A 40,550-nucleotide genomic window follows, 5' to 3' on the forward strand; every position below is an offset into this window, starting at 1 on the left:
ACCACGCCCGTCCGCAGCAGGCCACGGGCGCAGGCGGTGCGGACCGTCTCGCCCTCACCGAGCGGCAGCCTGCGACTCACCGGCCCCCCTTCCCTCACCCGTGGTGCTGTCATCCGATCAACGACACGCCCACGGAAAGGTCACGCATTCGATCCACGCACTCACATACGACACCGGTATCAGTGCCTGCCCCATGACACACCCCTACGGATCACTACGGATCCCAAAGGAAACACGGGAGCCTGTGCCGCATGGGTGATCTCTTTCTCGTCCGGCACGGGGAGACCGAGTGGTCGCGGTCCGGGCGGCATACCGGGCGGACCGATGTGCCGCTGACCGAGCACGGGCGGGACGAGGCACGCGCGCTGGTGCCGCTGATCCGCTCGCACCGGATCGGGGCCGCGTTCGTCAGCCCGCTGCAGCGGGCGCGGGAGACGGCGGAGCTGATCGGGCTGCATGGCCCACGGGTCGATGCGGATCTCGCGGAGTGGGACTACGGCGGCTACGAGGGGATCACCACCGTCGAGATCCAGCGTGACCGGCCCGGCTGGTTCCTGTTCGCGGACGGGGTGCCGCCCGGGCCGCCGGAGCATCCCGGGGAGAGCGTGGAGCAGGTCGGCGAGCGTGCCGACCGGATGCTGGCCAAGGTGGACGCCGCGCTCGCCAACACCGAGGGGTGTGTGGTGCTGGTGTCGCACGGGCACTTCCTGCGGGTGCTGACGGCGCGGCGGCTGGGGCTGTCGCCGGCGGCCGGCGCGCTGTTCCAGCTGGCGACGGGCACGCTGTGCCGGCTGAGCACGGAGCACGGGCGGCCGGTGATCGCCGGGTGGAATGTCAGACCCTCGTCGTAGCCTTCGAAGCGATGGGGACAGTGACCAGCGCCGGGAAGGAGCACGCCGTGACACGACCGCCGACCGCCGCCCAGCGGCGTGTCATCGACGCCGCCGATCCCGTCACCGGGCGGCTGCGCGGTACGGAGGCACAGCTCGCGGCGCTGGTGAAGCGGGGGCTCGCCTTCCGGCATCCGCGGCCGCCGCACGATCACTTTCTGACGCTGGCGGGGCATCGAATACGGGAGGCGGCGCCCGAAGCCCCCGAGCCTGCAGTGGAGGCTCCCGCCGCCTCCGGTGTGTTCGCCGCCCGCATCGGCGGTGAGGAGGGCGCCCCGGAGATGGGTCCGGCGCGCGTCCGTGAGGTGCACAGCGCCTGGCAGGGGCTGCTGGAGCTGCGCCGGATGACCAATCCGGACGGTGCCATGGACCGGCCGTGCGGGTGGGAGCGTAAGCATCTGGTGCAGGCCGCCGCGCTCGCCCTGGAGGCGGCCGGGCATCGTCCGGCCGGGCCGGAGCCGGACGCCGCGGGGTACCGGGTGCGGGCGACGCCGCAGCCGGAGGCGGTCGCCGTGCGCGAGCCCGACGCGGACGCCCTCCGCGCCTGTGCGGCCACGCTGGAGAAGGCGGGCTGGCAGGCCGGCGAGTACACGGAGCCGCGGACGAGGGCGCGCTATCTCCTGGCATCTCCGCGACGGATGTAAGGGGCACGTGTGAGGATCGGTTGAACCACCAACCGTGGCAGCAGAAGGGGAAGTCGTGACCGAGCCGTTTTCCGTTCCGGTGACCGTCCGTGGGTACGAGACCGATGTGCAGGGGCACCTCAACCAGGCCGTGTATCTCAACTACGCGGAGCACGCCCGCTGGTCGCTGCTGCAGGCCGCCGGTATCAGCCAGGCTGGTCTCATAAGCAGGGGCGTGGGTCCGGTGGCCCTGGAGACGACCATCCGCTACAAGCGGGAGCTGCTCGCGGGCGACGAGGTCGAGGTGACGTGTGCCTTCGAATGGGGCGACGGCAAGACGTTCCGCATCGAGCAGACGATCCGCAAGACGGACGGCACGGTGGCGGCCGAGATCACGGCGGTCGGGGGGTTGCTGAACCTCAAGGAGCGCAAGCTGGTCGCCAGTCCGCAGGACTACTTCAAGGAACTCGCCTCGGACCCGGCTCAGTTCGGCCTGTAGGTCCCGCAGGTCACACCAACTGCGGCTCGTGCTCCTCGTCGTAGGCCGCGCGTGATTCGGCAATGTAGACGCGGTTGCGCTCGGCCCAGTCGGTCAGCCGTTGCAGCGTCTCGTGCAACTCGCGGGCGACCGGCGTGAGTTCGTACTCCACCTTCGGCGGCACCGTCGGATGCACGGTGCGTGTGACGAGGCCGTCGCGCTCCAGGTTGCGCAGCGTCAGGGTCAGCATGCGGCGGCTGATGCCCTCGATGCTGCGCTCCAACTCGGTGAAGCGGATGGGTCCGTGGGCGGCCGCGACAAGGATCTGGACGCTCCACTTTCCGGAGACTCTGTCAAGAACTTCGCGCACCGGGCACGCGTGTGCGTTCACTGCCTGGACGGTAACACCGGTGTTCCTCTGGGACATTGAACTGCCTCCTTACGCCGGCCTCCATGGTCACCCACGATGTTCCCCGTTACAAGTCGTGCACCTATGGAGAACCGGAGGCAGCGCCGCCATGACGGCCATCGTCGAGTCCCCGACGCGGACACCGCACCGAACACAGCGAACGTACTCCCGCTGGGCGTCCCTCGTCGTCCTGTGCGCGGGAACACTGATGACGATCCTGGACGGCAACATCGTCACGGTCGCCATGCCGGCCATCCAGAGCGACCTCGGCTTCAGCGGGCCGGGGCTGGCCTGGGTCGTCAACGCGTACCTCATCCCCTTCGGCGGGCTGCTCCTGCTGGTCGGCCGCCTCGGCGACCTGGTGGGCCGCAAGCGGATGTTCACGGCGGGGCTCGCCGTGTTCACCGCGGCCTCCGTGCTGTGCGGGGTGGCGACCGACCAGGGAGTGCTGATCGCGGCGCGCGCCTTGCAGGGCGTGGGCGGGGCGATGACCTCGGCCGTGGTGCTGGGCATGCTGGTCGCGCTGTTCCCCGAGCCGCGCGAACAGGCCCGCGCCATCGCGGTGTTCAGCGCGGTCGGCGCGGCGGGCGGAGCCCTCGGTACGTTCCTCGGCGGCGCGCTGACCGAGGCCCTGAACTGGCACTGGATCTTCCTGATCAACCTGCCCATCGGGGTCGTGGCGTGGCTCGCGGCCGTGCGGGTGCTGGAGCCCGACCGCGGCGCCGGGCTCGGCAAGGGCGCCGACTACCCGGGCGCGGCGCTGGTCACCGGCGCGCTGATGCTCACGGTGTACGTCATCGTCGGCGCCGGCGACCGCGACCTCACGGCCACCCTGCTGCTGGCGGCCCTGGCCGTCGCTCTGTTCGTGGCGTTCACGCTCCGCCAGGCGCGGGCCACGCGTCCGCTGCTGCGGCTCAGGTTGTTCGGATCCCGGCTGCTGAGCGGTGCGAACGCCGTTCAGATGCTGATGATCGCGACGATGTACGGCTTCCAGTTCATCGGCGCCCTGTACGTCCAACGCGTCCTGGGCTACGGCGAGTTGCTCACCGGCACGGCCTTCCTGCCGGCGCCGATCGCGATCGGGGTGCTGATGCTGGGCCTGTCGGCCCGTACCGTCGGCCGGTTCGGCGCGTACCGGGTGCTGTTGGCCGGGCTGGCGCTCATCGTCGCGGGCATGGCCCTGCTGAGCCGGGCCCCGGTGAACGGCTCGTACGTGACGGACGTACTCCCGCCCCTGCTCCTGCTCGCCACCGGGTTCGCCGCCGCGATGCCCGCGCTGACCGGACTCGCGATGTCGGGGGCCCGCGAGGAGGACGCGGGGCTGGCATCCGGGCTGTTCAACACCACGCAGGTGGTGGGCGGTTCACTGGGCCTGGCGGTGCTGTCGGTTCTGGCGGCGAGCCGCACCGACGGCCTGCTGGACCGGGGCACGGAGCTGGTCGCGGCCACGGCGGAGGGCTATCAGCTGGCGTTCCGGGTGGCGACGGTGATCGCGGTAGGGGCGCTGGGTGTAGCGGCGGTCGTCCTGCGGACGCGCTCCGGGGAGGGGGATGGGGCGTACGGCGTCGGGATCCACCCCCCCCCGCCGTACGCCCCGTCCATGCGAACGACGTTACGTCGTTCTCGGTGCTCTCCGGAGCGGTTCAACTTCAGGTTGGACGGCACTGACCACGCCAGTCACAAGGAACAGGGCAGCATGATCGCCGCTGCATCATCTGGTGGAACAAGCACACCGTCGATATTCGCTTGCACACCGTCGTCACTCGGGTCAACGTCGCCTGAAACCTGACGAAGGCAGAGAAGATGACCACGCAGACCCACCGCGTCGACCACGAACTCATCCAGGCCGCGGCGCACGTCGCCCGCACTCGCTGCCGGGGCGACAACCACACCATGGCAGCCGCAGCCCGCGCCCGGGACGGCCGGATCGTCACCGCCGTGAACGCCTACCACTTCACCGGAGGCCCCTGCGCCGAGCTGGTCCTCATCGGCGCGGCAGCCGCCCAGGGCGCCTACGAGCTGGACACGATCGTCGCCGTGGGTGACCGCGACCGGGGCGTTGTTCCCCCGTGCGGCCGGTGCCGCCAGGTCCTTCTCGACTACTTTCCCACCCTCAAGGTCATCGTCGGCGCAGACGACCGCGTCCGAACCGTCCTCATCACCGACTTGCTCCCCGAAAGCTACGTCTGGGCCGACCACCAGCTCGACGCCGAGTAAACCGCGCCACTCCCCTCACCAAGGGAAAGTGCAGCGGGAACTGCACGCGTTCGAGGCGCCTGCGCGACGTCTCCAGCTGCCGACGCTCGGCCAGCACGGTGGTCGCGGTATGTACCGTCCGGTGCCGTCCCGGAGGGCCCCGCGGGCCAGGTCGCGATGACGAGCGCGCTTGTCAGACGGAGTGCGGTGAGAGATCCTCCTGCATGGCTGTCATCCACCACACCGTCCTCAAGCCGACCAAGCTGGAACTGCTCACCTCCTGGCTACCCTCCCGCCCGTGGTACCGCGGTGGCACGGGCGAACCGAAGTTGGCGAAGGCCGGCGGCTTCCGGCTGGACGACCCGCAAGGCGAGGTTGGCATCGAGTTCATCGTGGTCACCGACGCCTCCGGCCCTCACCTGATCACCTACCTGGTGCCGCTCGCCTATCGCGGTGCCCCGCTCGACGGGGCGGAGCACGCCCTCGTCGGCACCATGGAGCACGGCGTGCTGGGGCAGCGCTGGGCCTACGACGGCTGCCACGACCCCGTGCTGGTCGCCCAGTTGCTGGCCCTGATCGAGGGGCGGGTGCAGGCCCAGGACCAAAACATCAGCGACGTCCCCGACCGGGAGGTCATCGCCTCCTGCACCGGTGAAGGCTCCATCTCCACGGACTTCACCGCCACCGACGATCAAGAAGGCACCGAACTGACTACGCCGCACGGCACGACCCTCCGCTTGCACCGGGTCCTGCAGCCCGCCCCGGACGGCCCGTTTCCTCCGCCACCGGGAGCGACCGGCCAGGTCAGCGGCTCCTGGCAGATGCCGGATGGCTCCCGCGCCCGGGGGGTGTTCGCCGTCTTGCACACCGGCACCCGGGCGTAGCCGCGACATCATCGCTCGGCATCAAAGCCCGGCGGCCGTCCACCCCGCGAGCGTCGGCGCCGGCGTCCGACTGCCTGCACTACTGGGCTGCCGCCCGCCAGATCGTCATGTCCCCGGTCACGAAAGCGATGTGGGGCAACGCGGTCGACTTCGTCTGGATCACGAGCAGTGCGATGTCCCCGGAGGAGTGCTTGATACAGATCTCGCTGCCGTTCGCCGCCGCGGCCAGCGGGAGGAGCCGGCCTTCGGGCTTGGAGAGGGCGATACGACACGAGTCGAGGGTGGCCCCGGGCTTCGTGAGCAACAAGGCGAACTCGCTGGTATCACTCTCCAGCGCGCAAGTCTGCCCGCACACGAGGCGGATGTCGCCCTTGCGGTCCTTGCGCGGGACTTGCGGGTCCTTGAAGCTCACCGAGGTCTTCCCGTCCAGCCAGACGAGGGGGTACGGGGTGGCTTGCGGCGACTTGGACGCGGTCGGGGAGGGCCGCGACTCCTGTGTCCCGCCACCGGTCCCCGAACGCTCGGCACCGGTCCCCGACGTCGGCGCGGATGCCGATGACGACGCCGACGCCGACGCCCGTACGGACTCCGAGGAACCGGGCGTCGACGGTGCGCCCGCAACCCAGTCGCGGAACCTCTCCCCCGCGTCCGCGACCGTCCACGCCAAGCCCATCATCAGCAGCACCCCGGCCGTCACAGTCGCGGTCGTGATCAGCGCGGCACGCCGTCTTCGCGCCCGGCGCTCCCCCGGCCCTGTCGGCTGCGGTCGCGTGACGATCAACGGCGCCGTGTGCACCCGGGTGGGGTCAGGGACCGGGGACGGAACCGTCACCTCCGGACCCATGACCTCCCTCCAGACGGCCGGTCCCGCGCCCGCGTCGGCGTCCCCGCCCAGCCGCTGCCGGCACCACTCGACGACCTCCGCCAAGCTGGCCCGCTCCTCCGGATCGGCGGCCAGGCAGCGGGCGATCAGCGGACGGAGCGGCTCGGGCAGCCGGGACAGGTCGGGTTCTTCGTGCACGATCCGGTACAGCACGCTGGCCGCGGGGCCGTCCCCGTACAGCGGCTCGCCCAGCGCCGCGAACGCCGCAGTCTGGCCCAACGCGAAGATGTCCGTCGCCGCCGTGACCTCGCCCGCGGTCGCCTGCTCCGGAGCCATGAACTGGGGCGTGCCGACGGCGGAGCCCGTGGCCGTGTGCGAGGTGACGTCGGAGGCCAGCGAGATGCCGAAGTCGATCACGCGCGGCCCGTCGGCGGCCAGCAGCACGTTCGACGGCTTCAGGTCCCGGTGCACGATGCCCGCCTTGTGGATGGCCTGCAGCGCCTCGGCCACCCCCGCCACCAGCCACAGCACCGCGGGCACCGGCAGCGGTCCGCGCCGGGCGACTGCCTCCGCCAGGGAGGGTCCGGGCACGTACAGCGTGGCCAGCCAGGGCGGTACGCCGTCCGCGTCGGCGTCGATCAGCTCGGCGGTGTACGCGCCCCGCACCCGCCGGGCGGCCTCCACCTCCCGGCGGAACCGCCGCCGGAAGGCCGGGTCGTCGGCCAGTTCCGACCGTACCACCTTGATCGCCACCGGTCGGCCGCCCTGCGTGTGCGACAGGTAGACCCGGCCCATGCCACCCGCGCCGAGCCGGGCGGCGAGGCGATAGCCGGCCACCAGGGGCGGGTCGTCCGCCTGCAGCGGCTGGAACACCTCGGTCGCGTAGTTCATCGGCCCGCGCCCCCTCATCCCCTAACCCCTGGTCAACCGTGTGTTGACCGAGGCAGAAGCCTAAGCGGAATTCGGATGCGGGATGATCCGGCCACCTGGGATGCTCCTACTCCATGGCCGCACGACGTATCAAACCCAGCCTCTACATCTCCGTCGACATCGAGGCCGACGGCCCGATCCCCGGGCCGTACTCCATGCTGAGCTTCGGCGCGGCGGTCGCCGGAATCCAGGACGCCGACAGCTTCACGGCGGCCGACCCGGAGGAGCACACCTTCTACCGCGAGCTGCGCCCGATCAGCGGGGAGTTCGTGCCGGAGGCGCTGGCCGTGAGCGGCCTGGATCGGGAGCGCCTCGAGCGGGAGGGCATCGAACCGGCCGTCGCACTCGCCGAGTTCACCGGCTGGGTGCGCGAGGTGAGCGCGGGGGCCCAGCCGGTGATGTGCGGCTATCCGGCGTCGTACGACTGGATGTTCCTGTACTGGTACTTGATCCGTTTCACCGGAGCCAGCCCCTTCGGGCACTCGGGTTGTCTCGACATGAAGACCCTGTACGCCACGAAGGCGGGCCTGCCCCTGCGGGCGGTGGCCAAGGGCACGATGCCGCGCGAGCTGCTGTCGAGGCGCCGGCACACGCACCATGCGCTGGACGACGCCATCGAGCAGGCCGAGCTGTTCGCCAACCTCATGGCGTGGTCACCGGTTCCATCGGCGCCGTGACCTCATCGGCCTCGCGCCCCTTGCCGAGGTGGTTGAAGACCAGGTTCAGCAGGACCGCCGCCATACAGCCCGTCGAGATGCCCGAGTCCAGGACGATCTTCGCCGTTTCCGGGAAGGCGTGGTAGAACTCCGGGGCCGTGATCGGGATGATGCCGACGGCCAGTGATACGGCGACGATCAGGACGTTGTTGTCCTTGTCGAGGCCGGCCCGGACCAGGGTCTGGATGCCGCTGGCGGCCACCGAGCCGAACAGGACCACGCCCGCGCCGCCGAGCACCGGGCGCGGTACGACCGCGATGAGCGACGCGGCCATCGGGCACAGGCCCATCAGGACCAGGAAGGCGCCGCCCGTGGCGACGACGTACCTGCTGCGGATCTTCGTCATCGCCACCAGGCCGATGTTCTGGGCGAAGGCGCTGCACATGAAGCCGTTGAAGAGGGGGCTGATCGCCGAGCCGAGCGTGTCGGCGCGCAGGCCCGCCGCGATGGTCTTCTCGTCGGCCGGGCGCTCGACGATCTCGCCCAACGCCAGCATGTCGGCGGTCGATTCGGTCATCGACACCACCATCACCACGCACAGTGAGATGATCGCGGCGAGCTGGAACTGCGGGGCGCCGAAGTGGAACGGGGTCGGGAAGCCGATGACGTCCGCGTCCGCCACCGGGCCGAAGTCCGTGACACCGAACGGGATCGCTACCAGCGTGCCGGCGACCAGGCCGAGCAGCACGGCGATCTGTTTGACGAAGCCCCGGGTGAAGCGGCGCAGGAGCAGCACGATCAGCAGGGTCCCGGCCGCCAGGCCCAGGTTCGTCGCCGAACCGTAGTCGTCCGCCGCCGGGTTGGGGCCCTGCGCCCAGCCGAAGGCGACCGGGAGAAGGGAGATGCCGATCAGCGTGATGACTGTGCCCGTCACCACCGGCGGGAAGAAGCGCACCGCCTTGCTGAAGAAGGGGGCGGCCAGGAAACCGAGGAGACCCGCCACGATCACCGCGCCGAAGATGATCGGCAACGCGTCGGACTTGTCCTCGGTGGAGGCGACGATCGCGGTCATGGGGGCGACGCCGGCGAAGGTGACGCCGTTGACGAAGGGCAGTCGGGCGCCGATGTTCCAGATGCCCAGGGTTTGGAGGAAGGTGGCCAGGCCCGCGGTGAAGAGGCATGCGCCGGTGAGGAAGGTCAGGTCGGTGGCGGACAGGCCTATGGCCGCGCCGACGATCAGGGGTGGGGCGACGACGCCCGCGTACATGGCGGCCACGTGCTGCAGGCCGGTGGTCGCCATTTTCAGGGCGGGGAGTTTCTCGTCGACGGGGTGGGTCGCGTCGACTGGCTGATCGGACACGGCGGCTCCTCCGAGCGGCTAACACGTCGGCGTTGACGTGGGTTTCATGGAGGTGATGCGTGTGGTCGTGCGGGACCAGGACGGACCCGTTCTCAGGGAGGGGAACGGTGACCGTTCCGGGGCGCACGCGTCCAACGCGCACCCCGGAGACAGCCGCCATGGACCCCGCTCGGGTCCACGGCTGCCGACCGGGAGCCGTCCCTCCCGGCCGGAGATCAAGTGCCGTATGCAGTAAGGAGATTCAGTACGGCGATCAGGCCTGCGCCGAGATCTGCGCCAGGCGCTGCGCTTCCGCCCGCGTCGAGCGCGCGATCGTGTCCTCGTCGACGTGCAGCAGGCGGTTGTCCTCGACGATCTGGCGGCCGTTGACGAAGGAGGCCGTGACCGGGGCGGCGGCGCCGAAGACCAGCGCCGTCACCGGGTCGGCGATCGAGGCGTGGGCCAGGGTGTCCAGCTTCCACAGCACCAGGTCGGCCAGCTTGCCCGGCTCCAGGGAGCCGATCTCCGCGGAACGGCCCAGGACTTGGGCGCCGCCGTACGTCCCGAGCCTCAGCGCCTGCCGGGCGTTCAGGGCGGCCTCGCGATGCGCGCCAAGGCGGTTGATGAGCAGCGCGTTGCGCAGCTCGGTGTGCAGCTCGCCGGACTCGTTGGACGCCGTACCGTCGACGCCGAGGCCCACCGGGACGCCGGCCGCAAGCATGTCGGGAACGCGAGCGATACCGGCCGCAAGCCGCGCGTTGGACGACGGACAGTGGGCGACACCCGTCTTCGTACGGGCGAAGGCGGCGATGTCGGAGTCGTTCATGTGGACGCAGTGCGCCATCCACACGTCCTCGCCGAGCCAGCCGGTGGACTCGAAGTAGTCGGTCGGGCCCATGCCGAACAGCTCCTTGCAGAACTGCTCCTCCTCGACCGTCTCCGAGCCGTGGGTGTGCAGCCGTACGCCGAGGCGGCGGGCCAGCTCGGCGCCCTCCCGGAGGAGTTCGGTGGAGACCGAGAACGGTGAGCAGGGGGCGACGGCGACCTGCGTCATCGCGTCGAAGGAGGCGTCGTGGTGCTTGTTGACGGTCTCCTCGGTCGCGGCCAGCGCGCCCTCGAGGGTCTCGACGGCGAAGTCCGGCGGCAGCCCGCCGTCCTTCTCGCTGCGGTCCATGGAGCCGCGGGCCAGGGTGAAGCGGACGCCCGTCTCGCGGGCGGCACGGATGATCGCGCCGGACAGGTCGCCGGAGTCGTGCGGGTAGACGTAGTGGTGGTCCATGGCGGTGGTGACGCCGCCGCGGGCCATCATCGCGAGCGAGCCCTGGGCCGCCGCGTACACCATCGGCTCGTCGATGCGTGCCCAGGTCGGGTAGAGGGCGACGAGCCAGTTGAAGAGGTTGTGGTCCGTGGCCAGGCCCCGGGTGATCCACTGGTAGAAGTGGTGGTGGGTGTTGACCAGGCCGGGGGTCACGAGGTGACCGGAGGCGTCGATACGGCGGTCGACGTTCTCCAGGCCCTCGGGGGCCCTGCCCGCGCCGACCGACTCGATGCGGTTGCCGGCGACGACGACGTGACCGTTCGCGTACTCGGTGTCGTTCGCGTCGACGGTCGCGATCGCACAGTTCTCGATGACGATGCGCCGGTCTGCTGCCATGGTTCGTCCTTTGCGCTGATGTGGAGAGGGCACGGCAGGACCCTGGGAGTTTTGAGTGCCGCGGCCGGGGAGCCTTCTGAAATCCGTGTCCCCCGGCCGCGGGTGCCGAAATATGGAGTTGATCAGAGGTTGGTGAGGTCCACCGGGATCCTCGCCTCACACCCGTCCCGCAGGACGGTGGCCTCGATCAGGCCGTACGGGCGGTCGGCGGCGAAGTACACCTCGTTGTCGTTCTTCAGCCCGAACGGCTCCAGGTCGACGAGGAAATGGTGCTTGTTCGGGAGCGAGAAGCGGACCTCGTCGATCTCGCTGCGGTTGTCGATGATGCGCGCGCCCATTTGGTACAGGGTCTGCTGCAGCGACAGCGAGTACGTCTCGGCGAAGGCCTCCAGCATGTGCCTCTTGACCTGCTCATAGGACTCGTCCCAGTCGGGCATGGGCTGCTCGTCGCCGGTCCAGTTGAACCGCCAGCGGCCGGAGACCTGGGTGGCCAGGATGCGGTCGTACGCCTCCGGTAGCGTCGTGTACTTGTCCTTGACGTAGCCCCAGAACTCGGAGTCCGTCGAGTTCATCACGACGAGGTCCTTGAGGCCGGAGACGACCTCCCACCGCTCGCCGTCGAAGGTGATCTGGGCGAGGCGGGTCTCCTGGCCCTTGCGTACGAAGGAGTGCCGGGCCTCGCCCGAGGTCTCGATCCGCTCCCAGGCGTATTCCTCGATGCGGATACGGGCCGTCCTGATCGGCTCTTGCGAGGTCACGAAGTGCCGGGCCAGGTGGATGCCGAACTGCTCGGCGGACTCGATGCCGTGCTCCTTGGCGAACGCGTACACCGTGTTCTTGGTGGTGTCGGTCGGCAGGACGTTGGCGTTGGAGCCGGAGTAGTGGACCTCGTCCATGTCGCCGGAGAGCGACACGGATACGTTCAGGTCCTTGATGTGGTGGGTGGCGCCGTCCCGCGTGATCTTGACGACTCGGTTCTCGGCCTTGCCGTACTGGTTCTGTCCCAGGATCGTGGGCATGGTGTCTGCTAGCTCCCTCGGTATACGGAGTAGCCGAACGGGTTGAGCAGCAGCGGTACGTGGTAGTGCTCGCCGGCCTTCACGGCGAAGGTGATGGCCACCTCCGGAAAGAACACGGCACCGCTGTCCCGATTCGCGGGGGCGTCCTGCTGCGCATCGGCTTGCTTCTTCGCGAACTTCTCGAAGTACGGTTCGACGGCGAAGTCGAGCCGCACATGTGTAGTGCCCTCCGGCAGCGCCGGCAGGTCCTTGCACCGCCCGTCCGCGTCGGTCGCCGAGCCGCCGAGCGCCTGCCAGTCCGCATCGCGCCCGCCGCGGGCGGAGAGGTGGACGGCGACGCCCTCGGCGGGGCGGCCGACGCTGGTGTCCAGGATGTGCGTGGACACCGAGGCGGTGGTGCTCTTGCTCATGTCTGATCTTCCTCTACGAGGTTGGCCAGTCGGATGCGGTTGATCTTCCCCAGCTCGGTGCGGACGATCTCCCGCTCCCGCTCCGGCGAGTTCCCGATCCGCTCCTTGACCGCGTCCCGCATCTGCTCGCCGGTCCGGCCGGTCGCGCAGATCAGGAAGACATGGCCGAACTTCTCCTGGTAGGCCAGGTTGAGTTCGAGCATCTCCGCCTTGAGCTCCGCGGAGGCGCCGGCCATGCCGCGCTGCTCCCGGGCCGAGGTCGGGTCGCCCGGCTTGGGGCGGCCGATCGGCGGGTGCCCGGCCATCGCCTCCTCCAGGTCTACGGCGGTCAGCTCGGCCATCGCGGCGTCGCTGGCGGCGTAGAGGTCGTCGGGGGTGGCGTAGGGGCGGGCGGCGAGCAGCCGCTTGGCCCATGTGGTGGAGGCGCACGCCTCGTGGAGAGCGGCGTAGGCCGCGTGCTCCTCCAGGGCGTTGAACCGGGCCAGGCCCGGGGGCGTGGAATTCGACGTCACGGGAGCCTCCGTGGCCGCGAAGGGCCTTCGTGCTGAACGGGCGTGCCGATAGCTAACGCCCTGCGACGACGAGACGTCAACACTTTGTTGAAAATTCGCGGTAACGGAACCTGAGCAGGCCGCCTCAGACGTTCTTCTCGCGGTTCAGGTAGTTGTAGACCGTGAAGCGGCTGACGCCGAGCGCGCTCGCCACGGTCTCCACGCCGTGCCGCACGGAGAAGGCGCCCCGCGCCTCCAGTGTTCGTACGACCTCCTGCTTGGACTTGCGGTCCAGCTCGGCCAGCGGCTTGCCCTTCTTGCGCTCCATGGCGGCGAGGATGTGATCGAGGGAGTCGGCGAGCTGCGGGAGGCGTACGGCGACGACATCGGCACCCTCCCAGGAGAGCACGACGTCGTCGGGGCCGGCCTCGTCCGGCGGGAGCATCTCGCCGCCCATGGCGTCGACCAGCGGTTTCACAGCCGTGATGAAGGGCTCGTCCTCGCTCACCGGTCACCCTCCGCGATCACATTGACCTGGAGCGAGACCCGGGTGGCGCCGGCCTCGAGAGTCTTGCGCAGCAGCGCGTCCACCGCGGTGAGCACGGCGTCGGCCCCGCCCTCCGCGGTGTTGCCGAACGGGCCGACGTCCACCGCGTCCAGCTCCGCCGCCTCCACGACCTCACGGGCCACCAGCGCGTGCGCGGGTGCCTCGTCGAGGTCGAACGGCTCGGTCGTGAATTCCACTCTCAATCGCACTGTGCCCCCAGAGCATGCCTCTGACCTGCACTTTTACCCAGATCACCCACCGCGAGGGCACATCAGGGCACAACGAGGATGCATCAGTCGACTGCTTTACAGCCGCGACGCACCCCAGGCCAATCGATTTCACTGGGACGGAGCCGCTTCGTCCGCCACGAGGCGACCCTAACCGACCATGGCCTCCCTCCGCCCTACACGTGGCCAAGCCGCCCGCGCAGCGCCATGGCCCAAAGGCTGGTCGTCTCAAATCCGGCCGTCCCGTCGAGTCGGCGACATTCCCAGCAGCGACCAGACGCATTCACCCCGCAACGCCGATGGCCGGGCTGCCGGACCGGCCAGGGGATGCTCCAGCCGGTGCCCCGGTCACGATCTGAGGCCCGCGCCGAGGGGCGGCCCAGCCTGTTGTGGCCGGCCCGCCCCTCGGCCTGTCTCGCCTTCCAGGCTCGTTCGCCGTGTAGGGAGATCAGACCGTGGTCGAGGCTTTTCGGGCAACTTGCCCCGCTGGCAAGTGTTCGCCTGACCGGCGGGATGCCACTGCTGCCATCACGGTGACGGGGTCACCGGTTCGGCTTGCCGGGCCAGGAAGGGCCGCAAGTGCGCCAGCAGCGCCTCCGGCTGCTCCTCCGCGATGAAGTGGCCACATTCCGGGATCTCGGCACCGGTGACGTCGTCCGCGTAGGTGCGCCAGATCTCCAGCGTCGGCAGGCGGGAGGGCAGCCCTGCGGAACCCCACAGCGCCAGTACCGGCATGGTGAGGCGGCGGCCCTCGGCGGCGTCGATGTCGTCGAGGGCGACGTCCTGCTCCATGGCGCGGTAGTCGTCGAAACTCGCACGCATGGCACCGGGGCGGGAGAACGCTCGGACATATCCGTCGACCGCTTCGGGTGTCAGTCCGTGGCGGTTGTAGGTCCACCGCTCGAAGAAGTACTCGAGATACCCGCGGATGTCGTGCCCCACGAGCCGCTCGGGCAGATCGGGCTGCATCTGGAACAGCCAGTGCCAGTACCCGGAGGCGAGCGAGGCGTCCAGCCGGCGGAACATCTCCCGGGTCGGCACGATGTCGAGCACGGCCAGCCGCTCCACCTGTTCAGGACGGTCCAGCGCCCAGCGGTGCCCCACGCGGGCACCGCGGTCGTGACCCACGACCACGGCCTCCTCGAATCCGAGAGCTTCGACGAGGCCGGCCATGTCGACGGCCATTCGTCGCTTGTCGTACCCCGTCGCGGGCTTGTCGCTCAGGCCGTAGCCACGCAGGTCGGGCGCCACAACGGTGTGGTCGGCGGCGAGATCCGCCAGCACCGGCCGCCAGCAGTCGGATGTCTGCGGCCAGCCATGGAGCAGAACGAGCAGAGGGCCGGATCCCGCTCGGACGTAGTGCAGGCGGACCCCGTCCACCTGCGTCACTCCGGTCGTCACTGTCGGCTGTCCCATGGATGCGCCTCCTCGGCACGAACTAACCCTCTTAGATGGTTAAGCTAGTGTGCAGAATGGGGGCATGGCAACGGACGACACGTGGATCTGGGACGGCGGGCGGGTCTGCCTGGACTTCGTCAACACCCTCCGCCACCGGTGGCGGACCGCGCCGGAGGAGACTCTCCGAAATTCGGGCGACCTGACCCTCTGGCTTCAGCAGGCCGACCTGCTCACACCGGGCACCCCGGACCCCGCCGGTGCCGCCGTCCTGGCCTCGGGCCGACGACTGCGCGAGACGGTCGACCGGGCCGTACTCGCGGTCGCCGACGGCCGGTTGCCCTCGTCCGGCGACGTCACCATGCTCAACCGAGCGGCAGCGGAGGCCCCCCGCCCCGCCCTGCAGATCGCCGTCACGGACGGACGCCTGGAGCCCGCCGACACCACGGGCATCGCCACCGATCCCGCAGCCGCACTGGCACTGATCGCCCAGGACGCCGTCGATCTGCTCCTGTCCGCCCAGATCCGGTGCGTACGCGTCTGCGGAGCGGACATGTGCGCCTTGCGCTTCCTGGACCGCTCCCCCGCCCACAACCGCCGCTGGTGCTCAATGTCCCGCTGCGGCAACCGCACCAAGGTCCGCCTCCACCAGGCCCGAGCCAGACGGAGTGAGCACACCCGGGCAGACTGAGCCCACCACGAACTCCTGGCGCAAGCGCCTCAGCTCACTCGGCGGGCCTCATACGAAATGCAGGGCCAGGAACGCTCTCGATGTCTTCCGCCTGCACGGCGTGGCCTCGTTCGCAGCGGATCTGGGCGTCGACGTGCGCGCCGCATCCGCGGTGTCGCGCCAGTACGGCCGGGCCCTCCGGGTCGGCGCGGTAACGGTCACCCCACTGCAGGAGCCCCATCACGGCCGGCACCAGATCCATGCCCTTGGGAGTGATCACATACTTCGGCCGACTCCGCGAGCCAGGCTCTTTATAGGTCTCAGTGGCCAGGATCCCTTCCTCCACGAGCATCCGGAGCCGCGCCGCGAGGAGGTTGCGAGGACAGCCGAGGACGCGCTCGAAGTCGCTGAACCGGGACGAGCCGTACCAGACCTCGCGAAGGATCAGGATCGTCCACTTCTCACCCACGACCTCAAGGGTCCGGGCAATCGAACAGTTCGACATGTCCCGGTCGAGACGGAGGTCCATGCCGGCATCCTGAAGAGCTTCGATCCTCGCATCCATGGGGGTGATTCTAACCTCACCTAAGTTTACTTTTCTATACTCAGCAAGTAGCGTCGCGACCAGCACATCGACCACCGAGAAGATCACGCAGAAAGGGCGGCCGATATGAAGGCATTCGTAGTCGAGAAGTACGGCAAGGACGGCGCACGCCCCGCACAGGTACCTGAGCCCACCGTCGGGGACCGCGACGTCCTGGTCAGAGTGAGCGCCACCAGCATCAACCCGCTGGACAAAATGGTCCGCAACGGGGAGTTCAAGCAACTCCTGAAGTACAAGCTCCCGTTCGCACTCGGCCACGACGTGGCCGGCGTCGTGACGCGGGTCGGCTCCGCCGTGCGCAGCTTCAAAGTGGGCGACGAGGTCTACGCTCGTCCGCGCGACCTGCGGATCGGAGGCTTCGCGGAGTTCATCGCGATCGACCAGGACGACGTCGCGCCCAAGCCGGCCTCGCTCACCCTCCAAGAGGCAGCCGCAGTGCCGCTGGTGGCCTTGGCCGCCTGGCAGATTCTCGTCGACCGTGCCCGTGTGAAGCCGGGTCAGAAGGTGCTCATCCACGCCGGTGCCGGTGGCCTCGGTTCGACGGTCATCCAGCTCGCCAAGCACCTCGGCGCCACGGTGGCGACGACCACGAACACCCGTACGGAGGAGTTGGTCAGGAGCCTCGGCGCCGACGTCGTCGTCGACTACACCAAGGAGGACTTCTCGAAGGTGCTGTCCGGCTACGACCTGGTGCTGGACTCCCTGGGCGGGGCGAATCTCGAGAAGTCGCTGACGGTACTGAAGCCCGGGGGCCTGGCCATCGGTGTCGTCGGCCCGCCGGACGCCGGGTTCGCCAAGCAACTCGGCGCCCCCTCGTTCATGGGTGTAGTCATGAACACGCTCAGCCGCAAGGTACGCAAGCAGGCCAAGGCGCTGGGCGTGCGCTACCAGTTCTTCTTCATGCAGGCCAACGGCTCCCAGCTGCGCAAACTCAGCGCCCTCTACGACAGCGGGAAGCTCCGCCCGGTCATCGACAGGACCTTCCCGTTCGACCAGACACTCGAGGCGATGGCGCACGTCGAGCAGGGCCGCACCAAGGCCGGCAAGGTCGTGGTCTCGATGGTGCCCGACAACAACTGAGATCAGGCTGGCCAAAAGCTTCCGCCCGGCGCGGTCACAAGAGAGGGCGACGCCGCCACCAAGGCGATGCATGGGCGACCACTTCGCGACAGTCGCCGCTGTCGGTCGGCATCTCGGTGCCGTTCCGCAACGCCATACGCTCGTGGCACAGCGCACCGTTCGGCTCTACGCCGACCCGAGCCGTGGTCAAAGCCCGCCGATCTCGACACTCATGACGGACGAGGAACTGGCCAACGGCGCCTCATACTCCCGCTTTAGGTCCAGGAACCTCTCGTCGCCACCGCGGTCACCGCCAGCAGCACCGACACAACGCGACCGTCGTCGCGCAGGCGGTGCCCAGCCGCGCCGCTCGGTCCAGAAACGCGGCAACCGCGACGGCGGTCGCGTTCTGTCGCCGTGCTCGACGAGACCGGACGCTGTACGGACGCGGCCAGACAGGCTTACACCGACGGCATACCCGGCGCTAGTCGGACGTCTGGCGCGGCAGTCCGCGGAGCCCGGCGCTCCCATGTGTCTCGTTGACACGCGCCCCTCCTGCACGACCGGCCCCTTGCGTAAAGCGATGTCCTGCTCACGGCGGAAATGCTCGGGCCAGCAGTGTCCGTCCGGCATGCGACGCACGTTGCCAGGTGGGACTGCGGTCCTCGTCGACCAGGGCCGCACGGACGCCCTCCAGGAAGTCCGGCGTGCGGATGGTCGTGCGTGTGAGGGCGAGTTCGGTGCCAAGGCACTCGCGCAACGTGTGCTGCCTGCCCCGGGCCAGCAGGGCGTGAGTGATCTCCAGGCTCTGCGGCGAGGCGGACTCCAAGGCGGCCAGCGCGGTTGCCGCCTCGGGAGTGTCGAGGTGGCGCAGGCGTTTCTCGATCTCGCCGAGGGTTGGTGCGCCGAACGCCCAGTCCGCGTCCCCGCGTACCTCCGCCAGCCTGCTCTCCGCCACCGGGGAGCGGCCGACAAGGCGGTTGAGGACGACGTCCACCGGTCGCCAGGGTTGTCGGCCAGGGCATCCCCGACCGCGTCGAGCCGGCCCGTGGGAACGAAGTGCGATGCCGGTCAGGACGAGGGCGCCGGCGGCGAATCCACCTGGCGTTCCATCGCCCACACCTGCCGGCTCGTGCCAGGCGGGCGGTTCGGTTCGTGGGCGTCCGCCGCCCAGGCATTCGTGTCACTCACCAGGGTCACGGGGTCGATGCTGTGGTCGAGGGGAACGTTGACGGCACCGGACAGGTGCCCGGAGGCATACTCCTCGGGCGATCGGACGTCGATGACCGTCAGGTTTCCCAGCCGGACCTGAGCAGGGACGAGTGAAACAGAGGTGGTCACGCTGTCATCCTTTATCGTCGCCCCTACCCCGATCAGGGGAGTACATTACCCCTAGGGGTATTTCTTGAGGAGTGATGGTGGACCTTGAACTCGCGGGCACGGAGCTGAAGTCCGTACTGAACCGGCTTCGCCGGGCGCAGGGCCAGATCGCCGGAGTGATCCGGATGATCGAGGAGGGGCGGGACTGCGAGGACGTGGTGACTCAGCTGTCCGCGGCGTCCCGCGCTCTCGACCGGGCGGGGTTCGCCATCATCGCCACTGGTCTGCAGCAGTGCCTGACGGACACCGATGGCGACGGAAAGTCCAGCGAGAGCCGTGAGGAGATGCGTACCCGCCTGGAGAAGCTCTTCCTCTCGCTGGCCTGAAGCGGGGATCACACGGCCGCGTCGATCAGCATGAACGCGGCCACCGCCAGCAGTGCGACCGCGAAGACACGCCGCAGGCGACCGCCGGGGACCTTCGCCGACAGGCGCTTGCCGTCCCATGCGCCGGGAATCGCCGCGCCCAGGAACGGGCCGAAGGTCTCCCATCGCAGCCCGTCGAGGGTGCCCTAGCGGACGACAAGGGCAGCCAGTGAGTTGCCGGTGATCACGAGGAGGCTGGTGCCGACCGCGGCCTGCATCCGCAGACCGAGGACGCCTACCGGTGCCGGTACGGCGAGGAAGCCCCCGCCGACTCCCAGGAAGCCGGTGACCGCTCCGAGCCCGGCACCGGCCGCCGCGGCCTTCTTCGGGCGTACGGCCGTCACAGGGTCCTCGTACGTGTTCCGCTGCCCGAGCATGGGTAGTGCGGCCAGGATCGCCACGGCGGCGAACGCCGCGGTCAGGATCGTCTCGGGGACGCGGCCGTCCAGGCTTCCGCCGAGCAGGGCCGGGAGGATGCCGGCCGCCGCGAAGAGGCGCCGGCACGCCATTGGACGTTGCCGTCGCGCGCGTGGGCGAGCAGGGCGGTGGCGGAGGTGGTCGTGACGATGATCAGGCTCGCGGTGGTCGCCCCGGCCGAGGTGAAGCCGAGCAGGTAGATCAGAGCGGGGACGGCCAGAACGCTGCCGCCGCCCCCAGCGCCCCGAGCGCCAGCTCGATGACGGCGCCGGCGGTCAGGGCGAGGAGCAGGGTAGTCACGCTATCGAGCCGGCCCTGCCGCGCCGCTCGACCACGGGCAGCCCTGCCGCGGCCCACGCTTGCATGCCGCCGGTCACGTCGACGACGTCGGCCCCGCGTCCCGCGAGGAGAGCAGCGGCTCGGCGGGACCGGCCGCCCGACCGGCAGATCACCACGAGACGGCGTCCCTGTGCGACATTCGGCAGTTCGGCACCGGCGGCCAGCATGGTCAGCGGCAGGTGGACGGCGTGCGGCGCATGGCCGACTTGCCATTCCTGCTGCTCCCGTACGTCCAGCAGGACGGCGTCACCCTCGGCGCCGGTCCGCTGGGCCGCCTGCTGAACGGTGACCCGCTCCGGGCCACGACGGAACAAGAACATGGGGAACTCCTTGGAAATAGTGCGCGCGAACGCGCGCGGATGACGCCTGGACCGCGTGCGGGTCAGGCGGCGCGGAGGCTGAGCCCCGCCGCCGCGGCTGCGGCGAACCCGTCGTCCACCGCGACGACGTCGCGGCCCGCGGCGTCCAGCAGTGAGGCTGCGATCCCCGCGCGCATGCCGCCGGCGCAGTGCACCCACACCTGCCCTTCGGGGATCTCGTCGATCCGTTTGTGCAGGGCATGAAGCGGGATGTGCACAGAGCCCTGGATGTGGGCGTCCGCACGTTCCGAGTCCCGGCGGACGTCCAGGACCACGACGTCGCCGTCGGCCGATACCAGGTCGGCGAAGGTGGCGCGCGGGTAGGCGCTCAGAGACTCCCCCGGCCGGATCCACGAGGCAGGTTCGCCGGTCGCCGCGGCGGCGGGACGGTCAATACCGACTCGGACCAATTCCCGCTGAGCCGAGGCCAGTTGTTCCGGCGACTCGGCGAGCAGGGTGACCGGCTTGCCCCACGGGATCAGCCAGGCGAGGTAGGTGGCAAGTTTGCCGTCGGCCTCGAAATTGAAGGAACCGGAGACGTGACCTTCGGCAAAGGCGACTCGGTTACGCAGGTCCACGACCCACTCCCCCGCCGCCAGCCGGGCCGCGATGTCGTCGGCGTCGGCGACGGCGGGCGGGGTGAGGTCCAGCGGGGCGGGGCCGGCGGCGTTGGCCGGGCCCATGTGCGCATAGTACGAGGGCACATCGCCCAGGCCGGCCAGCAACTGCCGCACGAAGGACTCGACATGCTGGACGAGAGCCGGATTCACCGTCTTCTCCTTTCCCATGGTCGTCGCGTCGCCCTCGGCCTGCCCCGAGGAGCAGAAGCTCCCGAAGCCATGGGTGGGCAACACCACTGTCTCGTCCGGCAGTTCCACGGCGAGGCGATGAGCTGAAGCGTGCTGCGCGCGGGCCAACTGTTCGGTCAGTCGCGGCTCGACCAGATCCGGGCGGCCGACCGCGCCGATGAGCAGGGATCCACCGGTGAATACGGCGACGGCCTCTCCGGCTGCCTCCAGCACGTAGGAGGTGTGGTGCGGGGTGTGGCCGGGGGTGGCCAGGGCGCGCAACGTGAGACCGGAGTCGACTTCCGCGGTGTCGCCGTCGTGCACGGGAATCCGCTCGAAGGAGACCCGCGCGGCGGCCGGGACGAGGTAGGCGGCGCCGGTGACGCGGGCCAGCTCCAGGCCGCCCGTCACGTAGTCGTTGTGGAGGTGCGTCTCCACGACATGGGAGATGCGCACTCCCCTGCGGGCGGCCGCGGAGACCACCTGGTCGATGTCCCTGGGCGGGTCCACGGCCACGGCCGTTCGCGCACCCCCTGCGAGGTAGCTGCGATTGCCGAGCCCTTCCAGCTCGATGATGTCGACGAAGAACACGTGGACGCTCCTTTCGTATCGAAAATACCCCCAGGGGTATATACAGGCACAATGCTAGTACCCCGGGGGGTATTCCATCGGCGGGATGGGGGATCAGTCGTGCGAGAACCGGACCTCGGGCAGCAGCCGCCGCAGCCAGGCCGGGGACCACCAGGCGGCCCGGCCGGTCAGGCGCAGCAGGACCGGCAGGAGGACCAGCCGGATGAGGAAGGCGTCGAGCAGGACGGCGACGCCGAGCACGATGCCCATCTCCTTGGGCGGCAGCGGATCGGCGAGCGCGAAGGTGAAGAACACGGCGACCATCACCGCGGCCGCGGCGAAGACGACCCGGCCGGACTGGGCGAGGGCTCCGACGACCGCCTTCTTGGGGTCTCCCGTCTGCTCGTAGTGCTCCTTGGCGGAGGAGAGCAGGAAGACGGTGTAGTCCATGGCGATGGCGAAGATCATCGCGAAGAAGAAGACCGGCCCCCACCCGTCGAGGAAGCCCTGTGGTTCGAAACCGAGCAGGTCCGAGAGGTGTCCGTCCTGGAAGATCAGCCGGGCGACGCCGAAGGCGGCGGCGGTGGCGAGCAGGTTCGTGATCACGCCGAGGGCGGCGACCAGCGGCGCCTGCAGGGCGATCAGCAGGAGGACGAAGCCGAGGGCCAGGATGACGCCGATGACCAGCGGGGCCTTGTCGTCCAGGGCCTGCTTCAGGTCGAGGTTCTCCACGGCCGCGCCACCGACAAGCGCGTCGCCGGGCAGGTCGGCACGCAGCGTGCTGACGGTGTCGGTCAGTGCCGGATCCGACGGGTCGACGGACGGCATGGCCTGGATGAGACTCCAGCCGGTCCCGTCGGCGGCCTGCTGTGCCGGCATAACACCCGCGATGCCCTCGGTGGACTTCAGCACCTCGACCGTGGCAGCGACCTGGGCGTCCGGAGCGGCGATCTGCAGCATGCCCGGCGCGCCCTCGCCGAAGTGGTCCTGCACCAGTGCGTAGCCCTGGCGCGAGCTGTCGTCCTCGGGCACGACCTTGATGGACGGCATCGCCGTCTTCAGCCCGAGTACCGGCACGGCCAGGGCGACGAGCACGGCCAGCGCGAGGACGCCGAAGCGCAGCGGCTGGCGCCACAGGCGTTCGCCCCACGCGCCGAACAGCGGCGATTCGGTGCGGTCGGTGCGGGTGCGGGGCAGTGCCCACTTGTTGACGTTCGGGCCGAGCTTGCCCAGGACGGCGGGAAGCAGGGTCAGAGTGGCGGCGAGAACGAAGACGACGGAGAGCATGATTCCGACCGCCATCGTGCGCACGGCGGGCGCGGGAACCAGCATCACGGCGGACAGGCTGACAAGCACGGTCAGCCCCGACAGCAGGACCGCCTTCCCTGCGGTGTCCATCGTCTCCACCACGGCCCGCCGCCGCTCGCCGCTCTTGGCCAGCGCGGCGCGGTAGCGAATCACCAGGAACAGGGCGTAGTCGATGCCCAGGGCGAGCGCGAACATCAGGGCGAAGTCCATCGCCCAGATGGAGATCGGCGTGACGTGACTGATGAGGACGAGGGAGCCGACCGAGGCGACCAGACCCGCCATCGTGAGCAGCAGTGGCAGCCCGGCGGCGACCAGCGAGCCGAACGCCACGACGAGCACGGCGAGGGTGACCGGCCAGGAGATGATCTCCGCCTTGATCATCGCCTCCAGATTGGCGGTGTTGAAGTCGCTCCACATCACCGAGGATCCGGTGGCCCGCACGGTCACGTCGTCGGTGGACAGCTCCCGCAGCGGATCCTTGAGGTCCTCCGCGGCCCGCACCATGTCGTCGGTGTTCGCGGCGGCGCCGCCCAGGACGATGGCGGTCCGGCCGTCGGGGCTGATCGTCGCGCCGGCCTGGGGCGGTACGACCTCGCTGATCCGGTCGTCGGTTTTCAGTTCCTCGGCGACCTCGGCGATCACGTGCTGCACGGCCGGGTCGCTCACCTGGTGGCTCCGGGAGGACACAACCACTTGGATCGCGGAGGAGGCATTGCCCCCGAAGTGCTTCTCGGCCAGCTCGCGCACCTTTACCGACTCTGAGCCGTTGCTCTGCCAGCCGGCCCCCGAGAGCACCGAGGTCACCTGCGGGGCGAACGCACCCAGGACTGCGACGACGACCAACCATCCGAGCAGAACCTGCTTGAAGTGACCGGCGGTCCAGTACCCGAGCCGCCCCAGCGGGCCCGCCTGGCCCGGCGGCGAGGGGTCCTCGGCGTTCCGGCCGGGTGCGTCAGTGGTCGCTGTGGACATACTTCCTCCTCAAGACGCGATACCCCGGGGGGTATCCATGTGAGGGACAATACCCCATGGGGTATTGTTCGTGAGCACAAGGAGGCCGACGGTTCAACCCCACCGGCCTCCCTCGATGAGACAAGGCCCGGTCACGCCGATGAAGGGAACGACTTCTTCAGCAGAGCCCACTTCCCTCTCATCTCCCGCCCTCGACCGTCCGCACGGCCCGGAAGTAGGCGATGTTCGCCGAGCTCTACACGGAGCTGATTCAGCAGGTGGCAGCCTTGGGCGATGCGACGACCGAGGCGGTCCGTGCCACACCGGACGAGCCCGCCATGACCGCGGTGGCCCATCTCACGCACGCCTTCCTGCGGCGGACCATCGACGACCCCTCGCACCGAGAGCTGATGGCCCAGGCACCCTCGGTCCTGGGGGGAGCAGTACCGGCACATCAACGACACCATCGCCCAGCCGCCGATCGAACGGCTGCTGACTGTCCTGGCCGAACGTGGTGACCTACAGCCGGACGTTCCCGTCGCCACCGTCGCCCGCCTGCTGTTGGCCGGCCTGTATGAGGGAAACCAGATCCTTGCCGCCGCGGCGGACCGGGAGGACGCCCTGGCCAGGACGTTCCGGGCGATCACCCTGCTGATGTCGGGCCTGGCAGCGGATGGCGTCGGCGCCCACGGTTGACGTCGACCGTGGGCTGGTGGACGGCACCGCGCAGCAGCTCTCCTCGGCCGCCGACATGGCCTGCCCGTCGCTAACGTGCCGCCTTGTCCTCGATGTCATGGACCAGGTCGATGGCCCGGCCCAGGGTGGCCAGTCGAGCATCGAGAGTCTCGCCAGCGGGATAGAACCGGACGGTGTCGACGCCGGCGTCACGCCACACACGCAGCCGCTCGCGCACCATGTCCTCGGTTCCGATCAGCGTGGTCGCCAGCACCATCTCGTCGGTGACCAGACCGGCCGCGCCGTCCCGGTCCCCAGCCTGCCAACGTGTCCGGACCTCGGCCGCCACATCCGCCCAACCCTGGCGGCTGTAGGCGTTGTTGTAGAAGTTCGTAGTCGCGGAACCCATGCCGCCGAGGCTGAAGGCCAACTCCTTCTTGCGTCCGGCCACCATCGTGCGCAGCGCGTCCTCGTCATCCGCGAAGGCGACCTCGGCGCCCTGGCAGATGTCGAGGTCGGAGCGGGCGCGACCGGCGGCGGCCAGGCCTTGGTCCAGATGGTCGAAGTACGCCGCTTTGGCGCCCTCGGGCACGAAACTGGTGCCCAGCCACCCGTCGGCGATCTCACCGGTCAGGTGCAGCATCTTCGGCGAGAGGGTCGCCAGGTAGACGGGGATGTCGTATTCGGCGCGCATCGACAGGCGCATGGGCTTCGCCTCCCGACCCGGCAGTGGGATCTGGAACTCCCGCCCGGAGTAGGAGACCTTGTCGCCCGAGGCGGCCTGCCGCACGATCTCGACGGTCTCGCGCATCCGTGACAGCGGACGGTCGAAGGGCACGCCGTGCAGCCCTTCGATCACCTGCGGTCCGGAGGGGCCCAGTCCGAGGAGGAAGCGCCCCTGGGAGATCTGCGACAGCGTGATCGCGGCGCGGGCGATGGCCATCGGTGTGCGGGTGCCGAGCTGGATGATTCCGGATCCGAGGAGCATGCGCTCGGTCTTCGCAGCGAGGTAGCCCAACGGCGAGGGCGCCTCGGAGCCCCACGCCTCCGCGACCCAGCAGATGTCCAGACCGAGTTTCTCCGCCTCGGTGACATAGTCGACGATCTCCCGCCAGTCGCCCCCGGAGGCTTCGATCGTGGTGGACGTACGCATCAGAGACTCGCCTCGCCCGAGGTGTGGGCCCTCTCGGCCAGTTTCTTGATCTCTTCGAGGGTGACGGTCATGTTGGCCTCGAACTCCCGCATGCGCACGAAGACGATCTTCTGCTCCTTCTCCGGCATACGATCGATGGCGAAGGAGAGGCCCGAGCGGGCGGGCCCCATCTGCATCCATTCCCGCAGCAGAGTGCCGCCGTCCTGCGGCACCAACGTGAACCGCCAGATCGCCGTCGGGTTCAACGGATCCTCGACCGCCCAGGCGAGGGTCCTCGACGGCTCGTACTCGACGATGTGGGATGTGGTGGCCCACTCCCCCAATGCCTCGTGCTTGCTCCGGCCGATGAACCGGGCTCCCAGAGCAGGGCCGGTCCTGCCGTCCAGCCATTCGACGGACTGCAGCTCAGAGCTCGTACGCGGCATCAGCTCGATGTCGGACACCAGCGTCCACACCTGCTCCGGCGGGGTGGCGATCCAGGTGTGGACCTCGACCGTCGGCTTGTCCGCATAACGCGCGCCCGTCCACTCCATGATCCTGCGGCCTCCCTGCCGATCCGAGCACCCACTTGCCACAACCTGACCAGTAAAGTTGCGTAGATAGACTCACCTGTCAAGGGCGAACACAACCCGCACAGAGCCACTGAGTCAGTGCGCGAAGCGCTCCCGCACATCCGGCCTCTGGGCCAGATGCGGTGGATAGCCGGGGCCCATCCGGGGGCGGGTATTGTCCGCGGTCATCGGCTCACCGCAGGCGGCGCACACCACCTCGGCATGGGTGTCCTGCCCGCACACCTCGTGATGCATGGCCACCGGCGGGCCCGCTTCACCGGCCAGCCAGCGGTCCCCCCACCGGTTCATCACCAGCAGCACGCCGTAGAAGTCGCGCCCCTTCTCGGTGAGCACGTAGTCGTACCGAACCGGCTCCGTCTGGTACGGCCGCTTCTCCAGCAGCCCCTCCTCCACCAGCCGGCGCAGCCGGTCCGTCAGCGTGTTGCGGGCGATGCCCAGCGACTCCTGGAACGCGTCGAACCGCCGGATCCCGTAGAACGCCTCACGCAGGACCAACGGCGTCCACCAGTCCCCGAGCAAGTCCATCGTCCGCGCGATGGAACAGGGCCACTGTGCAAAGGATGTCCGCCTCATGACCGCCAGCATAGGTTCGTCCAGTTGTGAGACCCAGCAGGTAGAGCGGCGGCAGTTAATGCGCACGACACCTTGCACCCCATCAATAACGAAGTTATGTTGCCGCCATGAAACGTGACTTGCTGGGCAGAAGGCTGGTCGTCACCGGAGCGGCACGCGGCATCGGCGAGAAGGTGGCCCGCCTGGCCGCCGCCCGAGGTGCTCGTGTGACCCTGATCGGCCTGGAGCCCGATCGGCTGCGTAACGTCGCCGATGATCTGGGCCCCGCCGCTTCCTGGCGTGAGGCCGATGTGCGCGACGGCACCGCTCTGCGGTCGGCGATCGATGAGGCCGCGGAGATCATGGGCGGCATCGACCTCGTCGTCGCCAATGCCGGCGTAGTGGCGTACGGGACGGTGCGACAGACGGACGAGGCGTCGTTCGAGCGGGTCCTCGACATCAATCTGAACGGCGTCTTCCGCACCCTCAAGTACGCGACACCCCATCTGGAGCGCAGCCGGGGCCACGCGTTGGTCGTGGCGTCCGCGCTGTCCTTCATGCCACTGGCCTCGATGGCCTCGTACGGCGCGAGCAAGGCCGCGACCGAGCTGCTCGCCCTCACCTACCGCCAGGAGGTGGCGCACCTCGGGGTCACGGTCGGCCTTGTGCATCCCTCCTGGATCGAAACGGACCTCGTCCGGGGCGCCGAGGTCGACCTCCCCTCGTTCCAGGGCCTGCGCAGGCGGCTGCCCTATCCGGGCAACGCCACCACGAGCCCCGAACGGGCTGCTGCCGCGATCGTCGACGGGCTCGTGCGCCGCCGCAGCCGCGTGTACGTCCCGCGCGCAGTCGTCGTGACCAACTGGGCGAAGGCGGCGCTGAACTCACCGCTGGTCTGGCCCTGGGCGAGACGCTTCGCGGCCCGGGCGGTTCCGTCCCTCGAACGGGAGGTCGCGGCGTTGGGGAGGCATGACCAACTCACTCCAGGTAGCAGTGCCCACGATGCGGAGACCAGGTCGCCCTAGGGCCTGTCCGGCGGATCATGCCGCAGACGCGGGGTCTGGCACGCCCATCTGCGGCGTTGTCGTCGGTCGCCGACTCCCCCACACTCGGCTTCTCCCCCACTCTCGACTTCGCTCGAGCGGGGGGACCCCCATGCGCGGGAGGGGCCCCCATCGCGTCGACTCCCTCCTCCGCCTTGCAGCTGGACGCACCAGACCCCGCTCACCGGCGCCGATCAGTCACCGTCGCTTTCCTGCGGCCTGATCCGCCGGACAGGCCCTAGCCGCGCACGGGGCAGCGCCCAGCCACCCGACTTTCACCGGCCATGAACGATCGAGTCGTAAAGGCGCGCGCCGGCCTGGTGCGAGGCCTCGGCACGTTCCCGTTCGTCGCCCAACCCGACAGAGAAATTCACGCCCATCGGCAGCATCACCTGCACCACCGCGTCCTCGAACTCGACGAAGTGCTCGGCCAACTCGAGGGTGATGTAACCGTGCACGAGACTCCACAACTGAGCGGCTATGACTTCGGGGTCCTGCTGCTCGACCCTGCCGGAGTCCACGAGCCGTTCGCACGTTGCGGTGACATGAGCGTGGGCTTCACGGAAGGCCGGCGAATGCCCGCTGAAACGAAGGTCCGCGTCCGACAGCGGCCGGTATGTCGCACGGGTGGACAGACCGAACATCAGGTCGTACAGGTGAGGGTTCTCGCGGGCCACTCGGCGGCAGGTCAAGGCCATGGCGAAGAGATCCGCGATCGGATCCTCCGTCACCGGCACTTGGGCAAACGCCGCGCCAAGCTCCTTGAACCCATGGTCGGCGACGGCTCGCATCAGTTCGGGGATCCCACCGAAGTGGCTGTAGACGACCATCGTCGACAGTCCGCTCGCGGACGCCACCGTACGCGCCTTGACGGCCGACGGCCCCTGTTCGGCCAGCAGCCCGATGGCGGCCTGCACAAGCCGCTCCGGTGCGTCATCGAGCCTCGCCCGCCCTGCCACGCCTCTCACGCCTCCATCATTGACACACTTGAAATAACTTGGTTATCTAACTCGTCACGGCAATAGTACACATCACGAGTGACGTGCCGTTTCGGACACGGGCGCGCGTCCCTGGACGCGCCTACACGCGCTGTCCCCAATGCCTGGCGCCGGTAGACCCTCCCCCAAGCGCTTTCCACTCCCCCATGAACTCAGCCCGGGAGCAGAATCCATGCCATACAAAGACAAGGGCCATCTGGAGATCGAGGACCGCGGAGCCGTCCTGATCGTCCGGCTCGACGGCGGCCCACACCACGTGTTCGGCCTCGACATCGCCAACCAGCTGGACGAGTTGGTGGACAGGGCCGACCGGGATCCGAGCATCCGTGCCGTCGTCTTCACCGGGGCGCACCCCGAACGGTTCGTCAGCCATGCGGCGGTCCAGTGGCTGCAGGAAGAGGGCGCCGCCAGCCCCACGGTGGGCCGGCGCGGTGCTTCCGCCGTGGCACGCGTGGCCAGAGGCGCGGACCGGGCACGCGTTCTGAAGCCTGTGGTGAACAGGACCCCGATGCGGGGAGCCGCCCAGCTCGACCGCCTGCACGCCACGTTCCTGAAGATGAACAGCAGCGGGGTCATCTTCGTAGCCGCCCTCAACGGTTCGGCCCTCGGCCTCGGCGCGGAATTCGCCTGGGCGTGCGACCTGCGCGTCATGGCTGAAGGGGACTTCTTCATCGGCCAGCCGGAAATCCTCCTCGGCATTATCCCGGGCGGTGGCGGCACCCAGCGGCTGACCCGCCTGATCGGCACCCACAGGTCCCTGGTCGCCATCCTCGAGGGCAAGCCGTTCACGCCCGGGGAGGCTCTCGCCAACGGAGCCGTCGACGAGGTCGTGCCACAGGACGAGGTGGTCGCGACGGCGACGGCACTGGCGGAACACTTCGGCGCACGGTCCAAGGGGTCCGTCGAGGCTGTCAAGAGGTCGGTGTACTTCGGTGGCTCGATGTCGCTGGCGGAAGGGCTGCACGTCGAGCGCACCGAGTTCTTCGCCAGAGTCATGTCGGAGGAGGGTCAGGAACTCATGCTCGACTACATCGCGACGACCGAGGCCACCGGCGAGCTCCCGCTCTACAACCCGGACACGTACGAACAAGCGCTCGCCTTGGGCAGCGTGCCCGGGCACCGCTCGACGAAGACGACGCGGCGGTGAGTCGACGATGACCAATCCGCAGTCCTTCACCCGTCACGACATCACTTTCCCCTCCGGCGACAGCACGTGTGCCGGGTGGCTCTACCTCCCCACGGGCGTCACCTCCCCACCCGTCGTCATCCTCGGGCACGGCCTCGGCGCCACCCGCGAGATGCGCCTGGACGCCTTCGCCGAGCGTTTCGCACAGGCCGGCATCGCCGCCGTGGCTTTCACCTACCGGCACTTCGGCGACAGTGGCGGCCACCCGCGCCAGCTCCTGTCGATCAAGCGTCAACTCGCCGACTGGGACGCCGCCATCGCCTACGTCAAGGCCCGCCCTGACGTCGACCGCGCCCGTGTCGCGGTGTGGGGCAGCTCCTTCGGCGGTGGCCACGCCATCACCGTCGCCTCACGCCATCCTGAACTGCGCGCGGCCGTGGCCCAGTGCCCGTTCACCGACGGTCTCGCCTCCGCGCTCGCGCTGGGCCCGCTCGCCTCGCTCAGGATGACTCCTGTGCTCGCCCGGGATCTGGCAACCAGGGTCCGCGGCAAGGCGCCGGCAATGGTTCCCATCGCGGCCTCCCCCGGTTCGCCGGCTCTCATGAACGCTCCGGACGCACTGCCCGGATACGAGGCGCTGCAGCCGCCGGGGACGACGTTCCGCAACGAGGTGGCGGCACGGGTCATTCCGACCATCGCCGCCTACCGGCCCGGGCGTGCGGCCAAGAAGGTCGCCATCCCGATCCTCTTCTGCGTCAGCAACACCGACTCCGTCACGCCTCCCGCCCAGACCCTCCGCTACGCGCGCACCGCGCCCCAGGGAGAGATCAAGAGGTACGACGCCGGCCACTTCGACTTCTACACCGGCGAGACCTTCGAGGAACTGGTGCGTGACCAGATCGAGTTCCTCGCCCGCCAGCTGCACCCGGCGCCCGCCGCGTCGACTCCTTGACCGGACCGCATCACACCGAGACAGGTACGCTCGCCATGAATTTCGCTTCTCTGCCCGACCGCCGCGCCGCTCTCGACCCCCATGGGCCGGCGGTCTCGGACGGACGCCAGTCGCTCACCAACACTCAGATGCTGGACCGAGTCCGTGCGGCAGCGCGTCAGCTCCAGGCCCTCGGGATCGGTCCCGGCGATGTCGTGGCCCTCAAGCTGACGAACCGCATCGAGTTCGTACTGCTGTTGTTCGCCGCTTGGCGGATCGGCGCCACCATCACGCCGGTCAACCCGAGCATGACCGACGTCGAGGTGGACCGACAGCTGAGGGACTCCGGCGCGCGCCTGCTGGTGGTCGAGGACCGCGCGGCGCCCGTCACGAACGGTACTGCCGTACTCGCCGTCGGCGCACTGTACGAAGAAGCGGTGGAGTCGGATCACGCGCCGCAACTGGACTCGTCCGCGCTGGCCCTTCTCATCTACACCAGCGGCACCACCGGGGTACCGAAGGGCGTGATGCTCGACCACGCCAACATCGACGCCATGGCGGAGATGGGGCGCCTGTCGCTGGACGTCGGGCCGGCCGACCGGTGCCTGCTGATCCTGCCGCTCTTCCACGTCAACGGCATCGTGGTCAGCATTCTCATGCCTCTGCTCGTGGGCGCGAGCGTCGTCATCGCGGGCCGCCGGTTCGATCCGCGCAGCTTCTTCGACCTCGTCGAGCAGGAGCGCCCCACCTTCTTCAGCGCCGTGCCGACGATCTACGGCATGCTCGCCGCGCTCCCGGACGACGTTCGGCCCGACACATCGTCGCTGAGGTTCGGAGTCTGCGGCGCCGCACCTGCCTCCGCCGAGCTGCTCACCCGGTTCGAGGCCCGGTACGGGTTCCCTCTTGTCGAGGGGTACGGCCTGTCCGAAGGAACCTGCGGCTCCACCATCAACCCGGTCGCGGGCCCGCGACGGGCCGGCACCGTGGGAATTCCCTTCCCCGGCCAGGAGATTCGGATCGTCGACGCCGACGGTGTCGAGGTGGCGGCGGGCACGGACGGTGAAGTCCTCGTGAAGGGCCCCAACGTCATGCGTGGCTATCTCGGCCGTCCGGACGAAACGGCCAGAGTCCTCGTCGACGGCTGGTTGCACACGGGCGATGTGGGCCACCTCGACGCCGAGGGCTATCTGACCCTGGTCGGGCGCTCGAAGGACATGATCATCCGTGGCGGGGAGAACATCTACCCCAAGGAGATCGAGGACGTACTCGCAGGCGACCCGTCGGTGCTGGAGGCCGCCGTGATCGGCGTACCCCACGAAAAATGGGGAGAGGTGGTCGTCGCCTACGTCCAGCCACGACCTGGCGTGACCGTCGATCCGGCGGCGCTGAAGGCGCTCTGTGCGCGCAGCCTCACCGGCTACAAGCGACCGACCTCGTTTTTCGTGGTGGAAGCCATCGCGAAGAACGCGGTCGGCAAGATCGACAAGGCCTCGTTGCGGGCGGCCCATGCGGCAGCCTCTGCCAGTTCGTGATCAACCCGGAGGCTGACGCATCACGGGGAGCCACCACGGCCGGCAGGACGTGTCCGGCGCCGGCCAGGGAACACACGCGGGAGACGGGGTCGTAGACCGCGTACAGGCACGTGGCGCTGATCTCGTCCGTGCCGCGTTCCTCCGCGCGCTGCAGCCGGATGACCACGTCGTCGAGGTGTGTCAGCAGTTCGTCGGGGGTCAGTTCTCCTCGACGAACGTCTTCGCCCAGCTCGAAGCCACCGCCCAGGGGGCCGGTATCGGTGTACTGCCGGCCTTCCTGGCCCAGCGGGCGCAGCTGCGTCGGCTGCTCGCCGACGAGATCGACATCCGGCTTCCCATCACCCTGGCCGTCCGCCGCGAGGCGGTGACGCACCCCGCCGTACGCGCCCTGTCGGCCGCTCTACGGCAGGAGGTCGCCGAACGGAGCGCCGAACTGATCCCGGGATGAACGCCGAGGAATGACCGGCGCCGCGAACGCCAGGGTTGCCCGTCTCACTCGGCCGGCTTCACACGAAAACCAGGGCCAGGGACGCTCTCGATGTCCACCGCCCGCACAGAGTGACCTCCTTCGCAGCGAATCTGGACGCCGGCCTGCGCGCCGCATGCGCGGTGTCGCGCCAGTACGGCCGGGCCCTCCGGGTCGGCGCGGTACCGGTCACCCCACTGCAGGAGCCCCATCACGGCCGGGACCAGATCCATGCCCTTGGGAGTGATCACGTACTTCGGCCGACTCCGCGAGCCAGGCTCCTTGTAGGTCTCGGTGACCAGGATCCCTTCCTCCACGAGCATCCGGAGCCGCGCCGCGAGGAGGTTGCGAGGACAGCCGAGGACGCGCTCGAAGTCGCTGAAACGGGACGAGCCGTACCAGACCTCGCGCAGGATCAGGATCGTCCACTTCTCACCCACGACCTCAAGGGTCCGCGCGATCGAGCAGTTGGATGTCCCGCTCGAGGCGGAGGTCCATGCCGGCATCCTGAAGAGCTTCGGTCCACGCATCCATGCGAGCCACACTTGAGTTTACTTTCCTATACTCAGCCAGTAGCGTCATGACTGGCACATCTGGCTGCACGCGAGAAGTGGGCGTGACAGCAACCTGTGAAGGAGCGTCACCATGGCAGTAAGTCCTGAAGCACAGCAGTTCGCGCAGTTCCTCGAGAGCGTGAGCGCGAAGACGTCGACACCGGGCCTCGACCTGGCCGTGATCCGCGACATCGTCGACACGAACCACAAGGCGTCGACCGAGCCGGAAGGCGTCACCTACGCCGAGGTCGACGCAGGCGGCGTCCCCGCCCTGTGGGCGATCCCCGAGGGCGCCGACCCCGACCGGGCGCTGCTCCACTTCCACTTCGGCGGATCGGTCACCGCCTCGATGCACTCGGACCGCAAGGCCGCCGGTCACATCGCGAAGGCGGCCGGAGCCCGCTCGCTGGTCGTGGACTTCCGCCTGGCGCCCGAGCACCCCTACCCGGCACAGCTCGACGACGCCGAGACCGCTTACCGGTGGCTGCTCTCGCAGGGCTACGAGCCGAGGAACATCGGCAGCACGGGCCACTCGATCGGCGGCACCCTCGCGGTGATGCTGCCGCTGCGTCTGCTCGCGAAGGGCGAGGCGACCCCGGGCGCGATCGTCAGCGTCTCGCCGTGGACCGACCTCACCATCCAAAACCCTTCGGTCGACGAGAACGAAGACAACGACAAGATGCTCAGCAGGGCCACGCTCGAACTCTTCCGAGGAGCCTGGCTGCAAGACCCCGCCGTGGACTTCGCCGACCCGCAGATCAGCCTCGTGCACGCCGACCTGACCGGCCTGCCGCCCACGGTCGTCCACTACGGCGAGTACGAGACCCTCGCCGACGACGGCACCGAGCTCGGCCGCAGGCTCGCGGACTTCAAGGTCACCTCCGAGGTCCACCCGATGCCCGAGGGGCAGCACTCCTTCATCCTGGGCGCGGGGCGCGTACCCGAGGTGGACCAGGCGATCCAGCAGATGGGTCAGTGGCTCCGCAAGCACCTCGGCACCTGAGCAAACCTGACGGCGGAGCCTGCTGGCCGGGTCCGCCCCACCACCGCGATGCCGGTGACCGGACCGCCGGTCTCCGGCATCCTCGACCATGTCGGCCGGCATGCGGTATTCGTGTCCGACACCGTTCTGTACACCGCCACACCACCGGTCCCTCGATGCCACGAAGGAGTGCGCGATGGGAATGTACGAGGATGTCTTCCGCTCCAGCACCGAAGACCCGGAAGGTTTCTGGCTGAAAGCGGCAGAGGGCATCGACTGGGATGTCGCTCCGCGACGCGCCCTGGACTCCTCGGGCGCGCCCTTCTACCGCTGGTTTCCCGATGGACGGCTCAACGTCTGCTTCAACGCGCTCGACCGGCACATCGAAGCCGGCCGCGGCGAACAGCCCGCGCTCGTCTACGACTCGCCCGTGACCGACACTCGGCGCACCTACACATACGCGCAGCTGAGGGACGAGGTGGCGACCTTCGCCGGAGCGCTCGCGCAACTCGGCGTGGGACGCGGCGACCGGGTGGTGATCTACATGCCGATGGTTCCCGAGGCCGCCGTCGCGATGCTGGCCTGTGCGCGCATCGGCGCGGTCCACTCGGTCGTCTTCGGCGGGTTCGCCCCGCACGAACTCGCCGTCCGTATCGACGACGCCGCCCCCAAGGTGGTCGTCTCCGCGTCCTGCGGCATCGAGGGCAAGCGCGTCATCGCGTACAAGCCGCTGCTCGACCGGGCGATCGAACTCGCCGTCCACAAGCCGGAAAAGCGTGTGATCCTGCAACGTCCGCAGGAGCCGGCCGAGTTGGGCCCCGGCGATCTCGACTGGGGCGACCTGGTCGCTACCGCGCCCCCGGCCGACTGCGTGCCGATCGCCTCGACCGATCCCCTCTACATCCTCTACACGTCCGGAACGACCGGAAAGCCCAAGGGAGTCGTACGGGACTGCGGCGGCTACGCGGTCGCCCTGCACTGGTCGATGGGCGCCGTCTACGACGTGGGGCCGGGCGAGACGATGTTCACCGGCTCCGACGTCGGCTGGGTCGTCGGGCACTCGTACATCGTCTACGCGCCTCTGCTGGTCGGCGCCACGACGGTCTTGTACGAGGGCAAGCCGGTCGGCACCCCGGACGCGGGGCAGTTCTGGCGTGTCGCCGCCGAGTACGGCGTCAAGACCATGTTCACAGCCCCCACCGCCTTCCGCGCCATTCGCAAGGAGGATCCGAAGGGGGCCCTCAGCGCCGACTACGATCTCTCCAGCCTGCGCTACCTCTTCCTCGCCGGCGAGCGCCTCGACCCCGAGACCTATCACTGGGCGAGCGCCCTGCTGGGCGTCCCGGTGATCGACCACTGGTGGCAGACCGAGACCGGCTGGCCCATCGTCGCCAACCCTGTGGGCATCGAAGCGGCTCCTCTCAAGCCCGGCTCCCCCACCCGTCCGCTGCCGGGATGGGACGTCCGCGTCCTCGACCCCTCGGGCGAGCCGGTGCCCGCGGGGGTCGACGGTGCGATCGTCGTGAAGCTCCCCTTGCCACCCGGCGCGCTCCCCACCCTCTGGAACGACGACGACCGCTACGTCGCCTCCTATCTCTCCGCCTTCGACGGCTACTACCTCACCGGCGACAGCGGGCACATCGACGAGGACGGCTACGTCTTCGTCATGGGCCGCACCGACGACGTCATCAACGTCGCCGGCCACCGCCTGTCCACCGGCAGCATGGAAGAGGCCCTGGCCGCCCACCCCGATGTCGCCGAATGCGCCGTCATCGGCGTCGCCGACGCTCTGAAGGGACAGGTACCGCGTGGCTTCGCCGTCCTGAAAGCCGGCATCAGCCGCGAACCGAGCGAGGTCGAGGCCGAACTCGTCCAGCTCGTACGCGAACGCATCGGCGCCGTCGCCTCCCTCAAGGACGTCGCGGTCGTGGCCGCCCTGCCCAAGACCCGCTCGGGAAAGATCCTGCGCAAGACGATGCGCGGCATCGCCGACGGCCACGACGAACCCATCCCCTCCACGGTGGACGACCCCAGCGTCATCGAGGCCCTGCGCCCGGTCCTCCGAGGCCCCGGTCACACCCGGTGAACGGCCAACTCGCAGCCCGGCCGACGGCGACGAAGCGGAGCGCGCCGCCGGGCTCCGGGAGCTGACCCCTCAGCCTTGGTGAGGGCATACCGCAAGTCGACTTCGATTCGGTCTCTGCGGCGACGATCGCTCTGTTGACGACGGCGGGTAGTTTCTCCGGGACGAAGCCGACCGCGGAGGAGCTGTCGGCAATGCGTCCGCGGTCCCGCGTGTCGCCCCCACGCTCCGTCATGCGCCGGAAGCCCGCCTGCCGTGCGACCCGGCCGACGGCCACACAAAGCCCGACCACCATGCCCCCCTTCTTGCGCCAGCCAGCCCTTCCGCGTAATATTACGATCGTAATTCCATAAGGGGTGCTCATGGCGGATCCGTCATCGGGCCTACCGGCAGGAAGGCTCGGCCTCCACCCGGCCGACCCCGCACGCCGACCGCCCCGCCCTCCTAGCCGTAAACCACTCATGACCTGAGGAATCGCGCATGCCGAACGCCCTGTGGACCCCGACCGTCGTCGGAGAGATCCCCCTGCCCCACCGGCTGGCCATGGCCCCCCTGACCCGCAGCCGGGCCACCGCAGACGGCGTACCGACCGAGCTGAACGCCGAGTACTACGCCCAACGCGCCTCGCACGCGCTCATCATCACCGAGGGCACCCAGCCCAACGCCGATGGCCAGGGCTACCCCGTGACCCCGGGCATCTACACGGTGGAGCACATCGCCGGCTGGCGGAAGGTCACCGACGCCGTACACAAGGCCGACGGGCGCATCGTCATCCAGCTGATGCACGCCGGGCGAATCTCCCACCCCGACAACACCCCCCACCACCGGCAGCCGGTGGCTCCCTCCGCCATCAAGCCGACCGGCCTCACGTTCACCGCCTCCGGGCCCCAGGGGATGCCGGTGCCGCGCGAGCTGTCCACCGAGGAGGTCGCCGCGACGGTCGACGACTTCCGGCGCGCCGCCGCGGCCGCCATCTCGGCCGGCGCCGACGGCGTCGAGATCCACGGGGCCAACGGCTACCTGGTCAACCAGTTCCTCTTCCCCAGCGCCAACCAGCGCACCGACCAGTACGGCGGCTCCCTCGACAACCGCATCCGCTTCGCGGTGGAGGTCGCCACGGCCGTGGCCGACGAGATCGGCGCCGGCCGCACCGGCATCCGGATCTCTCCCGGCAACCCGTTCCAGATCAACGACCTCACGGAGAACGACCCCCACGACCTCTACCCGCACCTCCTGCGCGCCCTCGCGCCCCTCAACCTCGCCTACCTGCACATCGGCCACGGTGGCGACGACGAACTCCTGCACACCCTCCGCAAGCTGTGGCCGACCACGCTGCTCCTCAACCGGGCCGGCACGGACATAGCCACCCGCGCCAAGGACATCGAGAACGGCCTGGCCGACGTCATCACCGTTGGCTCGATGGCACTCGCCAACCCCGACCTGGTCGAGCGCGTACGCGCCGGGGCTCCGCTGAACACCCCTGACCCCGCCACCTTCTACGGCGGCGGCGCGGCCGGCTACACCGACTACCCCACCCACACCGTCTGAGGAACCCAACCATGGCCGCCCCCACACCCCGCACCCCCACCACGGCCAGCGAGGGGCCGATGAGCTACGCGATCTTCCAGCTCGCCCGTGCTCACCGCGCCCGCGCCGCCGCCATGCTCCGCGAGATGGACCTGCATCCCGGACAGGAACTGCTGCTGATGCACCTCCTTGACCGGGACGGCCAGACCCAGTCCGAGCTGCTCGAAAGCGTCGGCCTGGACCACTCCACCGTCTCCAAGTCCCTACGCCGCATGCAGGACGCCGGCCTGCTCATCCGCGAGCCGGCCGAACACGACCGGCGCGTCATGGTCGTCCACCTCACCGACAAGGGCCGTGCCATGCGCGAGCCCCTGGCAGCCATGTGGCAGGCCTTGGAGGAGACCTCCGCGCGGAACCTGTCGGCGCAGCAGGCGGAATCCTTCGTCCGCACCGCCTACGCCATCGCCGAGGCGATCAACAGCCGCGATCTTCCGCAAGAAGAGTCCGAGTAACTCCCCGGTGTGCACCCCATGTCCGCGTACGCCATACGACGCATGGAGGGGTTCCGGAGGGGGTACGGCAGCATCCCCGCGGGGACGGCGGGCCCTTTCCCGCCGCCTGCCGGCTGTACATCGAGGACGGCCGCATCACCCGCGTCCGGGTCGCCTTCGACCTCGGCAAGCTCCTGCAGGCCGGCGGTGACCCGCTCAAGCGGATCCGCCCACCACAGGCCCGCCACTTGAGCCCACCCAATCCCCCCACTACTGACCTGATGGAAAGTGAGACCCCCATGACCACCATCCGCTCCACCACCCTCCCGGTCCTCGTCGTCGGCGCGACCGGCTCCCTCGGGGGCAAGGTCGTCGACGAACTGCTCAAGCGCGGTAAGAACGTCCGGGCCCTGGTCCGGCCGACCACCGACGCGAGCAGGCTCGAAAGCCGGGGTGTCGAGATCGCCCGCGGCGACATGCTCGACGTCGACTCGCTCGTCGCCGCCATGAACGGCGCCGATGCCGTCATCACCACCGCTGCCGGCTACACCCGCGGCGGCAAGAATGCGCACGACATCGACACCGTCGGCAACGCCAACCTCGCCGAGGCCGCCCACCGCGCTGGCATCCGGCGGTTCGTCCTGACCAGCATCCTCACCAGCGACCAGACGCCCGATGTCCCGCACTTCTGGCACAAGAAGGTCGCCGAGGACAAGCTCGAACAGCTCGGCGTCCCGTTCGTCGCACTGCGCCCGGGGGCGTTCGTCGACCAGATCGCGAGCATGGCGGGCGACCCGGTCGACAAGGGCCGCCTGATCTGGATGGGCAAGACCACCGTCCCGCTGACCTTCGTCCACACCTCCGATCTCGCGGCGTACCTGGCGGCCGCGGTCGACGCCGAGGCCGACGACGGCGAGCGCATCGACATCGGCTGGGACCGTCCGGTCAGCATGCGCGAGGTGGCCGACCTGATGGGCAGCCGGGCCGGAAAGAAGATCAAGGTATGGGCCGTCCCTACCGCCGTCGCCCGCACCGCAGGAGCCGTCGCCGGCCGCTTCATGCCCCTGGTCAAGGACATGGCCGCGATGTTCGGCTGGTTCGACAGGGGCCGTTACGTCGCCGACCCCCGTCGGCAGGAGCAGCTGTTCGGCCCCGTCCCCACCGCCGAGGAGGCCCTCGCCCGGTTCACCGACGAGCTGGGCAAGGCACGGCACCGGTGACGGGCCCGCATCCCGGTCCTCCCGCCCGGGCGGGGGCCAACCGATGAGTGGAGGAACCGCTGTGACAGATCGACACACGTTCCTACCGCACCCGGAACCGGCCGACCAGGCCGGCCATCGCAGACGCCGCGGCAGCAGCGGCGGGCGGCCTCCGGCCTTCGACCGTGAGGACTACAAGGCCCGGCACGCGGTCGAGTGCGGCATCAACCGGCTCAAGCGCAACCGGGCGGTGGCCACCCGGTTCGACAAGCTCGCCGTCCGCTTCGAGGCCACCGTCCACATCGCCGCCATCAGCGAATAGCTGTGACCTGGCGGGGCTGTCCGCACCGCATGCCATCCTGGCGGCGGCAACCCGCAGCACGTCGGTACAAGGGAGACAGCGGACCAATGGCGGCTGAGTACTACTGCGCCGACAGCGAGAACGGCCACCACATCGACGACCCGTCCGAGGACGCCCTGTTCGACCTGATCAGCGAACTGAACGACGCAGACAACACGTTCATCGTCATCCAGCCCGACCAGGACGACCCCGCCTGGTTCGCTTCCGTCGCCGTCCTCGACGAAGGCGGCTACGAGATCGTCCGCCGCGACACCACCCGCCGCGCACACGAGGTCACCACCGACACCAGCATCGGCCGGATCGCCAACGACCTCATCATCTGGCTGGCCGCCCGCGACTTCCCCGGACGGCCAACCCGACAGACCAACGCGTTCTAAAACACGGCCTAGCCGCAATTCCGTTGCGTTAACTTGCGGGCGTAGTCTGCTGGGACCGTCTCGGGGGTGGTGTCGGTGGCCGAGGGTGTGCCGGAGTTATCGGGTCTTGGGCTGTTGACCTGGGTGTATCCGCCGGGTCTGGTGGAC

General features: G+C 69.3%; 42 protein-coding genes and 4 pseudogenes. 23 read left to right on the forward strand and 23 right to left on the reverse strand.

What is annotated here, in order from left to right:
* The first annotated feature begins 251 nt into the window (after positions 1-251).
* Genes ACTWQJ_RS04655 through ACTWQJ_RS04665 form a run of 3 tightly spaced genes read left to right on the forward strand, consistent with a single transcriptional unit; the run spans position 252 to position 2,012 of the window.
* Positions 252-851, forward strand: coding sequence for a histidine phosphatase family protein (locus ACTWQJ_RS04655; RefSeq protein ID WP_409468670.1), 600 nt, complete (start codon positions 252-254; stop codon positions 849-851).
* 47 nt (positions 852-898) lie between these two features.
* A complete protein-coding gene (locus ACTWQJ_RS04660) occupies positions 899-1,534 on the forward strand; it encodes a hypothetical protein (RefSeq protein ID WP_443305319.1) in 636 nt (211 codons plus the stop codon).
* A gap of 55 nt (positions 1,535-1,589) precedes the next feature.
* Positions 1,590-2,012, forward strand: coding sequence for an acyl-CoA thioesterase (locus ACTWQJ_RS04665; RefSeq protein WP_443305320.1), 423 nt, complete (start codon positions 1,590-1,592; stop codon positions 2,010-2,012).
* A gap of 10 nt (positions 2,013-2,022) precedes the next feature.
* Here the strand turns inward: ACTWQJ_RS04665 and ACTWQJ_RS04670 are convergent, their stop codons facing one another.
* The gene (locus ACTWQJ_RS04670; protein WP_443305321.1) at positions 2,023-2,418 is read right to left on the reverse strand and encodes a winged helix-turn-helix transcriptional regulator; all 396 of its coding nucleotides are present in this window, start codon (positions 2,416-2,418) and stop codon (positions 2,023-2,025) included.
* A gap of 91 nt (positions 2,419-2,509) precedes the next feature.
* Between ACTWQJ_RS04670 and ACTWQJ_RS04675 the strand changes: the two are divergent.
* The 3 genes and pseudogenes from ACTWQJ_RS04675 to ACTWQJ_RS04685 form a co-directional block, all read left to right on the forward strand.
* A pseudogene (locus ACTWQJ_RS04675) lies at positions 2,510-3,943 on the forward strand (MFS transporter); the annotation flags it as partial.
* A 260-nt stretch (positions 3,944-4,203) separates the two neighbouring features.
* Positions 4,204-4,617, forward strand: coding sequence for a cytidine deaminase (locus tag ACTWQJ_RS04680; RefSeq protein ID WP_443305322.1), 414 nt, complete (start codon positions 4,204-4,206; stop codon positions 4,615-4,617).
* Positions 4,618-4,820: 203 nt separating this feature from the next.
* The gene (locus tag ACTWQJ_RS04685; protein ID WP_443305323.1) at positions 4,821-5,480 is read left to right on the forward strand and encodes a maltokinase N-terminal cap-like domain-containing protein; all 660 of its coding nucleotides are present in this window, start codon (positions 4,821-4,823) and stop codon (positions 5,478-5,480) included.
* A gap of 79 nt (positions 5,481-5,559) precedes the next feature.
* On the opposite strand, the gene ACTWQJ_RS04690 is transcribed toward ACTWQJ_RS04685, so the two are convergent.
* A complete protein-coding gene (locus ACTWQJ_RS04690) occupies positions 5,560-7,194 on the reverse strand; it encodes a serine/threonine-protein kinase (protein ID WP_443305325.1) in 1,635 nt (544 codons plus the stop codon).
* 113 nt (positions 7,195-7,307) lie between these two features.
* Between ACTWQJ_RS04690 and ACTWQJ_RS04695 the strand changes: the two genes are divergently transcribed.
* Complete coding sequence (locus ACTWQJ_RS04695) at positions 7,308-7,910, forward strand: exonuclease (protein WP_443305326.1); 603 nt, start codon at positions 7,308-7,310, stop codon at positions 7,908-7,910.
* On the opposite strand, the gene ACTWQJ_RS04700 is transcribed toward ACTWQJ_RS04695, so the two are convergent.
* From ACTWQJ_RS04700 to ACTWQJ_RS04735, 8 genes are all read right to left on the reverse strand, one after another.
* Positions 7,876-9,249: a nucleobase:cation symporter-2 family protein gene (locus ACTWQJ_RS04700; protein WP_443305327.1), complete on the reverse strand. Its 1,374-nt coding sequence runs from the start codon at positions 9,247-9,249 to the stop codon at positions 7,876-7,878. The two genes, ACTWQJ_RS04695 and ACTWQJ_RS04700, sit on opposite strands and share 35 nt — an antisense overlap.
* A 253-nt stretch (positions 9,250-9,502) precedes the next feature.
* A complete protein-coding gene (locus ACTWQJ_RS04705; RefSeq protein WP_443305328.1) occupies positions 9,503-10,882 on the reverse strand; it encodes an 8-oxoguanine deaminase in 1,380 nt (459 codons plus the stop codon).
* A 122-nt stretch (positions 10,883-11,004) separates the two neighbouring features.
* A complete protein-coding gene (gene pucL, locus ACTWQJ_RS04710; RefSeq protein ID WP_443305329.1) occupies positions 11,005-11,901 on the reverse strand; it encodes a factor-independent urate hydroxylase in 897 nt (298 codons plus the stop codon).
* An 8-nt stretch (positions 11,902-11,909) separates the two neighbouring features.
* Positions 11,910-12,311: a hydroxyisourate hydrolase gene (uraH, locus tag ACTWQJ_RS04715; protein ID WP_443305330.1), complete on the reverse strand. Its 402-nt coding sequence runs from the start codon at positions 12,309-12,311 to the stop codon at positions 11,910-11,912.
* A complete protein-coding gene (gene uraD, locus ACTWQJ_RS04720) occupies positions 12,308-12,823 on the reverse strand; it encodes a 2-oxo-4-hydroxy-4-carboxy-5-ureidoimidazoline decarboxylase (protein WP_385786882.1) in 516 nt (171 codons plus the stop codon). Before uraD ends, uraH begins: the two co-directional genes overlap by 4 nt.
* Positions 12,824-12,947: 124 nt before the next feature.
* Complete coding sequence (locus ACTWQJ_RS04725) at positions 12,948-13,310, reverse strand: helix-turn-helix domain-containing protein (RefSeq protein ID WP_443305331.1); 363 nt, start codon at positions 13,308-13,310, stop codon at positions 12,948-12,950.
* The gene (locus tag ACTWQJ_RS04730; protein ID WP_443305332.1) at positions 13,307-13,558 is read right to left on the reverse strand and encodes a hypothetical protein; all 252 of its coding nucleotides are present in this window, start codon (positions 13,556-13,558) and stop codon (positions 13,307-13,309) included. The genes ACTWQJ_RS04725 and ACTWQJ_RS04730 overlap by 4 nt, the downstream gene beginning before the upstream one ends.
* Positions 13,559-14,104: 546 nt before the next feature.
* A complete protein-coding gene (locus ACTWQJ_RS04735; protein WP_443305333.1) occupies positions 14,105-14,992 on the reverse strand; it encodes an alpha/beta fold hydrolase in 888 nt (295 codons plus the stop codon).
* A gap of 64 nt (positions 14,993-15,056) precedes the next feature.
* On the opposite strand from ACTWQJ_RS04735, the gene ACTWQJ_RS04740 reads away from it, so the two are divergent.
* A complete protein-coding gene (locus ACTWQJ_RS04740; protein ID WP_443305334.1) occupies positions 15,057-15,662 on the forward strand; it encodes a CGNR zinc finger domain-containing protein in 606 nt (201 codons plus the stop codon).
* A gap of 34 nt (positions 15,663-15,696) precedes the next feature.
* On the opposite strand, the gene ACTWQJ_RS04745 is transcribed toward ACTWQJ_RS04740, so the two are convergent.
* Entirely contained in the window at positions 15,697-16,170 is a 474-nt protein-coding gene (locus tag ACTWQJ_RS04745) for a winged helix-turn-helix transcriptional regulator (protein WP_443305359.1), read from the reverse strand.
* A gap of 141 nt (positions 16,171-16,311) precedes the next feature.
* Between ACTWQJ_RS04745 and ACTWQJ_RS04750 the strand changes: the two genes are divergently transcribed.
* Complete coding sequence (locus tag ACTWQJ_RS04750) at positions 16,312-17,325, forward strand: NADP-dependent oxidoreductase (RefSeq protein WP_443305335.1); 1,014 nt, start codon at positions 16,312-16,314, stop codon at positions 17,323-17,325.
* Positions 17,326-17,896: 571 nt separating this feature from the next.
* Here the strand turns inward: ACTWQJ_RS04750 and ACTWQJ_RS04755 are convergent.
* Positions 17,897-18,301 (reverse strand): enoyl-CoA hydratase/isomerase family protein, encoded by a 405-nt coding sequence (locus ACTWQJ_RS04755; protein ID WP_443305336.1) that lies wholly within the window; start codon positions 18,299-18,301, stop codon positions 17,897-17,899.
* Between the two features lie 74 nt (positions 18,302-18,375).
* The gene (locus tag ACTWQJ_RS04760; protein WP_443305337.1) at positions 18,376-18,645 is read right to left on the reverse strand and encodes a rhodanese-like domain-containing protein; all 270 of its coding nucleotides are present in this window, start codon (positions 18,643-18,645) and stop codon (positions 18,376-18,378) included.
* Positions 18,646-18,722: 77 nt separating this feature from the next.
* On the opposite strand from ACTWQJ_RS04760, the gene ACTWQJ_RS04765 reads away from it, so the two are divergent.
* The gene (locus tag ACTWQJ_RS04765) at positions 18,723-19,010 is read left to right on the forward strand and encodes a metal-sensitive transcriptional regulator (RefSeq protein WP_443305360.1); all 288 of its coding nucleotides are present in this window, start codon (positions 18,723-18,725) and stop codon (positions 19,008-19,010) included.
* Between the two features lie 8 nt (positions 19,011-19,018).
* Here ACTWQJ_RS04765 and ACTWQJ_RS04770 read toward each other — a convergent pair.
* From ACTWQJ_RS04770 to ACTWQJ_RS04785, 4 genes and pseudogenes are all read right to left on the reverse strand, one after another.
* Positions 19,019-19,766 (reverse strand): annotated as a pseudogene (locus ACTWQJ_RS04770) (sulfite exporter TauE/SafE family protein).
* A complete protein-coding gene (locus tag ACTWQJ_RS04775) occupies positions 19,763-20,125 on the reverse strand; it encodes a rhodanese-like domain-containing protein (RefSeq protein ID WP_443305338.1) in 363 nt (120 codons plus the stop codon). The pseudogene ACTWQJ_RS04770 and the gene ACTWQJ_RS04775 overlap by 4 nt, the downstream one beginning before the upstream one ends.
* A 62-nt stretch (positions 20,126-20,187) precedes the next feature.
* Complete coding sequence (locus ACTWQJ_RS04780; protein ID WP_443305339.1) at positions 20,188-21,543, reverse strand: rhodanese-like domain-containing protein; 1,356 nt, start codon at positions 21,541-21,543, stop codon at positions 20,188-20,190.
* Positions 21,544-21,636: 93 nt separating this feature from the next.
* On the reverse strand, positions 21,637-23,802 hold the full coding sequence (locus ACTWQJ_RS04785; protein ID WP_443305340.1) for an MMPL family transporter: 2,166 nt from the start codon (positions 23,800-23,802) through the stop codon (positions 21,637-21,639).
* 471 nt (positions 23,803-24,273) lie between these two features.
* On the opposite strand from ACTWQJ_RS04785, the gene ACTWQJ_RS04790 reads away from it, so the two are divergent.
* A complete protein-coding gene (locus tag ACTWQJ_RS04790; RefSeq protein ID WP_443305361.1) occupies positions 24,274-24,477 on the forward strand; it encodes a hypothetical protein in 204 nt (67 codons plus the stop codon).
* A gap of 70 nt (positions 24,478-24,547) precedes the next feature.
* Here ACTWQJ_RS04790 and ACTWQJ_RS04795 read toward each other — a convergent pair whose 3' ends face one another.
* From ACTWQJ_RS04795 to ACTWQJ_RS04805, 3 genes are all read right to left on the reverse strand, one after another.
* Positions 24,548-25,609, reverse strand: coding sequence for an LLM class flavin-dependent oxidoreductase (locus tag ACTWQJ_RS04795; protein ID WP_443305342.1), 1,062 nt, complete (start codon positions 25,607-25,609; stop codon positions 24,548-24,550).
* Positions 25,609-26,142: an SRPBCC family protein gene (locus tag ACTWQJ_RS04800; RefSeq protein WP_443305343.1), complete on the reverse strand. Its 534-nt coding sequence runs from the start codon at positions 26,140-26,142 to the stop codon at positions 25,609-25,611. Before ACTWQJ_RS04800 ends, ACTWQJ_RS04795 begins: the two co-directional genes overlap by 1 nt.
* A 114-nt stretch (positions 26,143-26,256) precedes the next feature.
* Complete coding sequence (locus ACTWQJ_RS04805; protein ID WP_443305344.1) at positions 26,257-26,706, reverse strand: winged helix-turn-helix transcriptional regulator; 450 nt, start codon at positions 26,704-26,706, stop codon at positions 26,257-26,259.
* 155 nt (positions 26,707-26,861) lie between these two features.
* On the opposite strand from ACTWQJ_RS04805, the gene ACTWQJ_RS04810 reads away from it, so the two are divergent.
* Positions 26,862-27,758, forward strand: coding sequence for a short-chain dehydrogenase/reductase (locus tag ACTWQJ_RS04810; RefSeq protein WP_443305345.1), 897 nt, complete (start codon positions 26,862-26,864; stop codon positions 27,756-27,758).
* Between the two features lie 293 nt (positions 27,759-28,051).
* On the opposite strand, the gene ACTWQJ_RS04815 is transcribed toward ACTWQJ_RS04810, so the two are convergent.
* Positions 28,052-28,693 (reverse strand): TetR/AcrR family transcriptional regulator, encoded by a 642-nt coding sequence (locus tag ACTWQJ_RS04815; protein WP_443305346.1) that lies wholly within the window; start codon positions 28,691-28,693, stop codon positions 28,052-28,054.
* Positions 28,694-28,946: 253 nt separating this feature from the next.
* Between ACTWQJ_RS04815 and ACTWQJ_RS04820 the strand changes: the two genes are divergently transcribed.
* The 3 genes from ACTWQJ_RS04820 to ACTWQJ_RS04830 are packed head-to-tail and all read left to right on the forward strand — an operon-like array spanning position 28,947 to position 32,363.
* Positions 28,947-29,921: an enoyl-CoA hydratase/isomerase family protein gene (locus ACTWQJ_RS04820; RefSeq protein WP_443305347.1), complete on the forward strand. Its 975-nt coding sequence runs from the start codon at positions 28,947-28,949 to the stop codon at positions 29,919-29,921.
* Positions 29,922-29,928: 7 nt separating this feature from the next.
* A complete protein-coding gene (locus ACTWQJ_RS04825) occupies positions 29,929-30,852 on the forward strand; it encodes an alpha/beta hydrolase (RefSeq protein ID WP_443305348.1) in 924 nt (307 codons plus the stop codon).
* A 35-nt stretch (positions 30,853-30,887) separates the two neighbouring features.
* Positions 30,888-32,363 (forward strand): class I adenylate-forming enzyme family protein, encoded by a 1,476-nt coding sequence (locus ACTWQJ_RS04830; protein WP_443305349.1) that lies wholly within the window; start codon positions 30,888-30,890, stop codon positions 32,361-32,363.
* 79 nt (positions 32,364-32,442) lie between these two features.
* Here ACTWQJ_RS04830 and ACTWQJ_RS04835 read toward each other — a convergent pair.
* A pseudogene (locus ACTWQJ_RS04835) lies at positions 32,443-32,529 on the reverse strand (hypothetical protein); the annotation flags it as partial.
* Positions 32,530-32,538: 9 nt separating this feature from the next.
* Between ACTWQJ_RS04835 and ACTWQJ_RS04840 the strand changes: the two are divergent.
* Positions 32,539-32,811, forward strand: a complete 273-nt coding sequence (locus ACTWQJ_RS04840) for a LysR substrate-binding domain-containing protein (RefSeq protein ID WP_443305350.1) — start codon at positions 32,539-32,541, stop codon at positions 32,809-32,811.
* Positions 32,812-32,855: 44 nt separating this feature from the next.
* Here ACTWQJ_RS04840 and ACTWQJ_RS04845 read toward each other — a convergent pair whose 3' ends face one another.
* The gene (locus tag ACTWQJ_RS04845; protein WP_443305351.1) at positions 32,856-33,269 is read right to left on the reverse strand and encodes a winged helix-turn-helix transcriptional regulator; all 414 of its coding nucleotides are present in this window, start codon (positions 33,267-33,269) and stop codon (positions 32,856-32,858) included.
* Positions 33,270-33,474: 205 nt separating this feature from the next.
* Here ACTWQJ_RS04845 and ACTWQJ_RS04850 point away from each other — a divergent pair, with 205 nt between their 5' ends.
* The 7 genes and pseudogenes from ACTWQJ_RS04850 to ACTWQJ_RS04880 all read left to right on the forward strand — a co-directional run bounded on the left by ACTWQJ_RS04850 (position 33,475) and on the right by ACTWQJ_RS04880 (position 40,403).
* Complete coding sequence (locus ACTWQJ_RS04850) at positions 33,475-34,386, forward strand: alpha/beta hydrolase (protein WP_443305352.1); 912 nt, start codon at positions 33,475-33,477, stop codon at positions 34,384-34,386.
* Positions 34,387-34,561: 175 nt separating this feature from the next.
* A complete protein-coding gene (locus ACTWQJ_RS04855; RefSeq protein ID WP_443305353.1) occupies positions 34,562-36,451 on the forward strand; it encodes a propionyl-CoA synthetase in 1,890 nt (629 codons plus the stop codon).
* 477 nt (positions 36,452-36,928) lie between these two features.
* Positions 36,929-37,996 (forward strand): alkene reductase, encoded by a 1,068-nt coding sequence (locus tag ACTWQJ_RS04860; protein ID WP_443305354.1) that lies wholly within the window; start codon positions 36,929-36,931, stop codon positions 37,994-37,996.
* 11 nt (positions 37,997-38,007) lie between these two features.
* A complete protein-coding gene (locus tag ACTWQJ_RS04865) occupies positions 38,008-38,487 on the forward strand; it encodes a MarR family winged helix-turn-helix transcriptional regulator (RefSeq protein WP_443305355.1) in 480 nt (159 codons plus the stop codon).
* Between the two features lie 278 nt (positions 38,488-38,765).
* Positions 38,766-39,686, forward strand: coding sequence for an SDR family oxidoreductase (locus ACTWQJ_RS04870; RefSeq protein WP_443305356.1), 921 nt, complete (start codon positions 38,766-38,768; stop codon positions 39,684-39,686).
* 91 nt (positions 39,687-39,777) lie between these two features.
* A pseudogene (locus ACTWQJ_RS04875) lies at positions 39,778-39,987 on the forward strand (IS5 family transposase); the annotation flags it as partial.
* An 86-nt stretch (positions 39,988-40,073) separates the two neighbouring features.
* On the forward strand, positions 40,074-40,403 hold the full coding sequence (locus tag ACTWQJ_RS04880; RefSeq protein WP_443305357.1) for a hypothetical protein: 330 nt from the start codon (positions 40,074-40,076) through the stop codon (positions 40,401-40,403).
* Positions 40,404-40,550: the final 147 nt, after the last annotated feature.

Origin of the sequence: Streptomyces sp. KR55 (genome assembly GCF_052245645.1) — a bacterium.
GTDB lineage: Bacteria > Actinomycetota > Actinomycetes > Streptomycetales > Streptomycetaceae > Streptomyces > Streptomyces flavusporus.

Coding starts and splice junctions, on each gene's coding strand:
- ACTWQJ_RS04695 (WP_443305326.1), top strand. CDS start 7,308: ATGGCCGCACGACGTATCAAACCCAGCCTCTACATCTCCGTCGACATC.
- ACTWQJ_RS04850 (WP_443305352.1), top strand. CDS start 33,475: ATGGCAGTAAGTCCTGAAGCACAGCAGTTCGCGCAGTTCCTCGAGAGC.
- ACTWQJ_RS04685 (WP_443305323.1), top strand. CDS start 4,821: ATGGCTGTCATCCACCACACCGTCCTCAAGCCGACCAAGCTGGAACTG.
- ACTWQJ_RS04830 (WP_443305349.1), top strand. CDS start 30,888: ATGAATTTCGCTTCTCTGCCCGACCGCCGCGCCGCTCTCGACCCCCAT.
- ACTWQJ_RS04775 (WP_443305338.1), bottom strand. CDS start 20,125: ATGTTCTTGTTCCGTCGTGGCCCGGAGCGGGTCACCGTTCAGCAGGCG.
- ACTWQJ_RS04670 (WP_443305321.1), bottom strand. CDS start 2,418: ATGTCCCAGAGGAACACCGGTGTTACCGTCCAGGCAGTGAACGCACAC.
- ACTWQJ_RS04825 (WP_443305348.1), top strand. CDS start 29,929: ATGACCAATCCGCAGTCCTTCACCCGTCACGACATCACTTTCCCCTCC.
- ACTWQJ_RS04870 (WP_443305356.1), top strand. CDS start 38,766: ATGACCACCATCCGCTCCACCACCCTCCCGGTCCTCGTCGTCGGCGCG.
- ACTWQJ_RS04655 (WP_409468670.1), top strand. CDS start 252: ATGGGTGATCTCTTTCTCGTCCGGCACGGGGAGACCGAGTGGTCGCGG.
- ACTWQJ_RS04880 (WP_443305357.1), top strand. CDS start 40,074: ATGGCGGCTGAGTACTACTGCGCCGACAGCGAGAACGGCCACCACATC.
- ACTWQJ_RS04805 (WP_443305344.1), bottom strand. CDS start 26,706: ATGGACTTGCTCGGGGACTGGTGGACGCCGTTGGTCCTGCGTGAGGCG.
- ACTWQJ_RS04865 (WP_443305355.1), top strand. CDS start 38,008: ATGGCCGCCCCCACACCCCGCACCCCCACCACGGCCAGCGAGGGGCCG.
- ACTWQJ_RS04750 (WP_443305335.1), top strand. CDS start 16,312: ATGAAGGCATTCGTAGTCGAGAAGTACGGCAAGGACGGCGCACGCCCC.
- ACTWQJ_RS04810 (WP_443305345.1), top strand. CDS start 26,862: ATGAAACGTGACTTGCTGGGCAGAAGGCTGGTCGTCACCGGAGCGGCA.
- ACTWQJ_RS04795 (WP_443305342.1), bottom strand. CDS start 25,609: ATGCGTACGTCCACCACGATCGAAGCCTCCGGGGGCGACTGGCGGGAG.
- ACTWQJ_RS04690 (WP_443305325.1), bottom strand. CDS start 7,194: ATGAACTACGCGACCGAGGTGTTCCAGCCGCTGCAGGCGGACGACCCG.
- ACTWQJ_RS04785 (WP_443305340.1), bottom strand. CDS start 23,802: ATGTCCACAGCGACCACTGACGCACCCGGCCGGAACGCCGAGGACCCC.
- ACTWQJ_RS04855 (WP_443305353.1), top strand. CDS start 34,562: ATGGGAATGTACGAGGATGTCTTCCGCTCCAGCACCGAAGACCCGGAA.
- ACTWQJ_RS04860 (WP_443305354.1), top strand. CDS start 36,929: ATGCCGAACGCCCTGTGGACCCCGACCGTCGTCGGAGAGATCCCCCTG.
- ACTWQJ_RS04705 (WP_443305328.1), bottom strand. CDS start 10,882: ATGGCAGCAGACCGGCGCATCGTCATCGAGAACTGTGCGATCGCGACC.
- ACTWQJ_RS04740 (WP_443305334.1), top strand. CDS start 15,057: ATGGCAACGGACGACACGTGGATCTGGGACGGCGGGCGGGTCTGCCTG.
- ACTWQJ_RS04745 (WP_443305359.1), bottom strand. CDS start 16,170: ATGGACCTCCGTCTCGACCGGGACATGTCGAACTGTTCGATTGCCCGG.
- uraH (WP_443305330.1), bottom strand. CDS start 12,311: ATGAGCAAGAGCACCACCGCCTCGGTGTCCACGCACATCCTGGACACC.
- ACTWQJ_RS04735 (WP_443305333.1), bottom strand. CDS start 14,992: ATGGGACAGCCGACAGTGACGACCGGAGTGACGCAGGTGGACGGGGTC.
- ACTWQJ_RS04820 (WP_443305347.1), top strand. CDS start 28,947: ATGCCATACAAAGACAAGGGCCATCTGGAGATCGAGGACCGCGGAGCC.
- ACTWQJ_RS04800 (WP_443305343.1), bottom strand. CDS start 26,142: ATGGAGTGGACGGGCGCGCGTTATGCGGACAAGCCGACGGTCGAGGTC.
- ACTWQJ_RS04680 (WP_443305322.1), top strand. CDS start 4,204: ATGACCACGCAGACCCACCGCGTCGACCACGAACTCATCCAGGCCGCG.
- pucL (WP_443305329.1), bottom strand. CDS start 11,901: ATGCCCACGATCCTGGGACAGAACCAGTACGGCAAGGCCGAGAACCGA.